Source organism: Flavobacterium tiangeerense, from assembly GCF_007830355.1.
GTDB classification, from domain to species: Bacteria; Bacteroidota; Bacteroidia; order Flavobacteriales; family Flavobacteriaceae; genus Flavobacterium; species Flavobacterium tiangeerense.
Window position 1 is genome coordinate 230,687 of record NZ_VLKO01000002.1, and the last position, 57,671, is coordinate 288,357.

Consider the following 57,671-nt stretch of genomic DNA (forward strand, 5'->3'; position numbering starts at 1 on the left):
GTAGCATAACTTCCGTTTAAACCTCCGTTAGCAACAATCTCATTAGACAATTCATATTTAATTGCGTCAGCATTAGATACAGTTACATAATTATCCCAAGACACTCTTGTAATAGGATCTGGAAACTCTTGTAACCATGGGTTATTTGCTTGCTGACCATCACCTAAACCTGTTTTAGTATACAATACTAACTCAAGACCTTGAGACACCTTAGTAGCAGCTAAAGCATTTGCAGCAGCAGAATAATCCGCACTTCCTGAACCTACAGTTGGTACAGTAGAAACAAAAACACCATCATGTAATACTTTATTCCAAGACGAACCTGAAATAATTGAAGAACTCGTATTTTTAATATAATCATAAAAAGAACCTGCAGTTCCGTTTAATGACAACAAAACATCTTGAAATTGTTTTGTATTGAAAAGCGGACGAATAGTTGGCTGAGTCAAAGAATAAGTTCCTTTAACCAGACTTAAATCATTCCAAGATTCTAAATAATGAGGAACAGCAGCAGCTACTGTAGACAACAAAGCAGTTTCATCTTCTTTCAATGAGAATGCAACTGATGTTTTAACTTTCTTTAAACCTTCTTGAAAACTTACGCTATCTGCTAAAGTATATAAAGGATTCACACCACTCATGATAAGAGTATGAACTTTCCCAGCTTTCATATCAGCTACTAATTGAGATACATTAGATGCTGAACCTTTTCTAATTTGCCTTAAACCTGCAGTAACAAATGATTCACTAGCAAGAGCTTGATTAATAGCCAAAACTAATAATTGAGCATTTTTATCTTGAATTCCAGAAACCAAAACACCCTTACTTCCTGCAGCTTTTAACTGCTGTGCAGCTTTGGTAACTTCTGATTTAAATTTATCTTCAAGTTTAACTGAAACAGAAGAACCTGTTACAATATTATATATGTGAACTAAAGCTTGCTTTTGGGCTGAAACAGACATTGGCAAACGCTTGTCAGCAGCAGCTCCTGATAATGTCATATTAGACTCTAATTGGAAATGACGTGACATTTTTCCAGCTTTTGGTATCCTACCTTTAGCATAACCAGTATCAAAACTACCTCCTTGCCAATCTCCAAGGAAATCAGCTCCTACAGAAACAATCAAAGAAGCCTTAGAAAAATCATAATCCACTAATGCTCTTTCACCATAAACCAATTCAAAAGCATCAAGAGCTTCAGACTCTGATACCGCATCATAAACTATATGTTTAGAATTAGGATTTTTTGATACAAATTCAGAAATCAATCTTTCAGTAGATGGACTAGCTAATGTATTTGTTAAAAGAACAACCTGTCCTCCTTTAGCTTTTGCATCTGCAATACTTGATTTAATCTTAGCATCAACAGCAGACCAAGTTGAATCTTTCCCCTCAATCTTTGGCTCTTTAAGACGCATACTATCATACAACGATAAGATAGATGCATGAATCCTTGCATTTGCTGTAAATTTAGCTCCAGCAATAGTATTATTATCAATCTTAATAGGACGTCCTTCCCTGGTTTTCACCAAAAGATTTGCAAAATCAAATCCGTCAAAAACTGAAGTAGCGTAATAATCCGCAACTCCAGGAATAATTTGCTCAGGTTGAAGAACGTATGGTATTGATTTATTAACAGGACCCTCACATGCTGCCAAAGTAGCAGCAGCAGTACTAAAACCAACGTACTTTAAGAAATCACGACGTGATGTTGAAGAAGATGATAATGCATCACTATTTCCTAAAAATTCATCATTAGGAATTTCTTCAACAAATTCGTTATTTCTTAGCGCCTCAACAATAGAACTATTTTGGTCTAGTTCCTCAACACTTTTCCAGTATTTTTTGTTTGATGACATATATAAATATTAAAATCTTAATAATTTGATTAATAGTGGCATTTACCACACTCTAAACCACCCATTTGCGCGGCAGTCAACTTATCTACACCATATTTTTTAGAAAGCTCTTCATGGATTTTAGTGTAATATTCATTACCCTCCATTTTAACCTCAGTTTTTCTATGACAATCAATACACCATCCCATTGTTAATGGAGCAAACTGTTTTTGAATTTCATATTCTTCAACAGGACCGTGACATGTTTGACATTCAATTCCTCCAACAGTTACGTGTTGTGAGTGATTAAAGTAAACAAAATCTGGAAGATTGTGAATACGAACCCATTTTACCGGCTGCGTTTTCCCTGTATACGTTTGAGTTGCTTGATCCCAACCAACAGCAGTATATAATTTCTGAATTTGCTCATCATAAAAAGCTTTGCTATACTCTGGAGTAGCAGTTGTCTCAGCAACTTCAGCAATGTTTTTATGGCAATTCATACATATATTTAGAGATGGAATACCTCCGTTTTTACTTACACGTGCAGCTGAGTGACAGTATTTACAGTTTATTTCATTATCACCAGCGTGAATTCTGTGTGAGTAATGTATTGGCTGTATTGGCTCATACCCCTGATCAACACCTACCTGCATGAAGAAACCATACACATAATAAGCACTTGTAAGAAGTAGGAAAATAACAGTTACCAAAATCAAAAATTGATTTTTAGCAAACGCTTGCCAAATTGGAGTTGTTTTAGCTTTTGGTTCAACTACTATCCCGTTTGCTTTTGCAACTTTAGACAGCACTTTGTTTACTAAAACTAACATTACTACCAACACTACTAATACTAGCGCAAGAGCAGCTAATATAAGATTGTTTGAAATACCGCTATCAGCAACTGGACCACCAGGAACAGCAGTAGCACCACCAGCAGCTGGAGCAGCTACTTCAGCTTTAGGCTCAGAAGTGTAAGCTATAATGTTATCAATATCAGCATTTGATAATTGAGGAAATGAAGACATTACTGACTTGTTGTTTTCTTCAAAAACCTTAACGGCTTGAGCATCACCTGATTTAATCAAGTCCGAACTGTTTTTTACCCATTTATAAAGCCATGCCATTTCGTACTTACTAGCAATACCTCTAAGTGCAGGACCTGTAGCTTTAGCATCTAACTTGTGACATGCAGCACAATTTGCATTAAACAATTCTTTACCTTTAGCAGCATCTCCACCAGAAGCAGCAGCAGGAGCCGCGGCCGCATCAGGAGCAGCAACAGCGGCAGCTTCTTGAGCAAATGAAGTGAAAGAGAAAATTAACGATAAGGCTACGCCTAAAAATAATTTTCTTGTGATCGAATTATGGTTACCCACCTTTTTCATATAGTATAATGATTATCTACTAAAAATTGGCACAGTCTTTACTAATAGACTTAGAAGGACTGCTCCTTTGTTTAAAATATTGGACAAAAATACGATATAAGAACTATTCTCAAAACCCTAAAATAGTCTTAATTTCAATTTATATTTATTCTAAATAACGTATTTGATTTGGTATTAAACACTAAATATTAATTTTGCATAAAAACATACACATTATGAGAATTTTAAGCCTGAAAGCTTCACTTATCGCCCTTATTTCAACAGCATTTTTTCATTCGAAATCAACTGCACAACAGCAAAATATTTCCATAAAACAAGACTCAAAATTTGAGCAATTGCTTACAGAAAAAAGAAAAACAAATCAATCAAACACTGTAAATGACCGTTTTAAAATTCAAATTTACAGTGGCGATAGTGAGAAAGCAAAATCGACATTAAATGAATTTAGACAAGAGTTCAATGACATTGAGGGAACCATCGTATTCTTTGCGCCAAATTATAAAGTTTGGATAGGGAATTTCAAATCTAGAATAGAAGCCGAAAGACATATAGTAGCTATCAAAAAAAAGTATCCAAATCTCAATTTGATTCGTCCCAACAAATAAAGATTGTATAAAACTCTTAAACACATCCACTAAAGCCGTTCTTTTTGAATGGCTTTTTTTATACACAAAGAAGTAAAAAAATTTAATTAAAAGAGCATAGGATTGTAAAATTACAAAACGCATAAAATGATAGTTATTACTGAATACCATTAATAAATTTAAACCTCTTCAATTACAAAATACCATTTTACAAAAAAGTTCTAAAATAAAAAAATCCCGACGAATCGGGATTTTAAAACTATAAAAGAAAAAATTATTTCAATTTCTTTTTAACGGCAACTTCATGGTAAGATTCAATAACATCACGTTCTTCAATGTCATTATATCCTTTAATTTGAATACCACAATCGTATCCTTTGGCTACGTCTCTAACGTCATCTTTAAAACGTTTAAGAGCTAATAACTCTCCAGTGAATACAACTACACCATCACGAATAACACGCATCTTGGCATTCTTAACAATTTTACCATCCATAACCATACTTCCGGCAATAGAACCAACTTTAGAAATTTTGAAAATCTCTCTAATCTCAGCTGTACCAAGAATTTCTTCTTTCATTTCAGGAGCTAACATTCCTTCCATTGCATCTTTCAAGTCATCGATAGCTGCATAGATAATAGAGTAATAACGGATATCTATTTCTTCTTTGTCTGCTAATTGTCTTGCATTTCCAGCTGGACGAACATTAAATCCAATAATAATTGCATCTGAAGCAGAAGCCAACATTACATCAGTTTCTGTAATAGCTCCAACACCTTTGTGGATAATATTGATTTGTATTTCTTCAGTAGACAATTTAGAGAACGAATCAGACAACGCTTCAACAGATCCATCAACATCCCCCTTAAGGATAATGTTCAATTCTTTAAATTGACCCAATGCTATTCTTCGTCCGATTTCGTCTAATGTAATATGACGTTGAGTACGTACTGATTGTTCACGCATCAATTGAGAACGTTTTGAAGCAATTTGTTTCGCTTCTTTTTCGTCTTCAAAAATATTGAACTTATCACCCGCTGTTGCTGCTCCATCAAGACCAAGAACTGAAACCGGAGTCGAAGGACCCGCAACAGTTACAATGTTCCCTCTTTCGTCATGCATGGCTTTAATTTTACCATGATGCTTACCAGCCAACATATAATCTCCAATTTTCAAAGTTCCGTTTTGAACTAAAATCGTAGAAACATATCCTTTTCCTTTGTCCAAGAATGCCTCAACAACAGTTCCTTGTGCCGCTTTGTTTGGATTTGATTTTAAATCTAAAAGTTCTGCTTCAAGCAATACTTTTTCTAATAATTCTTTAACACCTGTTCCTACTTTCGCAGAAATATCATGTGATTGAATTTTTCCACCCCAATCTTCAACAAGTAAATTCATACCTGCTAATCTTTCTTTTACTTTTTCAGGATTAGCATTTGGCTTATCAATTTTATTGATAGCAAATATGATAGGAACCCCCGCTGCTTGAGCATGGCTAATTGCCTCTTTAGTTTGCGGCATGATATCATCATCAGCAGCAATCACAATAATAGCAATATCGGTAACTTGAGCACCACGCGCACGCATCGCAGTAAACGCTTCGTGACCCGGTGTATCTAAGAATGCAATTTTTTGTCCGTTATCCAAAGTTACTCCGTAGGCACCAATATGTTGTGTAATTCCTCCAGATTCACCTGCAATTACGTTTTCTTTACGAATGTAATCCAGTAACGATGTCTTACCGTGATCGACGTGACCCATTACCGTTACAATTGGCGCTCTAAAAACTAAATCTTCTTCTCTGTCTTCAACAACCTGAATTGCTTCTTCGATATCAACAGTGATAAATTCAACTTCATAACCAAATTCATCAGCAACAATAGTCAACGTTTCTGCGTCAAGACGTTGGTTCATGGTAACCATGATTCCAAGTGACATACACGTACCAATAACTTTGGTAATTGGCACATCCATCATGATTGCAATTTCACCTACAGTTACAAATTCAGTAACCTTAATAGTTTTACTTCCTTCGTCTAAAGCTCTTTGCTCATCATCAGATTTCTGACGGTGTGTATCCCTTTTATCTCTTCTGTATTTAGCAGCTTTAGATTTACCACCTTTACCTTGTAGTTTCTCTAAAGTCTCTCTAATTTGATTTTTAACTTCTTCTTCTGTTGGCTCAACTTTTGCAACAATTGCAGGTCTGTTTCCTTTTACGAAACCAGGTCTTGCACTTCTATTTGCATTAAATCCACCACCACCAGTGTTAGGCGTAATTTTATTTGGATTTGGAGCACCTGGAACAGCAGGAGGCCTTGGCGCACCTGGTTTAGGAGCTATCCTTTTACGTTTATTCTTATTGGCATTAGCTGCCGCAGAACCTGGAGCACCTGGTTTATTAGGTGTAATCTTTGGCTCTTCTTTTTTCTTTTTAGGTTTATTGAATTGTGATAAATCAATAATCTGCCCTGTTAGAGTAGTACCAGATAATTTTTGGTATTGAGTGGTAATAGTTTCGTCAGCAGCAACCTCTTCAGATTTTACCGGTTCAACTTTTTCAACAACCTTAGGAGCTTCAGGTATTTCAGCTACAGGTTCCTTTGCTACTTCTTTAGGAGAAATTACAGGTTTTGATTCTTTCGCATCTGAAGTAATTTTAGTATCCAAAGGTTTCGGAACAATTTTATTTTCTGCTGGCGTAATCTTTACAGCAGGAACCTCTACACTTTTAGGTGCAGACTCTACTTTTGGCACTTCTTTTACAGGAGGGACAATTGCAGCTTTTTTTGGATTTAAATCAATCTTACCTACTTGAACAGGTCCAGATATCACCGCTCTTGCTTTGATAACTTCCTGTTGTTTTGCTCGTTCTTCATCAAGTTTACGTTTATCCTCGATTTCTTTTTCTCGCTCTAAACGTAATGCTTCCTTCTCTTTTCTTTTCTCTTCTCCCACTTCTTTAGAAGCTTCTTTATTCCCTTTGTCACCAGCAAATTGACCGCACAAAACATTGTATATATCGTCAGAAATTTTTGCGTTTGGATTTGCATCGATTGCAATTCCCTTATCTTTTAGATAATCCACAGCTCTTTCCAAAGAAATATTCAATTCCCTTAAAACTTTGTTTATTCTAATAATTCTCTCTTCAGACATAAAACCTTTTTATATTTACCTTTTTTGTTATTCCTCACTTTACTCCTATCCGATACCTACCGAACTAGATTTATTGTAAAATGGCATGTTTATAGTTGAAGACCCGTTGACTAACTGTCAAATTCCTCTTTTAATATTCTCATTACATCTAAGATTGTTTCCTCTTCTAGATCTGTTCTTCTAACTAAGTCATCTACATCTTGGCTCAAGATACTTTTTGCAGTATCCAAACCAATTTTAGCAAATTCCTCAATAACCCAATCCTCAATTTCATCTGAAAATTCAGTTAACTCAACGTCATCCTCATCAGCAGTAGCACCAGCTACATCACCCTCACGAATCACGTCTAATTCATATCCTGTCAATAATCCAGCTAATTTAATATTGTGTCCTCCACGACCAATAGCTTTAGAAACCTCCTCTAATTTCAAGAAAACTTCAGCTCTTTTAGTTTCCTCATTGATTTTAATTGAAGAAACTTTTGCTGGACTTAAAGCACGTGTTATTAATAACTGAATATTACTAGTATAATTGATAACATCAATATTCTCATTTCCTAATTCACGAACAATACCATGAATTCTAGAACCTTTCATTCCCACACAAGCACCTACAGGATCAATTCTATCGTCATAAGAATCTACGGCTACTTTTGCTTTTTCACCAGGTATTCTTACCACTTTTTTAACCATTATTAAACCGTCAAAAACTTCAGGAATTTCTTGTTCAAATAATTTTTCCAAAAACTTCTCAGAAGTTCTAGACATAATTATTTGCGGTTTATTTCCTTTCAATTCAACACTTTCTATAATACCTCTAACATTATCACCTTTACGGAAAAAGTCAGATGGGATTTGTTTTTCTTTTGGAAGCACAATTTCATTCCCTTCATCATCTACTAAAATAACAACTCTAGGACGTACATGATGTACTTCGGCAGTATAAATATCACCAATTAAATCCTTAAATTGCTTGTAAAGATTCGTATTGTCGTGCTCATGTATTTTTGAAATCAAGTTTTGGCGTAAAGCAAGAATAGCTCTACGACCTAAATCAATAAGTTTTACTTCTTCAGATACTTCTTCACCAATTTCAAAATCTGGTTCAATCTTTCTAGCTTCTGTTAAAGTTATTTCAAGGTGATCAAAGTCTAAATCTTCATCCGCAACGATTACTCTTCTTTGCCATATCTCCATATCTCCTTTGTCAGGATTTATGATGATGTCAAAATTATCATCTGAACCGTACTTTTTCTTCAATGCATTTCTAAATACATCTTCTAAAATTGCCATAAGCGTTACACGATCAATGAGTTTATCATCTTTAAACTCTGAAAATGAATCGATTAATGCTAAATTTTCCATGCGAATTCTTTAATTAAAATGTTACTGTAACAATTGCTTCTTTAATATCTCCATAAGGAAGTTGTAATTCCTTTTGAATTGTCTCTTTCCCCTTACCTATTTTCTTAGGCTCTCTTGCTTGCCATGACAAAATTACAAAATCATCATTAGCATCCACTAATTCTGCTTCAATAATTTCTGCATTTGTCTTCACAATCAAGGTTCTACCTATATTTTTCTTGTATTGCCTTACTTGTTTCAAGGCAGATCCAACTCCTACTGAGGCCACTTCAAGAGAATAATCCTGCTCCTCTCTATCCAGCTTGCTGTCAATAAATTTACTCACATCAATACAGTCTTGCAAGGCCACACCTTGATCTCCATCTAGCGCAACGATAACTTTAAAAGCATTTGTAACCACTAGGTCAATTAGAAATATCGAAGGCTTCTCTGCTAAGCAATCGCCCAAAACTGAATGTAACTTTTCTTTAAATGTCATATTTTTATAAAAAGAGGGGACTAATCGTCCCCTCATTATCTAGTTTTTAATAAATAACGGTGCAAAGATAGTGTTTTTTTACAAATTAAAATAATTGACCGCTTTAAAAAAATTTCTTATCTTTAATATCAAGTTAAAAACAACTTGTTGATTCCCATAATTTAACACTTATTTGATTATGAAACACATTTTAGTTCCCACTGATTTTTCTGAACAAGCTGAATACGCATTAAAAGCTGCAGCTGTACTTGCTAAAAAAAATAATGCCTCAATTTACCTATTGCATTTACTAGAACTTCCCAACCAGATGAGCGATGCCGTTTCGAGCGGAAAAAGCATTCCTGAAGTAATTTTATTTATTCGAAAGGCGAATGAAAGACTGGAAAATATAAAATCACAATCTTACCTAGACGGCATTGTGGTAGAAAGCAGCGTTCAGTTAGAAAAAGCATTTTCTGGAATTTTATCCTTTAATGAAACTAACGAAATTGATTTAATTATTATGGGCTCACACGGAAGCTCAAACACAGAACACTTATTCATAGGTTCAAATACCGAGAAAGTAGTTCGCCTGTCAAAAGCTCCCGTTTTAGTTATCAAGAAAGCTCCCGGTGAATTCCAGATCGAAAAAATAGTTTTTGCATCTGATTTTTCAAAAGAAACTAAAAAACCTTTTAAGAAACTGCTGAAATTTAGTCAAGATACAAATGCAAAATTACTTTTAGTCATGATTAACACTCCAAACAGTTTTAAAACCACTCAAAAAAGCGATCAAATTTTAGAAAAATTCCTGAGAAAATATGATTTAGAAAACTACTCTACCCATGTTTACAACGATACCAATGTTGAAAACGGCATTACAAACTTTGCCGAAAGTCAAGAAGCCGACTTAATTAGCATTTGCACACACGGCCGAACAAGATTGTCCCACTTTTTTAGCGGCAGCATTAGTCAAGGATTGATAAATCACGAATCCAGACCGGTTCTTACTTTCAGAATCTAAAATCAAAAAGTATTGTAAACAAAAAAACCTCTCGATTGAGAGGTTTTTTAAGTTGGTCTACTAGGACTCGAACCTAGAAAGACTGCACCAAAAACAGTTGTGTTACCATTACACCATAGACCAGTAAAATGCTTTGCTGTATTATTGCTTAGCGAGTGCAAATTTATACTATTTTTTAGTTTGCACAAATTTTTTTTACATTTTTATCAAAAAAAATTCATTCCGTTTTAAAAAAAGTTCTTGATTTAGTTGAAAAATATTCATAATCAACATGTTATTAATTAGAGATAGTTTTTTAGAAAATAATGTTAATGCTATGTGGGTTAAACAAAAAAACATTTTCTTTGTAACTTAAATAATATAATATTTGATACATGGATAAAACAGCATTCAATTTCAACAAATGGAATACGATCATTGGTTGGATTACTTTTGGGATAGCATTGATAACATATACTTTGACGGTTGAACCTACCATGAGTTTTTGGGATTGCGGAGAGTATATTGCTACAGCTGCAAAATTAGAAGTGGGTCATCCGCCGGGCGCTCCTTTGTACCAAATGATTGGAGCCTTTTTTGCCATGTTTGCTTTAGATAATACCAAGATTGCATTGATGGTAAATATGGTATCTGTTTTTTCTAGTGCCTTTACTATTTTATTTATGTTCTGGTCTTCATCAATGATTTTGAGAAAAATTGTTAGTCGTTTTGCATCTACAACTGCATTAAATTCAAACAATGATGTTGTTATTTTAGGAAGTTCATTTGTAGGCGCATTGGCGTACACTTTCTCAGATAGTTTTTGGTACAATGCCGTTGAAGCCGAAGTGTATGCTATGGCCTCACTGTTGATTGCATTATTGTTTTGGCTTGGTTTGCGCTGGGAACAAGACATGGATAAACCAAGAGGTAATAAATGGTTGCTCATTATTTCACTTGTAGTGGGACTTTCTTTTGGAGTGCACTTTATGGCATTATTAACCATTCCTGCAATTGGGTTTTTATATTTTTTCAAAAATTATGAAAAGGTGACTATCAAAAGTTTCATTATTGCGAATGTCGTAGTGATTTCTATTTTGTTATTTATTTTTAAATTGTTACTACCACTAACGATGGCTTTCTTTGGTAAAACCGAAGTTTTTATGGTAAATAATTTAGGATTACCTTTTGACTCTGGAACATTGTTTGTAGCCTTGTTAATAGCTGTTTTGTTTTATTTTGGTTTGCAATTCACCAAGAAAAAACAACTAATTACATATAACACTCTATTGCTTTGTGTACTTTTCATCCTAATTGGTTTTTCTACTTGGATGATGTTACCTATTCGTGCCAATGCAAATACAGTAATAAATGAAAATAAACCATCGGATGCTCGCGAAGTTCTTGCCTATTACAACAGAGAACAATACGGAGTAAATCCTTTATTTTATGGTCCTCAATACACTGAGAATTTTGCAGGTCTAGACAAAGACAATCCGTATTTAGACAAAGCACCAAATTACGAGCGTGATTATAAAACTGGTAAATACGTTATTGTAAATAATTTCAAAAACGCAGACCAAAATTCTGATGACAATCACAAAACAATCTTACCAAGAATGTGGAGTGCTGATCATATTGAGAATTATATGAACTTTTCAAATCCTCCAGCATTTAGATTAAATCCTGATTATCCTTATGAAGACGATCTTGCCAAATATGGTATTGACCCTAGCCAATTAAGCGAAGAAGATTACAACAAAGCCATAGCCCAACTGAAAAATGAAACTGAAAAAATTGTAAACGAGTTTAGACAAGCTTATGCTCAACAACAAATTGACAATGAAGGATACGTTAAATTCTTGAAAAGTTATGGCGATTATTTACTTATTGACAAACCTACCACTGTTGACAATTTAGGTTTTATGGTTGAGTATCAATTTGGCTATATGTACTGGAGGTATTTAATGTGGAATTTTGTTGGTAGACAAAATGATGTGCAAGGAAGATACGATTATCTTGATGGAAACTGGTTGAGCGGAATATCCTTTATAGATGAATTGCATTTAGGAAGCCAAGATAACCTACCTTCAGATGTGGTAAATAACAAAGGTAGAAACGTATATTTCTTTTTACCTTTCATTCTAGGACTTATTGGCTTAATGTATCACGCAAATAAAGATTTAAAAAGTTTTTACGTTCTACTTGCCCTATTTCTTTTTACAGGAATTGCCTTGAAAATCTACCTCAACGAAAGACCATTTGAACCACGAGAGCGAGATTATGCTCTTGTAGGATCGTTTTATGTGTTTGCTATCTGGATTGGTTTTGGCGTATATGCATTATATGAGAGCGCTCAAAAATACTTAGCCCCAAAAATTGCTGGTCCAATAATGATTAGCGCTTGTTTACTTGCAGCTCCTGTATTAATGGCTTCTCAAAACTGGGATGATCATGACCGTTCAGGCAAATCTACTGCTGTAGCTATGGCAAAAGCATACTTAACCTCATGTGATCCTAATGCTATTTTGTTCACCATTGGGGATAACGATACTTTCCCATTATGGTATGCCCAAGAAATTGAAGGTGTAAGAACTGACATTAAAATTGTAAATACTAGTTTGTTCATGACCGATTGGTATATTGATCAAATGAAAACCAAAACATACGAATCAGATGCATTGCCGATTTCATTTACGCATGATCAATACGTGGGTGACAAATTAGACTACGTAGCATTTATCCCTAAAATAGATACTCGTTGGGATATTAAAGATTTGATTGATTTTATTAAAAATCCAAAATCAACGGTTGAAATGCAAAACGGACAAACGATTCATTTTTATCCTACTAACAAAATCAGAATTCCAGTTGATAAAAATACAATTATCAAAAATAAAGTTGTTTCAGCGCAATACTTTGATTCTATAGTTCCATACATTGACATTGATGTTAGCAAGAATGCCTTGTATAAAAACCGATTGATGATGCTAGATATAGTTGCAAATAACAACTGGAAACGCCCTATCTATTTTAGTGGTGGTGCCTTTGATAACGAAGATTATATTTGGATGAAAGAGTACTTACAACTAGAAGGAATGGTATACAAACTAGTTCCTGTTAAAACTACTTTACCTAAAGATGCAAGCCCTCTTGACATGGGACAATTGGATTCAGATAAAATGTATGATATTGTTATGAAATGGGAATGGGGTAACGGAGAAAGCCCAACTATTTATCATGATCCAGAAACCAGACGCAACAGTATTAATTATAGATCTTACTTGTCTCGATTGATGAAACAGCTTATCAAGGAAGGTAAAACTGAGAAAGCTAAAAAAGTCATAAATCTAGCTATGACTAAACTTCCTGTGGAATATTTTGATTACTATTCTCTTGTAGAGCCTTTTGCTGATGGATATTATAAAACAGGTGAAAAAGTAAAAGCACAACAATTACTAGATAAATTAACTCAAAAATACCGTGAGAATCTTAATTATTACGGCGGGTTAAAAGCTAGTGACCAGTCCAGTATAGTAATTCCTATTGTTACAGATATAGAGCGATACAGAAGCTTACTAAAAGTAATGAAAGAGAATAATGACTTAGAGTTCTACAACAAGCACAGAGCTACATTTAATACTTACATAAAAATGTTTGAACGTTTTGAACGTGATAGAGAATAAATAAAACAGCATTTAAAATAGCGGCAATCATGTCGCTATTTTTTTTAACTTTTTTTGAGATGAAATTGTACTGGGTAAAAACTAATAAACTAATTAAGACACTTTTCTCAAAATGGATTTGGGACATTCCAAGTACAGAAAAAGTGGTATATCTCTCTTTTGATGACGGTCCCACCCCCGAAGTAACGACATGGGTACTTGAGGAGTTAAAAAAACACCATTTTAAAGCTACATTTTTTTGTATTGGTGATAACATTCGTAAATATCCCGATATATTCAAAAAAATCATAAGTGAAGGCCATACTATAGGGAATCACACCTACAACCACTTAAACGGATGGAAGACATCAACGCAAAACTACATTGACAATACGCAGCTTTGTCAAGAAATAATAGACGAGAATAGGAATTACAATTCTGACTCTAAAATTTTTCGTCCGCCTTACGGCAAAATAAAAACAGCTCAGTCTAGAGCTTTATTAAAATTGGGCTACAAAATAATTATGTGGGATGTATTAAGCGCTGATTTTGATAGAAATATTACAGAGCAAGAATGTTTGAAGAATGTAGTTATGAACCTGCAGCCAGGCAGTATTATTGTATTTCACGATAGTATAAAAGCATTTGAAAAACTAAAATACGTTTTACCTGCAACCTTACAATATTTACAAGACAATAACTATGAAGCGAAAGTTTTATAGGAAATAATTATTAATACTGTTCTTGAACAATACTGATAAGAGTATTTGCATCAAGTTCTCCAGATTGCCTCCAGATCATTTGGCCTTGCTTGTAAATCATCAATGTTGGGAGTCCTTTAATTCGCAGTGCATTTGCTAATTCTTGGTTTTTATCAACATCTATCTTTATCACTTTAGCTTTATCGCCAAGAGCAGCTGCTACATCTCTAATAACAGGATGCATGGCTACCGAAGATTCATTCCAATCCGTATAAAAATCAATTAATACTGGGACTTGCGTATGTAAAAGTTCTCCAAATTTTGACATAAACCTTAATATTTAGTTTTCTAAATGAAATAAAAGAGATTGATAATATACAAATGTAACATTTTTAACGAATTATGCCACATTAGGGGCTTTTTTTAGTTCAATTACAGTTATTTCCGGCATGATTCCTACTCTTCCAGGATAGGCATGAAAACCAAAACCTCTATTTACATAAACATACCTACCAACATTTTCGTATAAACCCGCCCATTGTTCATATACGTATTGCACTAAACTCCATTTGAAATAACCTGGAATTTCAATACCAAATTGCATTCCATGAGTATGGCCAGAAAGCGTAAGTTGAAAATGTCTTTTATCGTGCTGAACCACTTTGTTCCAGTGTGAAGGATCATGGCTCATAAGTATTTTAAAATCTTGTTTTTGTAATGATCCAGATGCTTTGTCTAAATCTCCAGCTTGTTTAAAATTGTGACCCCAATTTTCAACACCTACAAGAGCTATTTGATCATTGCCTTTCTTTATAAAAGTATGCTCATTAAGCAATAAGTTAAAGCCTATCTGTCCGTAAAGCTTTTTTATATCCTCAAAGTTCTCCTCTTTTTCTTGCTCGGTTTTCCAAGTTACATATTCCCCATAATCATGATTCCCTAATACAGAAAATTTACCGTACTCGTGTTTATCGATTTTATTGAACGTTTCTATCCAAGGGTGCATCTCTTTGGCATGCGTGTTTACAATATCTCCTGTAAACAATATCAAATCTGAGTTTTGAGCATTAATCAAATCAATTGCGTGTTGTATTTTATCTGGATTGTCAAAACTACCACTATGAACATCTGATATTTGCGTAATCGTAAATCCATCAAAGGCATCTGGTAAATCCGGAAAAAAAATACGTTGCTTGATTACTTTATAATTATACTTACCAACTGTAATACCATATATAAGGGACAGAAAAGGTACAGCAGCAAGACCTAAACCTATTTGACTCACAAATTTTCTACGTGAGTTAAAAAAATCTTTGCTTTCATCATAATTTGAAAAATAGTTCAAAGTCCCCACACCTAGCCGATACAAATCTTCTCCTAAAAGTACAATTGTAAAAATAATTTTAGGAAGATAAACCAAAAGCAACAACGCCATAGTGAACATTGTTTTTTGTGTTTGTCCTACGCTCCTATCAAATTGCATTAGGGCGTAAACAATGTATATTGAAAAAGCAACACTAGCAATTTGAATACTATATAAAATGGACTTGTTCTTAATGATGGTTTTAAAAACTTGGAAAGTATAAATTTCTAAAACCAAAAGAAACAAACACAATAAGACTACACGAAAAATCATTTGAAAATATTTGAAGCAAAATAACAAAAGAAAAAAGCAAACAAGACTTGTATTAAATAAAATTTAACGGTTTGTTAAGGTTCAAAAAAAATATCAGGATTATATAGAAATAAGCACCAATAAAAAACCACATTATTTGTAACAAAATAACGTGGTTATTGGAAATTTCAAAATATTCTATTTTACTACTAAAGACAAATTAGGAGTTAAAATACTATCACCGTTATTTGTTGTTGTATATCTTTGAGCCCAGACTTCAATATAGTCAGAATTGTTTAACTCTACCAATGCATTAATTGGCACTACTACTATATCGTTTGCAGCTCCACCACGACCATATATTTTAAATTGAGAAAGCGAAACTCCATTTTTAGCAACATAAATTATATAGGTACCTATTGCTGGTACTTGAAATGAAATTGAACCCGTTACTTGGCACAATCTTTTCTTTTTTCCCTCATAAATTAATCTATTACTTAAACCACCCGTAGCAAAACGAAATAAATTTGTTGAAGTTGAAACACCTGCAACTTTAATAATTCCTGTTGGCTGGTTGGCTACCCCAGAAAAACTTGTTGTAGCTCCCGCACCTACAGCATAATCAAAAGTAAAATCTCCAGCTGCATTTACATCGGTTTCAGTTGGTATTCCAGCGCACCTTACATTCCAGCTATTATTAAAATTATACCCTGTATAACTACCCGTGCCATAGCGACTGACATAGCCTACAGTATTAGTTCCAGTAAAAACAACTGATTCCATGACAGCATCACCCGTTATAATTGGGTTTGCACTTACATCTACCCCAACCGCAGTGCCATTTACTTCACTGAAACCACCTTGTTTTTGGATCAAAGAAAATGTACCTGTAAACTTTTCAAAAGTACCTGTATTATTACCAAACCATGCTGTATTGCTCAAAAGAACTCGAGTATTATTGGTGTAGGTGATCCCTGTTACGTTTGCTGCATAATTAATCACTGAGAAAAACACTAAGCCAAAACCACTGATTGTACCGACATTAGCAGAGTTTGCAACAATAGCATCTCTAAAAATAATACTTTGAGTATTGCCACTTCCCACCAAATTAAAAACAGAACTTCCTCCAGAAATAGTAAGAGTTTTAATTGTCCCTCCCGTAGCTCCTTCAAACAGGAATCCACTGGATTTAAATAATACATCTTCATTTGCATCTAACCCCACCAAATAAGCATTATTCAAATCAATTGGGAAATTGAAATTGATAATCCCATTTATTTCATAATACGTACCACTATCGAGAACATATTTTGCACCACCACCAGCGGCTAATTCAGTAGCTAAAACAGTAGCTAATACATCCGTAGATTTAATACGCTTAAACTTTAGGCGACCGGTGCTAGCGCTATTAATAACAGTCCAAGCGGGTGTTGCCTGGTTGTAATAATAAAATGATTTCAAATCAGTATCATAAACCATTAATCCATCGGCTGGAGATGCAATGGCTAAGCGCTGTGCTGTAGTCATTCTTGGCGTAAGCATTCCTTGAGTGGTTGACGAAACATCAAGTACTGAACTTGCATGAGGAGTAATAGTTCCTACACCTACTTGTGCAAAAGTATTTGCTGCTAGTATCAAGAAAAATAATAGAGCAACTTGAAACACTCTTTTTGTAAAATAATTTTCTTTCATGATCAAAATGTATTTAAGATATTAAAAAACTACAACATTGTTTGGTTTTAAACTTATTGTAAATATAAAAATAAAATATCGATTAAATGCATTTTTAACCGACTAAATACATTATTATCTCATTTAAAAGTAATAAATCTTACAATAAGTGAGTAGCATTTTTATTTTTAAAGTTATTTATCCTAAAAATTCTAGCCAAGGTGTAATAAAATACAAATCCATAAAAATTAAAAAAGCTAAGGTTCATACTCATTCAAGTTTTGTACTTTTGAACTTTACAAAAAAACTACTATGTCTCAACAAAAACGTCTTTTTTTACTTGATGCTTACGCATTAATATTTCGTGGATACTATGCTTTTATCAAAAACCCACGTATTAACTCAAAAGGTATGGACACATCAGCCATTATGGGTTTTATGAATTCATTGATGGATGTTATAAAACGTGAAAAACCAGATCACCTTGCTGTAGCATTTGATAAGGGAGGAAGCGCTTTAAGAAATGACCTTTTCCCAGAATACAAAGCCAACAGAGATGCTACTCCCGAAGCGATAAAAATTGCCGTACCTTATATTCAAGAATTACTCAAGGCCATGCACATACCTATTATAGAGGTGAGTGGTTATGAAGCCGATGATTTAATAGGAACAATTGCTAAGCAAGCTGAAAAAGAGAATTACCAGGTCTTTATGGTTACACCTGATAAGGATTTTGCACAACTAGTTTCTGAAAACATTTTTATGTACAAGCCAGCCCGAATGGGAAACGGTATTGAAATTTGGGGTGTACCCGAAGTCTTGGCTAAGTTTGAAATTGAAAGACCTGAACAAGTTATTGATTTTCTTGGCATGATGGGCGATACTGCCGATAACATTCCTGGTTTACCAGGCGTAGGTGAAGTGACAGCAAAAAAACTTTTGAAAGAATTTGGCAGCATGGAAAACCTTTTAGCAAATACAGACAAGCTAAAAGGAAAAATGAAAGAGAATATTGAAGCCAATAAAGAAAAAGGATTGTTATCTAAAACATTAGCAACTATATTACTGGATTGCCCAGTGGTTTTTAATGAAAATGACTATGAGCTCTCTAAGCCCGATGTAGAAAAAACAGACGCCTTATTCAATGAACTGGAATTTAGAAGAATGGCTGAGCAATTTGATGCTATTTTTAAAAGTCCATCTCCGCTTGCACAAAATAACGGAGCCGAAACAGATGCCAAACTTTATAAGAAGCCAACAAAGAATGATGATCAATTTGATCTTTTTGGATCGAATGATCAAGACGGTACTTCAGATGAGAATAGAAATCAATTTTACAGTACGCTAACAAATACTGAGCATTCCTATCAAATTATTCAAGGTGATTTAGGCCTAAAATTACTGTTGCAAAATTTACAAAAACAAACTTCAGTATGTTTTGACACCGAAACTACTGGTCTTGATGCACTGCATGCAGAACTAGTGGGAATTTCTTTTTCATATGAAAAAGGGAAAGGATTTTATGTTCCGTTTCCAGAAAATCAAGAAGAAGCACAAGCTTTGATAGATAAATTCATTCCATTTTTTGAAAATGAAAGTATTGAAAAAATTGGTCAGAATTTAAAATACGACTTGAAAATTTTATCAAATTATAAGGTAGAAGTAAAAGGAAATTTATTTGACACCATGATTGCGCACTATCTAATTAATCCTGATATGCGTCATAATATGGATATCTTATCCGAGACTTATTTAAAATATTCGCCACAATCTATCGAGGCTCTTATTGGAAAAAAAGGGAAGAATCAAAAATCAATGCGTGACGTAGCTCTCGAAGAAATTAAAGAATACGCCGTTGAAGATGCTGATGTCACTTGGCAACTTAAAAATATTTTCACCCAAGAACTAGAACAAACCGAAACCAAAAAACTTTTTGAAGAAATTGAAATCCCATTGGTAAAAGTACTTGCCGATATGGAAAAAGAAGGTATTCGGGTTGATGTAGATTTCCTTAAGTCGCTTTCTAAAACACTTGATGAGGATATCAAAATATTAGAAGCGAGCATTTATGAAACTGCAGGTGAAAAATTCAATTTGGCATCACCGAAACAATTAGGAGATATTTTATTTGACAAATTAAAAATTGGTGGAGTTAAACAAAAGAAAACCAAAACAGGGCAATATGCTACTGGCGAGGAAATACTCAGCTATCTTGCCCCAGAAAACCAAATTGTAAAGGACATTCTAGAGTGGAGACAATTGATTAAACTGCAAAACACATACGTAGATGCCTTGCCGAACCAAGTAGATGCCGTTACTAAACGCATCCATACAGATTATATGCAAACCGTTGCAGCTACTGGACGATTGAGTTCTAATAACCCTAATTTACAAAACATCCCAATACGTACCGAACGTGGTCGCCAAATTAGGAAAGCATTTGTTGCCAGAGATGAAAATCACACCCTAGTATCTGCCGATTATTCACAAATTGAATTGCGCGTCATTGCAGCTTTGTGTGGAGAAGAAAATATGATAAAAGCGTTTCAAAACAACGAAGACATTCATAAATCAACGGCATCAAAAGTATTTAACGTTCCACTTGAAGAAGTAACTCGCGAACAAAGAAGTCATGCCAAAACCGTAAATTTTGGGATTGTTTATGGTGTATCAGCATTTGGACTCAGCAACCAAACTAGTCTGTCCCGTAAAGAAAGTGCCGAATTGATTGAAGCGTATTACCAAACCTATCCAAAATTAAAATCGTATATACAGGATCAAGTAGACTTTGCTAGAGATCATGGTTATGTACAAACCATTTTGGGACGTCGTAGGTATTTAAAAGATATCAACTCTCAAAACGCCATAGTGCGTGGTGGTGCGGAACGAAATGCCGTAAACGCTCCTATTCAAGGAAGTGCTGCCGATATTATCAAAATTGCAATGATCAATATTCATAAAAGGTTGAAAAGTGAAAATTGGAAAAGCAAAATGTTATTGCAAGTACATGATGAACTTGTGTTTGATGTGCATAATGATGAGCTAGAAAAAATACAGCCCATGATTAAACATGAAATGGAAAATGCCTTCCAACTTGTTGTGCCACTGGAAGTAGAAATTGGCACCGGTAAAGACTGGCTAGAAGCACATTAATAAAATATACCGCAAATAAAAAATCTCTAATTAAGCAATTAGAGATTTTTTTTGAGGTTTATAATGTAATATTCGTTTTTAAGGAACACTTAAAAATTATAATGAGCTTTCTAAATTGCGACAGCTTTTTTATTGCTTAAAATTTTGTACAACCAGAAAGCTAATAGACCCAATGGTTGTAAAACAATTAGCGAAAGAATAAGAAGCATTTTAGTTACTGAAGAAACTGTTGTTAAGTTTATAACCGTATACAAGGAGTATATCCAGAATACAAAATAAAAAACCACGAGAATCATAAAAAGAATTTCTACCATAATATTTTATATTTAAATTAGTTCCACCAACTACACGAACTAGAACAGGCCATTGTTACAGTTGTAACACAAACATGACTATCTATAGCACACGAAGTATCTGATCCAATAGCTGTACAATCACTATTACCGTCACTGATATATTCTTTTGCATCAAGGCTAGCTCTCAATTTAGAGGCTGTTGCTGTCGCACCTAGAGCTGATTCAAACTTTAAACAAGAACTTACCGATTTCCCAGCTATTAAGTTGGCAACTTTTTTTGTAGCATTAGAATTTAAGCGTGTAGCATTATTATCATAAAGCTCAATAAAAATTGAAACTAATTTGTTCAAAACATCATCATCTTCTTTGCTTATAGATTGAAAAAATAAATCATCTAGTAAAAATACTTGATCTTTAACTTGAAAAGAAGCCTCGTTTTTAATATCATTTTTTATAAATTTATAAAACTTTCCATTTACATTTGTCTCTAATGCAACAGAATTTTTTGTCAATGTTATAAAATAATTATTTTTTAAGGTTTTATTTACAGTTGACAAATCATAACTTTCAGTAATTACCTTATATTTATTTGCTTCAAGTATAGATAGTGAAATATTATAAATTGCATGGTTGGCTGCAAAGTTTGTTAAACTTGTTTTTTTGGAAAATTCATCAAGTCGATATTTACTAGAAATTATCTCCTCATCTTTATTAATTTCAGAAGTACAAGAAAACAAAAATGATAAACTTACAGCGATAGTAGTCGCTAATACAATAGTTATTTTATTTTTTTTCATTTTAAAATTAGTTACTTTTTGAGTAATAAACAACCCCATTTATGGACGAAAACTTTAAGAATTTAGTTTAAGTTAATTTGTTCCGCCCCATTAATTTTACTTCCTCTTTACAACATCCTTGCAAGGCTGGCTTAATATTATTATTTCTATATTATGCCAATGTTAATATCGATTTGTAAATCTTCATAAAAATCTAAAAATGATTCTTAAGAAATTCTATATGCCAAAACTACAACTGAAGTTTAGCGAAGTTTTACACTTAAAGTGTAAATAAAGTTAAATATCAAAAAATCCTCCATACAATTATTTTACACAGAATTAATTGCATTAATTGCTACAAAATCTAACATTAATTACATTAGAAATTATAACTAAAGACTTTTGGATTCCTAAAAAAAAGATAACTATTCATCGTAACAATACGACAAAATTTGCAAGGAGATTATGATATTATTTTAGTTTGTTAAAAGGTATAAAACAAACTGTATCTATTTTGAATGAAAAAATGCAACTCCTTTTAACTGATATGCTATTTAAAAAAGACACACCATTTGTTTGGAGCTGGTCAAATAGTTTCATGAATTCATTTAATATGATATACTAATATTAGGTCTATAAATGAATGTTCAATAGCAACTTAGCTTTATTTTGATTTTACATTAAGAATCAACGTAATACGAATTCCGAATAATTTTAATATTTATAGTTGCCAAAATAAATGATATAAAAAATCTGATCAACATTATCTTGTAAGAAAATGGAATTTTAGCAAAAAAATATGGAGAGGATATTATGGAAAAATTAGAAACTGTAACAATAATTGAAGTTTAAATTCGAGGGGAAATGATAAATAAAACAATTAAAAATAAAATCTACATTATTAGATCATATATGAAATACAGCTTTGTTAGTTAATAATGAGGTTGGATAATAAATGGAAAAAACACATGAAATACCGTATTATGTTTCCAGGTTATTTAAAAAAATATTGATTGTCCGTTTTCTGTCATAATCCTGTAATACCAGCAATTACTAGCCTGTCGAATAGTTTTTCTTCAAAATACCTTCTATTAAGCTTATAAACAAACTCATTTAGATACAATTGAAAATATTTGCCTTTTATTTTATGGTAATTTCCAAGAAAATTGCGTTTTGCATTACTAATTGCTATGTGAACCCATCTTAAAGTTTCTGTTGTAGTTTCTTTATTTGATTTTTCTGTTATGTGTATTTCAACATAGTCTGCAATATCAATATAAGAAGTGCTTTTGTCTGTAAAAAGAATACTTTTTTCAGAGATAGATTCTACAATCGTTTCATTTATCTGTTCAGAAGTATGATCCTTCAAAACTTTTGCTTTAAAACATCTACATTGATTTGATTTTTCTCTAGTTTCAACATCTTCTAAAACAGTTGATTCGGCCATAATTGCCACGTTAGATTTCCCCACTGCGCCACGACCACGAAGACCTTTTTCTTGCTCTATTTCTGATGATTCAACAGTGAAATATCCTTCGTCAAATTCTATCATTCCTTCTAAAGTATAACGTGCATCTCTATTACCCATTGCTTTTCGCAATTTATGAACCATTGCCCAAACTAGTTCGTATCCCTTTAGTCCAAGTTGTTTTTGAATTTCTTTACTTGAAAAACCTTTTTTAGTTGCAGTCATTAAAAACATAGTTTTGTACCAAATCAAAAATGATAAGTTGGAACTTTGCATTATTGTTCCGCCTCTTTAAGAAATTCTACTTCTACATTTCTTACATTCATAAATCCACACACTTTTTATCCAAAAATGCTCTTTGCTTCCGCATTTGCATTGAACGCCTTGTTTGTCTCTTTCTTCTTTAAAATGAAGCCTACAAGATTCTTCACTGCCAAAATTTGCTGTAAAACTGAATAAAATCATTTGCTTTTTTTATCAAATATAATAGTTTTTCTTTTAATTGCAGGTAATTACTGACAATATAAATAATAAACTTTTAAGAATATCTAAAATATAAAACACAAAACAAATAAAAAAATTAACATTTTTTTTAACAAGTTTAAAATTTCAAAATGAAGAATAAACATATTTTAAAACAAACTGCTTATTAAGTCCATAATTTACAACTAAATTAAAAAAAATCTAATTAACATTTAATTAGAACACAATTTAGGGTCCAGGACAGAAAAGCAAGAAGCTCATTAAAAAGATAGACTACAAATGAAAAAATCTGTAATTAAGCAATTAGAGATTTTTTATTTAAGTTTAAAATATATCAATCTACACCACACGTGTCGACTCTCTTTCTTTTAATTTGGTTTTAATCACCTTTGTTACATAAGGAAGATGCTCTTCCTCTGATTCCAACCTCTTAATAAGCAACTTGGCTGCTACTTCGCCTATTTCTATACCGTGTTGACTAACTGTAGTTAAACTTGGCGAAAGCCTTCTTGATGCTAAAATACCATCAGCAAAACCAATGATAGAAATGTCTTCGGGTACTTTAAATCCTTTTTTTAACGCAACTCTTAATGCTGCAACTGAATCATTCTCATCCAATGCAAAAATTCCATCAATTGGATTTTCAAATATAGAATCAATTTTATTTTTAAGATCAAGTTCTGAGTCTGTTCTAATCATAATATCAGGATTGACAGCTATACCGTTATTAGATAGTGCTTTTAAATAGCCATCAGTTCTTAATTTACCCACACTCAAATTATCAATAGAAGAAAGTAAGGCAATATTTTTACAACCCAAGTTCAAAAGTTGTTGTGTTGCATGAAGTGCCGAATCAAAATCATCTACAATTACCTTATCACAGTCTACCCCATCCGCAATTCGATCAAACATTACAATAGGAGTTCCGTCATTAATTATGGTAGTGAAATGCTGATAATCTTGAGCTTTTTGAGCTTCCTCAGATACAGACACTATAAAACCATCAATAGTACCGTTACTTAACATTTCTAGAGTATGTGCTTCTTTATCCAAAGATTCATTAGAAATACACATGATCACATTATACCCTTTTTCATCAGCTATTTTCTCAATACCACTAAATACTTTGGCAAAAAAAGAATTAAGAATGTTAGGTATGATAACGCCTATAGTCTTTGTCTTTCTATTTTTAAGATTCAACCCAATAATATTTGGCTTGTAGTTTTTAAGCTTCGCATATTCCTTTATTTTAACCTTCGTTAGCTCACTAATTTCTGGACTATCGTTTAATGCCTTAGACACGGTAGAAACAGAAACGTTAAGTTCCTTCGCGATTTGTTTTAAAGTTGCTTTGGCTTTCATATTAAAAATTCAGTATAAAGTTAAAGTACAAGATAGTATAATTTGTAAAAAATTCAATCTATTGACAAAAATAACGCATTAAGTTCAAAAAAGTAATTGTAACAACAAAAAAAATGCACCAATAAAGAACAATAAATAGAAGAATAAAACCAATTTAAAAAAGATGAATTATAAAACGCAAAAAAAATATTAATATACATTTGATAATCAGTACTAAGCACACAACAAAATAATCTTTTAAGGTATTTGTATTTAAAATAATTAATTGTACTTTTGCAACCCCTTTATTGGGGATGGAATGTTTAATTAAAAAAATATTATGGACGCATTAAGCTACAAGACACAGTCAGCAAGCAAAGCCACAGTTACAAAAGAGTGGATTGTTGTAGATGCAGATGGTCACAACTTAGGACGTCTTGCTTCAAAAGTCGCAATGATTTTAAGAGGTAAGTACAAGCCAAGTTACACACCACATGTGGACTGCGGAGATAACGTAATTGTTATCAACTCAGAAAAAATTAACCTTACAGGTAACAAAATGGATGAAAAAACATACATCCGTCACACTGGTTACCCAGGAGGTCAAAGAACTTTAACTGCTAAAGTTTTGCAATCTAAAAACCCTGCATTATTAGTTGAAAAAGCTGTAAAAGGGATGTTGCCTAAAAACAAATTAGGAGCAGAGCTTTTTAGAAATTTAAATGTTGTTGTAGGTTCAGAGCACAAACAAGGCGCTCAAAAACCGAAAACAGTTAACCTTAACGATCTTAAGTAATGGGAGTTATTCACAAAATCGGTAGAAGAAAAACCGCTGTTGCACGTGTATACGTTTCAGAAGGAACAGGAGTAATCACGGTAAACAAAAAAGCATTTGAAACTTACTTCCCAACTGCAACTTTACAGTACAAAGTATTACAACCAATGTCTATGACAGAAAATGTAAGCAACTTTGACGTAAAAGTTAATGTTTACGGAGGTGGTTCAACAGGACAAGCAGAGGCTGTAAGAATGGCATTAGCACGTGCAATGTGCGAAGTTGATGCTGAAAACAGAGGAATCCTTAAACCACAAGGTTTATTAACAAGAGATCCAAGAATGGTTGAACGTAAGAAATTCGGTCAGAAGAAAGCTCGTAAGAGATTCCAATTCTCTAAGCGTTAATATTCAATCTGGTTATTTTTCAGATTATCAAGTTCAAACGCTGGTATTATTATCAGCTTAAACTGAAATATGTTAAAATAAATTTAACATAAAAATTTAAAAACACAGTTGTTGTTGCTCTCCTACCGAGGTAGGAAATAGTTTAGCATCTAAATAAGTCGAAAGTCTTAAAGGCAAAAGCCTAAAGTCGTATCAAAGAAGCTTATTGCTAATCAACAGAACGTAAACTAGAACAAAATGGCAAACAAAATAGAAGTTAAAGACTTACTAGAAGCAGGTGTACACTTTGGACACATGACTAGAAAATGGGACCCAAACATGGCTCCTTACATCTATATGGAACGTAATGGTATTCACATTATCAATCTATATAAAACTGCAGCAAAAATTGAAGAAGCTAATGAAGCTTTGAAAAAAATCGCTGCATCAGGTAGAAAAATATTATTTGTTGCTACCAAAAAACAAGCAAAAGACATCGTTGCTGAAAAAGCAAAAGCTGCAAACATGCCTTACATCACTGAAAGATGGCCTGGTGGAATGCTAACTAACTTTGTAACTATCCGTAAAGCTGTTAAAAAAATGGCTACTATTGATAAAATGAAGAAAGATGGTACTTTCATGACTTTATCTAAAAAAGAGCGTTTGCAAGTAGATCGTCTTCGTGCTAAATTAGAGAAAAACTTAGGTTCAATCGCTGACATGTCTAGACTACCGGCTGCATTGTTCGTAGTAGATATCAAAGCAGAACACATCGCTATAAAAGAAGCTCAAAAATTAAACATTCCAGTTTTCGCAATGGTTGATACTAACTCTGATCCACGTGAAGTAGAGTATGTAATTCCTGCAAATGATGATGCTTCTAAATCAATTGATAAAATTTTAACTTTAGTTACATCTGCAATTATCGAAGGACTTTCTGATAGAGGTACTGAAAAAGAAACTGAAGCTACTGCTGAAGTTGCTGCTCCAGTTGCTGAAACTACAGAAGCTCCAGCTGCAACTGCAACTGAAGAATAAATCAAATTTTGAATTCCAAATTTTGAATTCCAAATTCCAAAATCAGAAAATAACTATCTGATAACATTGGAATTTGGGATTTAAAGATTGGAATTTTTACTTTTAACATTAAAAATCAAAATATTATGGCAACAATTACTGCTGCAGACGTAAATAAATTAAGACAAACTACAGGTGCCGGAATGATGGACTGTAAAAAAGCTTTAGTTGAAGCTGATGGAGATTTCGATAAAGCAATCCAAAACCTTAGAGAAAAAGGACAAAAAGTTGCTGCTAACCGTTCTGACCGTGAGTCTTCTGAAGGAGCTGCTGTATCTTTTATCAATGCTGATAAAACTAAAGGTGCTATCATTACTTTAAACTGCGAAACAGATTTCGTAGGTAAAAATGAATCTTTCGTAACTTTAGCTAAAGAATTAGTTGAAAAAGCAATTAACTTCTCTTCTAAAGAAGAGTTCTTAGCGTCAGATTTCAACGGAATGACTGTTGCTGAAAAATTGATTGAGCAAACTGGTGTTATCGGTGAAAAAATCGAAATCGGTGGTTTTGAAATTTTAGAAGGTGCTTTTGTTGGATCTTATGTTCACGTTAACAAAATTGCTGCATTAACTGCTATTTCTGCTGCTGTACCAAATGCAGAAGTTCTTACTAAAGATATCTCTATGCAAGTAGCATCAATGGGAGCTGATACTTTATCTTACAAAGATTTTGATCCTGCTTTTGTTGATTCTGAATTAGCTGCTCGTATTGCAATAATCGAAAAAGAAAATGAAGAAGCAAAACGTTTAGGAAAAACTTTAAAAAATGTTCCTAAATATATTTCTTTCTCTCAATTAACTGAAGAAGTTATCAAACAAGCTGAAGAAGATGCAAAAGCAGAATTAAAAGCTGAAGGTAAACCAGAACAAATTTGGGATAAAATTATTCCAGGTAAAATTCAACGTTTTATCTCTGACAACACTACTTTAGATCAAGAAAAAGCTTTGCTAGATCAAAATTTCATCAAAGATGATAGTAAAAAAGTTGGTGATTACGTTAAAGATTTCAATGTTGAAATTACAGGTTTCAAAAGAGCTGCATTAGGATAGCCACATTTTGATTTCAAATAATTGCTATTTGATTTCATTTTTTAATACAAAGCCCCATTTCAATTTTGTTGGAATGGGGTTTTTTATTTGAAATTACCTTCAGCTAAAATTTCAATAAAATGACTAAATTTGGAAAAAGCTTATTCTATGTTTAAAACCAAAAAAGAAGTTGTCTTTATCATCCTTTCTGGAATATTTATCACTAATGCCGTCACTGCTGAATTGATTGGTGGAAAACTGATACAAATAGGTCCGTTTGTAATGAGTATCGGTATTTTGCCTTGGCCGATTGTCTTTTTAACTACGGATTTAATTAACGATTATTTTGGCGAAAAAGGAGTGAAAAAATTATCCCTAATCACAGCTGGATTAATTGCGTATTCGTTTATTATTTTACTGCTGGCCATGAGTATTCCAGCAGCCAAAGGAATTAGCCCTGTGAACGATACTCAATTTACCGCCGTTTTCGGTCAAAGTATGTGGATTATTGTGGGCAGTATCATTGCTTTTCTTATATCACAATTAATAGACGTTACTGTTTTTTGGTTTTTTAAAAACCGAACCGGAAATAAAAAAATATGGCTTAGAGCTACGGGTTCCACCATAATTTCGCAACTGTTTGATTCTTTTATCGTATTGGGAATTGCATTTTGGTTGCCCGGCAAAATCAACTTTGAAACCTTCCTAACCTCAGCCTTAACTGGCTATACCTTTAAGCTAGGCACAGCCATACTCTTAACTCCCTTAATTTACCTAGGTCACTGCACTATTAAAAAATATTTAGCCACCGAAAAAGAATGATTATAACTGATAAAATACGTTGCGGCTGGTGTCATTCCAGTGATTTATACATGAAATACCATGACGAAGAATGGGGTGTTCCCGTATATGATGACACTACTCTATTTGAATTTTTACTGCTAGAAACCTTTCAAGCAGGCCTAAGTTGGATTACTATCTTGAACAAAAGAGAAAATTTCTACAATGCTTTTGATGCTTTTGATTATAAAAAAATCGCCCAGTATTCTGATGATAAAATTCAAGAATTATTACAAGATGCAGGTATCATTCGCAACAAACTCAAAGTTTATTCGGCTGTGACCAACGCTCAAAATTTCATTACAATCCAAGAAGAATTTGGAAGTTTTTCACAATACATTTGGGCTTTTGTAAATCACACACCCGTTAACAACTCCCCAAGAAACTTAAAAGAAGTCCCTGCCACAACGCCACTTTCGGATGCAATAAGTAAGGATTTAAAAAAACGGGGTTTTAAATTTGTAGGTTCCACCGTTATGTATGCCTTTATGCAGGCCACAGGCATGATTAATGACCATGTAGAAAATTGTTGGAAACGAAATTCATAATTTATAATTTATAATTCATAATTTTCATTACATTTGCTTCACACTTTAGGGGTGTCTACCACGGTAGGCTGAGATTTTACCCTCTGAACCTGATCTAGTTCATACTAGCGTAGGGAAAAGTAAGATGACTTCATTGTACCATATTTGGGTACCTTCGTAGCCATTCCTAAAGTATACCTATATACTAAACTCAACAGGAATGGAACTAAAAATCAACAACCAAACAAAACATTTTGCCGCCAAGAGCCTAACGGTTCAAGCACTTCTTGACTTAGAAATTCCCGTAAAACAAAACGGAATTGCTGTGGCCATAAACAATACCGTCATTCCAAAATCCGATTGGAATTTGCATCCCATACAGGAAACCGACACCATTCTTATCATCTCCGCAACTCAAGGTGGATAAAGAGTCTTCAGTCGCAGTGTTCAGTTTTCATTGCGAACATTAGACAAGTTTCAAATTCAACTCAAAATAAAAAAATCTGTATTAATCCGTGTCTTCGCTTTAGCGAATCGGTGTCATCCGTGTCCAACCCATAATCACAAACCAATGAACAACGAAGAAAAAATATCTAGAACCCCGTTTCCAAATTCCAAAAAAGTGTACATCGATGGAGAAATCCACCCGATTAAAGTAGCGATGCGTGAAATTTCGCTAGCAGATACTAAACTATCCAATGGCCGAATAGAAAAAAACCCAGCCGTAACCGTTTACGACACTTCAGGCCCTTTTACAGATCCTAATTTTGAAATTGATATTCGCAGAGGATTGCCACGAATCCGCGAACAATGGATTTTAGACCGTAATGATGTAGAAGAACTAGCCGAAATCTCCTCAGAATACGGAAAATCCCGTTTGAATGATGAAAAGTTAGATCACTTGCGTTTTGAATATTTACACAAACCCATGCGCGCCAAAAAAGGCACCAATGTTACCCAATTATATTACGCTAAACAAGGCATCATCACTCCCGAAATGGAATACATCGCCATTCGTGAAAACCAAAAATATGAGCAAATTGAATCTCAAACAAAAGCGATGCAATGCCAACATAAAGGAGATAGTTGGGGCGCAAACACTCCCTCTCCTTCGGGGAGGGCTGGGGTGGGGCCAATCACAGCCGAATTTGTCCGTAGCGAAGTAGCCAGAGGGCGTGCTATCATCCCCAACAACATCAACCATCCCGAAAGCGAACCAATGATTGTAGGACGTAATTTTTTAGTGAAAATTAATGCCAATATTGGGAATAGCGTAGTCACTTCAAGCATCGAAGAAGAAGTAGAAAAAGCGGTTTGGGCTTGCCGTTGGGGAGCTGATACTATTATGGATTTATCTACAGGAAAAAACATTCACGAAACTAGAGAATGGATTATTCGTAATTCGCCCGTGCCAATTGGTACGGTACCAATTTACCAAGCTTTAGAAAAAGTAAACGGTGTGGCCGAAGATTTGACTTGGGAAGTTTTCCGTGATACCTTAATCGAACAAGCAGAACAAGGCGTTTCTTATTTCACCATTCACGCTGGGGTTTTATTACGTTATATTCATTTAACGGCTAACCGTGTTACAGGAATTGTTTCTCGCGGTGGTTCTATTATGGCCAAATGGTGTTTGTTCCACCATAAAGAAAACTTTTTGTACACGCATTTCGAAGAGATTTGCGAAATCATGAAACAATATGATGTTGCCTTTTCATTGGGTGACGGACTTCGCCCAGGTTCTATTGCCGATGCCAACGATGCTGCACAATTCGCCGAATTAGAAACTTTAGGAGAATTGACAAAAATTGCTTGGAAACACGATGTTCAGGTGTTCATTGAAGGTCCAGGTCACGTACCTATGCATATGATTAAAGAAAATATGGACAAGCAATTAGAACATTGTGACGAAGCTCCATTTTACACTTTGGGTCCATTAACCACCGATATTGCTCCAGGTTACGATCACATTACTTCTGCCATTGGAGCTGCAATGATTGGCTGGTATGGTTGCGCTATGCTGTGTTATGTAACACCAAAAGAACATCTTGGATTGCCCAATAAAAAAGATGTAAAAGATGGTGTGATTACTTATAAAATTGCCGCACACGCAGCCGATTTAGCCAAAGGTCACCCAGGTTCACAATACCGTGACAATGCCTTGAGCAAAGCCCGTTTCGAATTCCGTTGGGAAGACCAATTCAATTTATCATTAGATCCAGATACTGCTCGAGAATTTCATGATGAAACCTTGCCTGCAGACGGTGCAAAAGTGGCTCACTTCTGCTCGATGTGTGGACCAAAATTCTGTTCTATGAAAATTTCTCAAGAAATTCGTGACGTTGCCGAAGCCGAGAAAGGAATGGCAGCAAAATCAGAGGAGTTTATTGAACAGGGAAAAGAAATTTATATTTAAGACGAGAGAATAGACAAAAGAATATAGAGAATAGACCTAAATCACAGTCTATTTTCTATATTCTCTACTCTTTTTCCTTTTCAGAATCTAATCAAAAATGATAGTCATTTCCAATCCAACTGCAATAGCAAACGAAATCAACACCATACACACTCTCTTTGAGAATGGATTGGAGTTGCTTCATATCAGAAAACCTGATTTTTCAGAAACAGAAATGAAAACATTTGTATCGAAAATAAAAACTGCTTTCAGACACCGATTGGTGTTGCATAGTCATCATCAATTAGCGCTAGAATTTGGAATTGATCGCATTCATTTTACAGAAAAAAACAGAGTCGCAACATCCCAAGAAAGTTTAGAAAACTGGAAAAAAAGCGGATATACTCTATCCACCTCTATTCATCAAATGTCGGATTTTGAAGCGCTGTCAAGTGTTTTTGATTATGCATTTTTTGGACCTGTTTTCAAAAGTATTTCAAAACCCAATTATGTTTCAAATCTGGATTTCAAAAAAGAATTAGAACAAAGAAAAAATAACAAAACAGCATTGATTGCTCTGGGAGGAATTACATCCGAAAATATCAAAACTGCATTAGCATTTGGTTTTGATGATGTAGCACTTTTAGGAAGTATTTGGAACGACAACCATTCAATAGAAAATTTTAAACTATGTCACGACCTTTTGTAGTAAGCATTGCAGGCTTCGATCCTTCAGCAGGAGCGGGAGTTTTGGCAGATGTAAAGACGTTCGAACAACATCAAGTGTATGGCTTTGCAATTAGTACGGCAAACACTATTCAAACCGAAAATGAATTTGTAGCAATACAATGGACGGATTTGGATTTTGTTTTGCAATCTGTTCAAACAATATTTAATACTTACGATATAAAAGCCGTAAAAATTGGAATTGTACCTTCTTTGGCATTTTTAAAAATAGTTGTTTTTCTGATAAAAAAGATTTCGCCAGAAACAAAAATAGTTTGGGACACCGTTTTAAAATCGACAACAGAATTCGATTTTTTAACGATTAAAAACCAAACTACTTTGATTGAAATACTGAAAGAAATTGATTTGATCACTCCCAATTACAATGAGATTTTACAATTATCTTCTAAAGGATTTAATGCAGAAACAACAGCCATTTTACTTTCGAAACATTGCCCCGTTTTGTTAAAAGGCGGTCACAATCCAGACGAAATTGGCTCTGATTATTTGTATTTAGAAAATGAATATTTCAATCTGGAACCAAATAGTACTACTATTTTCGACAAACACGGGTCAGGTTGCGTGTTATCATCGGCCATTACAGCTCATTTAGCTTTGGGACAAGAACTAAAAACGGCTTGTGCCAATGCCAAAAAATATATAGAAGCCTACTTACAATCTAACCCCACAAAACTAGGATATCATTATGTACAATAAACTGCAATATATTTCTCAAGGAAACACCGTCGAAGAACAATTGTTAAATATTCGCAATGCGCTTGACAACGGTTGTGAGTGGATTCAGTTGCGTTTCAAAAATGCTTCCACCGCCGAACTTTTTGATGTTGCAGAAACTGCAAAAATTTTGTGCGATGTTTTTTCTGCGTATTTAATCATCAATGACAATGTGCACCTAGCACAGCAATTAGATGCGGATGGAGTTCATGTAGGTTTAACCGATATGAATGTAGCAGCGGCGAGAACTATTTTAGGTCGTGAAAAAATTATCGGAGCAACTGCGAATACTTTTGAAGATATTCGAAATCATTTTGAAAATGGCTGTAATTACATTGGTTTAGGGCCGTTCCAATTTACAGCAACAAAAGAAAAATTAAGTCCCATTCTAGGGGTAGAAGGTTACCGCAGCATTATCGAAAAGATGAAAGCTAAAAAAATACAATTTCCCATTTATGCTATCGGAGGAATCCAACTTACAAACGTTGAAAGCATAATGGAAACTGGCATTCACGGGATTGCAGTTTCGGGTTTAATTACCCAAAGCGAAAATCCATCCGAATTAATCACGCAACTAAACGAAAAACTATATGTTACCATTTAAAATAGGAGATAAAACCTTTGGATCGCGCTTGTTTTTGGGAACAGGGAAATTCGGTTCCAACCAACAAATGGAAGAAGCTATTTTGGCATCCGGAAGTGAATTGGTTACCGTAGCCCTAAAACGTATCGATTTAGAAACCGAAACTGATGCGATTTTAGCCCACCTCAAACATCCACGTATTAATTTATTACCCAACACTTCGGGTGCACGCAATGCAAAAGAAGCCATTTTTGCAGCACAATTAGCCAGAGAAGCTTTGGAAACTAATTGGCTCAAGCTCGAAATCCATCCCGATCCAAGGTACTTGTTACCCGACCCGATTGAAACTTTGAAAGCAACAGAAGAACTAGCTAAATTAGGTTTTATTGTTTTGCCATACATTCATGCCGATCCTGTTTTATGCAAACGTTTGGAAGATGCCGGAACATCTGCCGTAATGCCATTAGGATCTCCTATTGGAAGTAACAAAGGCCTAAAAACCATCGATTTTTTAGAGATTATTATCGAACAATCTAAAGTCCCTGTCATCATCGACGCAGGAATTGGAGCCCCTTCTGATGCCGCAAAAGCAATGGAAATAGGTGCCGATGCTGTTTTGGTAAACACCGCTATTGCTGTTGCTGGAAATCCAAAACTGATGGCTGAAGCTTTTAAGGAAGCGGTAATTGCAGGACGAAAAGCATACGAAGCACTATTGGCACAAAAGGAAAATCGTGCGGTGGCTTCAAGTCCTTTGACGGCATTTTTATATGAATAATAATTTACCACAAAGTTCACAAAGCGAACGCAAAGCACACTATGCTTTGTGTCTCTTGTGAAATAACTTTGTGCGCTTTGTGTTTAAAAAACAAATAATGACAAATTTTAAATCGGTTTTTGAACAATACGACTGGGATACAATTCAAACCAAGATCTATCAGACAACTACCATAGAAGTCGAGCAAGCTTTAGCCAAAACCAAACGCAATCTGGATGATTTTCTAGCTTTGATTTCGCCTGCTGCCCAACCTTATTTGGAACAAATGGCGCAAATAAGTCACGAATTAACCAAAAAGCGTTTTGGCAAAACCATCCAAATGTATGCGCCTTTGTATTTGAGCAACGAATGCCAAAATATTTGTACCTATTGCGGCTTTAGTATGGACAACAAAATCAAACGAAAAACCCTAACCGAAAGCGAAATCACACTCGAAGTTGAAGCCCTAAAAAAAGCAGGATTTGACCACGTTTTATTAGTAACTGGCGAAGCCAATTATACGGTAAACATCAATTATTTTCTAAAGTCTGTAACTCAAATAAAAAATGATTTTTCGACAATTTCTGTGGAAGTGCAACCTTTATCTACAGAAGAATACAAACAATTGCACCAAGCTGGAGTGTATTCCGTTTTAGTTTATCAGGAAACCTATCATCGGGATGTTTACAAGCAATACCACACCAAAGGAAAAAAATCCAATTTTGATTTTCGTTTAGAAACTCCAGATCGAGTTGGAACCGCTGGAATTCATAAAATAGGTTTGGGCGTTTTGTTAGGATTAGAAGATTGGCGCACTGATAGTTTTTTCAATGCTTTACACTTGGATTATCTCCAAAAAACGTATTGGAAAACCAAATACACGGTTTCTTTTCCACGATTGCGTCCTGCGGAAGGAGTGATTCAACCCAACTTTATTATGGATGACAAAGATTTGACGCAGTTGATTTGTGCTTATCGGTTATGGAATGAGGATTTAGAGATTTCTATATCGACTCGCGAGAATGAAAAATTCAGAAATAATATTATTCCGCTTGGGACAACAAGTATGAGTGCTGGCTCCAAAACCAATCCTGGTGGTTATGTAGTGGATCCGCAATCTTTGGAACAATTTGAGATTAGTGATGAGCGTTCAGCATCGGAAATTGCCGCTCTTATTTCTAGCCAAGGCTACGAACCTGTTTGGAAAGACTGGGATAAAACATTTAGTCAAATTTCATAAAGTCGAATGTCATAAGTACTCGACTTTACTTGGTAGTTTAGCTTTTGACTTTCCAGTATAAGATTTTCAAACTTTAAGACACAATAAAATGAGTGTAATACAAGAATTTTTACGATACAATAGACAAACAATGTTACCCGAAATAGGTGATTCAGGACAAGAAAAACTCAAGCAAGCAAGAGTTTTGGTCATTGGTGCTGGCGGTTTGGGCTGTCCTATTTTGCAATATATTTCGACCGCAGGAGTGGGAACTATCGGGATTGTTGATTTCGATAAAATAGAAATTCACAACTTGCACAGACAAATTTTGTACACCGAAGATCAAGTGGGCTTACCAAAAGCTTTGATAGCCAAAGAAAAATTAGAAGCGTTGAATCCTTTGATTAAAGTAGCAGCTTTTGAAGCGAAACTAACTATGGAAAACGCTGTTCTATTCATTCAAGATTTTGATGTGATTGTGGATGGATCAGATAATTTTGCCACTCGTTATTTAATAAATGATACTTGTGTAGTTTTGGGTAAACCCTTGGTTTATGGAAGTATTTTAGGTTTTGAAGGTCAAATTGCTGTGTTTAACCACCAAGGAAGTAAAAATCTTCGGGATTTATTTCAAGAGCCTCCCAATCCAAAAGATGTTCCAAATTGCAGTTTGAATGGCGTGCTGGGCACTTTACCAGGTATGATAGGAACGATGATGGCACACGAAACCTTAAAATTAATTATGGGTTTACCAACTTTAAAAAATGAATTGGTCCTGTATCAAACTTTAGATTGGAGTTTTACCAAGTTGCAATTCTAGTTGTTTGCAGCAAACCATAAAGTACTGAAAAAATCAGGCGGTTTGCCCCAGATGGACGTGAAAAGCCCGGACTGAAAAGACTATTTTTTCGAGACAGCAAAGAGCGACCGGCAGGAAGCTCCTTTGATGGCTTTAGAAAAAATAAGACTTTGAAGGAGGACTTGTAACAAACAGCTGGAAATAGGCCCTACTGCTGCTGCAAAATTCGCATAAACTCGTTTCGAGGAATTTCTCGGCAACCCAAACTTTCGAGATGTGGATTGTAAACTTGACAATCGAGCAGCTTATAGTTTTCTTTTTTTAAGTGGTTTACCAAGGCAATAAACGCCACTTTGGAAGCATTAGAAACTAACGAAAACATGCTTTCTCCGCAAAAAATATGACCCAAATCAACGCCATACAAACCGCCAACTAAGTTATCATCTTGCCAAACTTCTACAGATTTTGCAATGCCTAAGTCGTCCAATTTGCAATAGGCCTCAATCATGTCATTAGTAATCCAAGTACCGTTTTGACCGTCGCGTTTTACTTTTTGACAGTAGGAAATCACATCTCTAAAATTTTGATTGAAGGTAACCGAAAATTCACCTTTATTGAGAATATTGCGCATGCTTTTGGAGATTTTCAGCTCCTCAAGAAACAAAACCATTCTAGGATTTGGCGACCACCAAAGGATAGGATCACCGACTTCAAACCACGGAAAAATGCCGCTTTTATAGGCTAACTACAAGCGTTCTGGAGATAAATCACCACCAATAGCAAGAATTCCATCTCGATTGGCTTGGTTCACTTCGGGAAAATCTAAAATATCAGAAAGGTAATGCATGATGAATAAATTATAAAGAAAACGGCAGGAATGCTCAAAAAAAATCCAAATTCCAATATGAAGAAAGCTTCAACTTGGAATTTGGATTTATATACTTTAGAATTTTATTTTAGAACGGTAAATCGTCTGCTTCCTCTTCGTTAAAACTAGTTGCTGGTGCAAATGTTTCTGCAGATGGCATAGGTGGCATTTGCTGAGCAGAAGGACTTTCTGCTTGTAATTTCCCTATTCTCCATCCCTGGATTGTGTTAAAATAAACCGTTTCACCTTGTGCATTTGTCCACTCTCTTCCTCTCAAGTTAATGTCAATTTTTACAGCTTCACCTACTTGAAAATTATTCAACAAATCACATTTATCTTGAACAAACTGAACCGAAATATGTTGCGGATATTGCTCATCAGTTGTTACTACAACATCTCTTTTTTTGAAACCTCCAGATCCAACTTCTTTAGTTTGATCGATCATTTTAATTTTTCCTGTTACTTCCATCTTCTCTATATTTATTGTTATGCTCTATTTTAAAGTATCGGCTAAAAGGACCTTCCATGCCGAGACTACATCATTATCGTTAAGGTATTTTTTTGCCGTAAGATGCACTTTTTCAGTATCATCTGAACTCAAAACCGCTTTAACTGCAAAATTTTGCTGTACAAATATACTAACTTCTTCGGTTGTAGGCAAGGCCTCAACATTTCCTAAAATTCCTAAATCGTTTCCATTAAACACCTTACTTTCTTTTATAAAATTTGGAATAGCATCTACTCCAATTCCTAAGGTAGCTAGTGGTTTTGGTACTTCAAAAAGGCCCTGATTGGATCTGGAATACCAGTTACCACCCAATCTAGAAACCAGATCGATTTTGTATTGATCAATCGCTCCATTTTCGTCTAAAACCGATTCGTTTATATGAATTCGGAGTACTTCACAAAGCACTAGATTCCCAGCTCCGCCTTCGGTTCCCAATGGAATAATCTGAGTGACTTTGCACTCAAATTGTACAGGAGATTCCTTTACTCTATAAGGCTTTACAACCTCTGATGGTATTGGCGTCAAGCCTGATTTTACAAACTCATCTACGCCATCAGCATACTCTGTACTAGCCAACGAGATTTGCTGTACAATGTCATAATTCACCACATTGATCACTACTTCTCTGGTAGCTTCGGCATTAATCAAAGTGTGTTTTATTGAGTTGTCTCGCACGCGGCGTGCCGGTGAGAAAATAAGAATAGGTGGATTAGCACTAAAAACATTAAAAAAACTAAACGGAGAAACATTGGCATTGCCATTTTCATCCATCGTACTGGCAAATGCAATAGGTCTTGGGCCTACTGAGCTTTGCAAGTAGCCTTGTAATTTTGCCGTATCGATAGTTTTTGGGTCAATTGTGATCATAATTCAAGTTACATTTGAGATACAAAAATAAGCAAATCGATTGAGTTATGAACTTTATACTCTAAAATAGCATAACAAAAAGCAGGATGAATGTCTCGAAAAAAAATCTGAAAAAAAACTAAAATACAAGCGCATTTATTTCGTTATATTTAGCACTAAAATCCATTAGTATGCAGTTTTCCGAAAGAAGAGTTAACACCCGTTGGGTAATTATTTTCGCATCGTTTTTTATCATTAGTTTAATTCTCTGGAATACCTATACTTTTTTTCAAATTTTCAAGAATGAAGAGCGCTTGAAAATGAATCTTTGGGCTCAGGCCCAAAAAACATTAATTAACGCCGATGAAAATACTGAGGTTGAATTGCCATTACAAATTTTTAGCAATAACACATCAATCCCAATTATGCTAACCGAAAATGACAGTATTATCAATACGGTTAATATTGACGAGGAAAATTTGTTAAAAAGCAAAAAGGCTATCACGATACTAAACACCTTAAAATCAGAAAATGATCCCATTGTTATAGAATATGTTCCTGGGAAGTTTCAAAAACTATATTACGGCAACTCTTCCCTATTAAACAAACTAAAGTATTATCCCCTTGCGCTGGTATTAATAATTGTTCTTTTTGGGGGATTAGTGTACAATTACTACCGCAGCACAAAAATGGCAACTCAAAACAAATTGTGGGCTGGAATGGCAAAGGAAACAGCACATCAAATAGGTACGCCATTATCTTCTCTTATTGGCTGGGTTGAAATTTTAAAATCTGAAAATATTGCTGAAAGCACTACCCAAGAAATAGAAAAAGATATTGAACGTCTGCAAACTATTACAGATCGTTTTTCAAAAATTGGTTCTGAACCCAAACTAGAGCTTACAGATATTGTGCATGAAACCCAACAATCTTATGATTATTTGCAATCTCGATTTTCAAAACAAATTCAGTTTTCATTTAGTGCTCCTCAAGCAACTATTAAGGTCATGCTAAACCCAATTTTATACAGCTGGACTATTGAAAACCTGGTAAAAAATGCTATTGATGCCATGAAAGGTAAAGGAAATTTACACCTTGAAATCACAACTGATCTAGAAGTAGTAAAAATCAACATTACTGATACCGGAAGCGGCATCCCTAAAAAACAGTTTCAAACTATTTTTGAACCGGGTTTTACTACAAAAAAAAGAGGTTGGGGACTAGGACTGTCGTTAACAAAAAGAATTGTAGAAGAATATCATAAAGGAAACATAAAAGTATTACAGTCTGAAATAGGCAAAGGCACCACGATGCAAGTGAGTTTAAAAAAATTAATTTAGTTTAACGGAACGCCGAACCAGGTAACTTTAGAGAACATTGTTTTTCTGACTATTTTAGACTTACTCAAATAATTTTTTACAAACATGGAGTGTTCCTCGGCTTGTGCCAAAGCTACTCCAATTGATTTTTTAATTGATTCCAAGTTAGATGTATTTTGACTACCAACAGATCCCAGGCTGTAAATATTGTTCTGGCAATTGAGTAGTTTCTCTTTTGGTGTTTCAATCATGCTGCTAATTTCAGCATCTGACAAAGCTGGCTTAAACTTATTATTTCTGTAATAAATAAAATCATTCAATAGAAGAACTGCCAGATTCATTTCATTCACAATAGAATTCAATTTTTCAATATTTGTATTTTGTCGCAAATAAGTCAACTGTTGTTTTTTTCCTTCATAACGCTGCAAAATCATGGCGTTTTTCAATCCATTTTTCTCTATTCTTTCTGCCGATGTAAATAATTTATCCGCTTCAGATAATGCATTATATTTGGTAATTTCATTCTCAAAATCAAAGTATTTCTTGGTTTTATTGATTTGAATTTTCCCTTCATAAAACTCATTAATGGTAATGGGATAATTCGAAAATTGCCACAAATAATCAAATGGAATGTGGGAAGCAATTATTGTAGAAGGACCTGCCTTAAAATAATAATTGTTTAATTTTTTTGAAAACCTACCATTATTTACAAAACCAGAACCCCAGGTTGGATCAAATATATACCACTTTTTATCAACTTTTGCAGCGATCCAAGCGTGGGCTAAATCACTTATTTTTCCGTTTTGCTTTGTATAACCTTCAATGATATAGGATTGAATTCCTGTTTTTTGCGAAAGCTCATTAAAAACCACTGCATAATGAATACAAACCCCTTTTTTAGTTCTTAACGTCTTTGCGATTTGTTCCTGTTCGGTTTCATTAAAATTTACGGTAAACATATTGGCCACATCATAGCTGATATTGGATGTAGTCCAATAAAAAACAGCTCTGATTTTATCCGTTTCTGTTTTGAAATTAGCGTTGATGTAGTTTGCAATAGCTTGCGTAGAAGTTGTTGCTTTAGAAGGAATTGCCGCCATTTTAGCATCAACCACAGCATATCCAGAATTTGCTTGTCCAAAACTCAACAAGGAGAAAAAGAAAAAAAATAACAAAAAAATGTTTTTCATAGTATATAATGTAGGCATCATAAAATAAAAAAGAGAACAGGTTTGCACCTATTCTCTATTAAACGAAAAGCATACCAAATTATTCTATTGATACAACTATTATAAATAGGTTTTTATGCTTGCTACCAAAGCTTCAAATTCATCTTTGGATAAAGTTACTTTATTTTGAAAACGCATTTCATCCATTTCATTCAATGGAATCAAATGAACATGAGCATGAGGTACTTCAAGTCCTACAACTGCCATCCCAATGCGTTTACAAGGAACTGTTTTCTCTAAAGCAACCGCAATTTTTTTAGAAAACTGCATTAAGCCAATATATAAATCGTCATCTATTTCAAAGATTTTGTCAATTTCTTGTTTTGGAACGCAAAGTGTATGTCCTTTTGCATTAGGGTTTACGTCTAAAAAAGCTATGAAATTTTCATCCTCTGCTATCTTGTAGCAAGGAATTTCTCCGTTAATTATTTTGGTAAAAATACTTGGCATCGTTGCAATTTAATGTATTAGAACTAAACTATTATTTAAAATTAGTCTCTTGAAATTTCAAGAATTTCAAACTTCAAAACTCCGTTTGGCACCGTAATTTCAGCAACTTCACCTACTGATTTCCCCAGTAAACCTTTCCCAATAGGTGAAGTAACGGATATTTTTCCAGTTTTAAGGTCGGCTTCGCTTTCTGCTACTAATGTGTATTTCATTTCCATTCCGTTGGTTTGGTTTTTAATTTTCACATTCGATAAAACTAGCACTTTAGAAAGATCTAAATGGGATTCATCAATTAATCGAGCGTTTGAGTGTACTTCTTCTAATTTAGCAATACGCATCTCAAGCATACCTTGTGCTTCTTTGGCTGCATCATACTCAGCATTCTCAGATAAATCTCCTTTGTCTCTAGCCTCTGCAATATCTGCTGATGCTTTAGGACGCATCACGCTTTTTAGATAATCTAATTCTTCTCTTAATTTCTTTAATCCTTCTGCGGTGTAATACGATACTGTACTCATAATTTCATTAATTATATAAATAGAAAAAATCCCATCAGGACGGGATTTCTTTCCACAAAGATACTACTATTTTTTTTCGTCTATAAATATATGTTAATCATATATAAGTCAAAGTTAAATAAATTAAATTTGTTTCACTAATACTTTGACACTATTTTAAAATGAAAAAAATTCATCTCTTATTCGCATTGATTCCATTGTTTTTTTCTTGCAGTGATTCAGGCGTTAACAACAACAATCCCTTTGTTCCTAACTATACTTTCAGCATGGACCTCAACATGAATTTACCCACCTACTCCAACCTAAAATTTGTGAGTAATGCAGTTTATGTGCCTAATATTGGAGCAAGAGGAGTTATTGTTTTTAATACTGGTAGTGGCTACAACGCCTTTGATGCAGCTTGTCCTAATCAAGCCATTAGTACGTGCTCTACCATGACCATCAACGGAATTAATGCGGTTTGTGGATGTGATAATGTTACCTATAGCTTGTTTACCGGTCAAAGCAATTTACAATATCCTATGAAGCAATACCGAGTTCAAGTGAACGGAGATATTTTGAGAGTTTTTAATTAATTACAGCTTATAACTTACAGATAGCATAAAAACTCTTGGTAAGACAAAAGTGGTGCGCTGACTGATGACATAATCCGAGAAGGAAAAATCATTTTTCACCTTGTTATCAAAAAGGTTGTTAGCCATTAACTCAAAACCAAAAGGACTGTTCTTTTTTTGATAACGCAACGAAGTATTGGCGATGTCGTAAAAATTACTCTGCTTGTTACTGTTAGTGTTTTTCAGGTTTTCGTAACTGCATTTGAAAGTCCAAAACTTTGCGATGGTAATGTCAAAATCAGATGTAATTGCATCGGTTTGAAACTGAGATTGGGTCAAGCCCGAAAACTGACTAAATCCTTTGTTGTATCCTACGCTAAAACCCGGCCATTTTTTGTGTGCCGTACGAAGTACTACTCCCAACCTTTGATTGTTTCTATTGTTTAAAGTTTCGGTATTATTTAGTGTTTGGAAATAAGTAAACCAACTAAAATTAGTATTGAACCTCAAGTTAAAACGATATATCTTTTTGCTAAAAGAACCGTTTACATTGTAATTCGTCTCGGGGTTATCGCTTAAAATTGGGGTATTGAACTGATTGATACCGTCTAATTGAATTTCGTTGCGGATCGTTCTTACTTTTTGATTCCAACTCGCCATGGCGTTCCAAGTGATACCACGATACAAGTTGGTTTTCGTGTAACGCAGGTTGGCGTTGTGGTAGCGCTCGTTTTGCAATAAAGCATTTCCTTTGTAAACCAAGTTATAATTTTGCAAGGTAAACTGCTCCGCTAATTGGGTTACTTGCGGAAAACTATTTTCTAATTTATAAACAAAATTTAAAGATTCTGATTTGTTGAACTCATAATCGCTGTTCCACTGTGGTTGTAAAAGTGTTCTAGTAAGTACTCGCTCTCCTGACTTTTGCTCTGTAGTTAAATGATACCAATGCGCGTACAAGCCGGGTTTATTGGTCCATTTTCCAAATCTAAATTTGTACTCTAAACCTACATACGCATCATTCAATTGGTATTTTACTGCGTTGCCAAAACCAGCCAAAGCAAAATCATTCACGTTCCCATTGGTAAGTAATTGCTGCTCTGTAGTTTCTAAACGGGAATTACCGTAGTTATTCCCCACATTGGTGTACAAGTGATTGAAATTATTGATAATCCAGTAATGTTTAAAAAGCGCATCAACGCTATTGGTTTTTACCTTTTTTACTTGTTCAATGCGGTACGCGCTATCCTCTTGCAACGGAATTAGTCCAGCGAGGAAAGGCTGATCAGTGAACCAATTGGTTCGTGGCGTGTTGTAATCGTATGCTTGATTGATTACTAAAGTGGTAGTGTGTTTTAGATTGTAACTTTTGTGCCACTCGATGTATTGTTTTATGGCGGTATTATCGGCTTTGTTGAGTGTTTCAAAAATACTCGCATTGACATTAGTAATCGAGTTGATGGCGTTTGAAATAGAATTATTACTCGACTGGTACTGTCCGTTATAATACCATTTTTCTTTGGCGCTAGGCGAATAATCGAGTTTGATATTGCCAATTCCTAAAACAGCGCGATTGGTACCTTCTTGCAGTCGGTTTTCAAAAGCAATGGCACTGTTTTGCAAATACTCATTTTTACTTTCGGTTTGTGATGCCGTCAACACTTTCGAAAAAATAGAAAAGCCAGAAATAGAAAGTTTTGACGAGGTATCATGGCTAAAGTTAAACGCGCCAAATTGAGACACATTCTGCACCACATCTTGGTTGTCATTGGCAAAGGAATACAAATTAGTAAGTGATTTTCGACCCGATAAAAAGGTGCTCATTCCACCACCAAAACGCATTAAATCATCAAAAGTAAAGGTGCGTTTACCAATGTTGTTTAAATCGCCTATAAAACTTAGGTCTGTTTTAGGAGCATAATAAAACAAAGCGGCATGAGCAAGATAAAAACCATTATCGGCATTACCAACCTCGGCACCAGCCTCAACATCACCAAAAACAAATTTCTTTTTATCGGCTTTGAGTTTTACATTCATGGCCAGTTCATCACTATCCGAAACCTGCTTTATAAAACCCACTTCGTTAAAGTGGTCAATGACTTCAATTTTATCAAGTGCATCAGCCGGAATATTTTCAACTGCTAGTTTAGAGCCTCCTCCAAAAAAAGACTTGCCCTCTACCAGCATTTTAGTAACTTTTTTACCTTGTACGGTAACGCCTCCGTTTTTATCGACTTCAACGCCAGGAAGTTTTTCAAGGACTTCTTTCATTTTACGTTCGTTGCCGTTGGCAAAACTTTTAACGTTAAACGTCATGGTATCCTTTTTAATTTCGATGGGCTTGAACTCGTGTTTGATTACAATTTCTTTGAGTTGTTCTCCGGTAGGTTTTAATTTAAAATCGTGTGAAGTCACCACAGCATCAGCCTCAAGAATAAATACTTCCTCTACAAACCCAATGTACGAAACCGTAATTTCATACTTCACTGTTTTTTCCAGCTCTAAGCGGTAGCGTCCTTTATTATCAGCAATAGCAAATTTTAAGCTTGCTTTTTCTTGTAAGGGTTTTGCAATAACGTTTGCAGACTCTAATGGTTTGTTGTTATCCTCAACCACCACACCAGTAATGGAGCGGGATTGAGAAAAACTTAGGGTTGTGAAAAAAAGAAAATAGAAGAGTATTTTGTGCATTTAATTATTTTTATAAAATACGCCTGAAGAGGTTTTACTCATATACTCATCCATTGAAATAGCTTCGCTTTTCGGGAATTTTATGAATATCTCATCTTTTTTAATTTCAATTTTGGAGACAAAAACTTTAATATTTTTATTACTATCTTCTAGTTCTAATATTAATCCAGGAAGTCCATTATATCCTTTTGGTCCAAAAGGATATGGTAATGAAGGTGCAAACCATGCAGTAATTATCTTTGTTTTATTTACTCCCCTACTTTTATAAATCTCTGTATATTCGGCTTTATAACATTTATAATCGTCAATTAATTTACTCTCAGTTGTAACAACCCAGTCTTTATTAGGGTTGTCATCTTTTATATAAATGCCATGCATACCAGCGTTTATACTTGTATTTTTTTCTTTATCATAATAGTTAGAACCTCCAATCAATACAGATATAATTTTACTAGAACTAGTATTAATAGCTGATTCATCCTGTATCATTTCATTTAAATAAAAATGAGATTGATTAGCGTTAAATTCTAAAATATATTCTTGTTTCTCGCTCTTTTCTTTGATTTCTTTTAGCAACATCTCAGCCTTGAGGTTTGGGCTAATTTTAGTGTCAGGCATTTTTACTTTATAAGTTATAACGCCTGAGTTCTGTGAAAATAAAACAGTTGTAAAGAATAGGAAATAAAAAATAAATCTCATGTTATTTGTTTAAAAAAGGGACAACGAATTGTCCCTCTTGTTATTACTAAAAAAAGGCATTCAAACTAGCAATCTGCTATTAGAATTTGCCATATCTGTTCATTGATAACATCGTCATCAATGTCAAGAAAATCGATGAAATTCATAGCATTATCCATGCATTTGTTATCTTCATCTTCAACTAATTTTGAAGGTACCTCAACTTTTAATTTGTCGCTTACCACAACATCTTCCTTAACCTCTCCCGTTTTCGCCATTGCAGCGCCACTAAATGCTACCACTGCTAGAGCGGTGAATACTAATTTTTTCATTCTTAAAATTTTTAAATTAATTAATAGTTTTTTTGGTTAACCAAATCAAATATCAAAAAAAAAAAAAAAACTATTTAAAAGAATTTACTTCATTTTTTAACTAAACTTTAACAAGTTTATACTCTTAATAAATTTAACAACTAGTTCAAAATAAATGTTTTACAATAAATAGTATTTAGAGACTTAACTTTACAAAATGAAAAACGCAATAATCAATAAAATGACTAATTTAAGAGTGCTTTTTTGGGTATTGCGTTTGATTGAGAGTTTTTATCTTTTTCTCTTTTTTTGCTTAAAATTACTCCTCCCATACTTGATTCAAGACGCTTTTCGTAATCTTCTTTAGAAATTGTTTTCCCCTTTGGAAAATCTATTTCTAATTCTTGATCAGATAATTTAATTTTTGACACCACAAAAGTTTTGTGGCTCTCAATAAGTTCTAAAATCAAGCCTGGTAATCCGTAAAACTTCTTTGGACCGAGTGAGAATGGCAAACTAGGTGCAAAATAAGCTATAGCTTCTTTAACTTTCGATTCTCCATATCTGTTGGTAAACGGAACTTTCAAAATGGCTTTATAGCAAAGATAGCCTCCTATTTCTTTTGTATCTGCTGTAATTTCCCATTTTAAATCCTCATTTTTACTTTCAACCAATGTTCCATCACTCATGATTTCAACTTGTCGTCCATTAGCAAAATCGCTGAAGATATCATGTGAGGTAAATCCCGCTCTAGCCACATTTCCTAATTTTTGATCGAAATCGGATACTGGAGTAAGACTTTCTATTTGTACAAATTGTGTTTTTGTTTTATTAAAAGTCAAGTTAAATACCTGCTGATTGGCAATATCTATATTTTTTTTAGCAAAGTCTTTAGTCTGCGGTTTTTTTGCATCCTCTAAGATATTTACGGTATGAAAGCTATAGCTTACCGTGCCTGATGACTGAGAATAAACAATAGAACAGAGCAAGAAAATGCTGATATAAATTATTTTCATACGATAACAATTAAGTATTAAAATTTATTTAAATTCAAAAAATGCTGTATTTCTTTTTAAAAAGCAAATCCTCAAATTCCTGTTCAGAAACTATTTTATTTGCTATACGCTTTGGCACTACAATCTTTTTATCCATTTGTAAATCTACTGTTTTAACACCAAACAAAATATTTCTAATTTGCAATACTAAGATTAAACCTTGTAATCCTCCGTATCCATTTGGCCGATCAGAACAGAAGCTCGTTTAAAACTACCAAACACAAGGATACCTCTTTTTCAAAGCTTCTACAATACCCCCTTTTAGTGATATTTCCTCCTATCAATAACTAAAAAATCCTGACAGCGAACCATCAGGATTTCATCCAATAACAAACAATTCAATTCATTAAAATTTCAAAGTCATTCCAACTAAGAAATTAATTCCTGCTTGAGGATAATAACCCGCTCCTTCAATTGTTATTACTGATGGAGGATTTGAATAATCATCATCAAACGTATAAAAATACCCATTTGATATGTATTTGTAATCGAAAATATTATTTACCAAACCATTTATCATAACCGATTTAAAAACCGATTTAGGTTTCCATTCATACGACAAATTCAAGTCATTTACGAAATACGATCTCAATTTAGACTTTTCTGAATCTATGTTACCCATGTACTGCTCGCCAACAAATTTTGACAAAAACGAAACTTGTAAATTACTCACAGGCACAAACGTGATGATATTCCCGGCAATAAAATCAGGCGAGTAAGCAATATTTGTATTTCCTAAAGATGTCAAAACTCCATCTCTACTAAAAAAGAAATCCTTATTCTTATTCGTACTAATGGTCATATTAGGCCTAATAATTAAGTTGTCTAAAACTGCTATTGTAGCATCGAGTTCCAGACCTAACCGATAACTATCACCACTATTTTTACGAATAGGCGCCCCCACATCGTCCAAGGCTCCTGTTAATATCAATTGGTCTTTGTATACCATATAATACACATTGGCATTCAGTTTTACCTTTACTGTATTGTGACGTAATCCCAACTCAAAATCATTCAATTTCTCTGGTTTTGGGCTTCCGTTTTCATAATCGGTTCTATTCGGCTCACGATTGGCTCTCGCATAAGAAGCATACAATTGATTGTTGTCGTCAATCTCAAAACTCAAACCCGCTTTTGGGTTAAAAAAATTAAAATTATCATTCACTAAACCAGTTTCTGTAGCATTAGCTTTGTAGTGTACATTACGCAATTGCAAGTCTCCAAATAAGCTAAGTTTATCTGCAACTTGATAATTTGCTTTAGCAAAAATATTTCCATCTGTTTTTGTTGCAAAATCATCATAATAACGGTCCCCTAATTCAGATGTTGATGCATAACGCGCCCAAATTACGTTACCAAAGTGACTGCCTTCGTATTTATTATAGCCTCCGCCAAGAATCACGTCCCATTTGTCCTGCTTATAATTAGCCGAAAAGGTAGTCCCGTAAAAATCATTATCCAACCATTTTTGACGAATCAAATCAGTTTTATTGATCGTGGTTCCTCCTATTAAAATAGGTGTCAATCCGTACTCAGCAAACTTGGCGTTTTCTTTATAGTTTTCATAATAGCCTTTCCCTTTAGAATAAAAGACAGCTAAATTGGTATTCCATGATGCCGATACTTTTTCGTTCCAATGCAGCTGAAAATGATCTTGCTGGTAATTATCGGTTTCATTATCATAAAACCTAGTATTCCCAAATTCATCAGTATACATCCCAGCGGTATTAAAAGTTCTATCGTTTTTTAAAACATCCAGATCCTCTAATCCGTTCCATGATTGATAGGTTTTTTCATTTCCTCCAAAAGCCAACGCTTTAATCAAAGTAGTTTTACCTACATAAGTTCCTTGCAAGAAAAAAGATTTTAAATCAGATGAAGCTCTGTCAACGTATCCATCAGACTTCAGTGCGGAAACTCTACCAGCTAATTCAAAATGATCGTTTAATAAACCCGTACTGAATTTCACTGTGTGTTTGCGAGTATTAAAACTTCCAAAAGAATTCGATATCTCACCATTGCTTGCGTTAGCATAACTATCAGTCAGCATATTTAGGCTTGCGCCAAAGGCACCTGAACCATTTGTAGAAGTTCCTACACCGCGCTGCAGTTGCAAACTTTCAACTGATGAAGCAAAATCAGGCATGTTAACCCAATACGTTCCATGACTTTCGGAGTCGTTATAGGGAATTCCGTTGATGGTTACATTTACACGAGTAGCATCACTACCACGCACTCGTATACCGGTGTAACCTACTCCATTTCCCGCATCAGATGTAGTGACTACAGATGGAAGGTAATTCATTAAAATAGGTATGTCTTGCCCTAAATTTCTAAACTTAATTTCTTTTTTGTTGAGATTGCTAAAACTTACCGGTGTTTTTGTTGTGACGCGAACCGCTGATACCAAAACGGCATCAAGCTGATTAACTTTAGTAGTGTCTTTTACTTGAGAAAAAGTGAAAAGTGAAAAGTGAAACGCACAAAGAGTAAAAAATAGCTTTACGTTTCGTTTCTGGCCATAGGCCCTTGGCTCTTGGCCATTTTGGTGAAATAAAGTTTTCATCCGTAATAGATTACGAATAAAAGGGGGAATTATTCTTTTGTTAGATTAAAAAAATTGATTGTTTCCTATGACAAATAAGTAGCTTATAAACTAGTAATGTTGTCATTTTTTCCCTTAACAGCATTACCTGTTCAGGTTCGTTGGGTATAATCTCAGCTCGTTATTTAGAGCACCCCTTTGAGACGATGCAAAACTAATTATAAATTGTGGATAACAAATTATGAATTGGAATAAATTTTAAAAATCGGGATTTTCTATGATTTTTTTGGTGCGAATTGCCATTAAAATCAACACTACAGCTCTGGTTTCTTTCGGTTTTTTTTAATTTCAGAAGTGCTTTTTTTATCCTTAATTCTCTTTCTAATGACTGATTTTGGGACTCTTGTAGCTTTCCGTTCCTTTGGCACAAACAACGCATCAGCAATTAGATTCAAGAAACGCTTGGTTACAATATCTTTGTTTCTAATTTGGCTTCGATCCTCATCACAGTTCAATATCAAAATTCCGTCTACCGTCAATCGTGATTTTAAATTTTCAGCTACAAGCAGTTTCTCTTCTGCAGTTAATGCTGTAGATTGCATCATATTAAATGAAAGCACCACTTTTGACGATACTTTATTTACATTCTGTCCACCCGCACCACTACTACGTACTGCTTTGTAACTCAATTCCGCTATTATTTGTTGCTTATCCATTACTTGAGAGCTTAAGGCTGATGTAAGGGTTTCAATAAATCATTTACCGTTTTAACAGGATTAAAAGTGATCAAAGGTACTTGAACAAAAACAGTTAGCCAGTTAGCCATGGCTCCGTTCCACAAACCCGGTAACTCATATCCTTTGATAGTTATACCTGCTGCATTTTTTTCGACAACAAAACCGCTATTTGGATCGACAAATTGAGTCAAATCAAATTTTTCGTTCTTATAATTCTTAATTCCGCACACTAAATCAACAGGGTTAAAATGAGTAGCTGCTTGTGCAATGTTTCTTTGTTGTGCATTATTCAAATCAACTTGAGAGCTCTCTACAATTTGTAAAGAAATCCCACCTTCATTGTCCCTAACCCAAAAAGGTCCTCCGCCTGGCTCTCCTTCGTTTTTGACCATACCACAAACCCGAATTGGCTTGTTCAAAATGGCTTTTAACACCTCTATTTTACGTTCTGGAATTTCGTTATAAAAACCTGTAATCATGGTAATATTCAACTTTTCAGTGATAAAAAGCACCATATTTTGCAAAACTTCTTCTGCAACAGAAGCTTCCTCTAAAACTCTCAAATATTTAAAAATATCTTGCTGTAAGGCTAATAAAATACCTCCTAATCCTTTTTTATAAAGGGCAATTTTATCAATGTTATTTTGAATAACATTATCTATATTTTTTATAAAAACAATGTCAGCCTCTAAATAATTCAAATTTTCAATTAAAGCCCCATGTCCTCCAGGCCTAAAAACCAATTGACCTGCTGCGTCCCTGAATGGTTTGTTATCAATAGTTACCGCAATGGTATCCGTGCTTTTATTTTGATAAGAATAACTTACATCGATGGCCGTATCAGAAAGCTTTTCGACTCTAACTTTACTGAAAGCTGCAGTTGTTTCAAAGTAATGTTGGTGCGATTCTGAAACTGTAAAATGCAAACTAGAACCTTTATTTGAGCTCGAATAATGCGTACACTCCAATAAATGCTCCTCAATAGGAGTTGCGACATGCGTTTTGTAATCGTGAAAAGGAAGAACGCCTTTTGGCTTGTTTGCAAAATCAAAATCATCTGAGGACAAGAGAACTTTAACAAAATAGTAGTTTTTTAAACTGCGATCCAAAGAATCAAAATTTTCAAATTCCTCTTTTAATTTGGCATCAACTGCTTCGAAAAAAGGAAATTTCTCCATTCCTACTATAAAAATAGATAGTTCACTAGCTTTTTTACGGTTGATATAGGCGTTAATAGATTCATTTTTATAATCAAAGTCGTTTAAAAATTCATTCAAAAATTTAAACATTCTACTGGCTGCACCTGATGCAGGAACAAACTTATTTAGACTTAAATTTGTTTTATGCGCATCAAAAAAAGCAGCTTTTTCTTGAAACTCTATATCTGATAATTTCAAAATACCGCGAGATAATTCTGCTGGGCTCACTAAATCTATCGGCGCAATGCCGTTACGGAAAAAATTTAATTGAGCTTGAATATTTTGAATGGCTATTCCATGCTGGTATATTTGTACAAAATCAGCTGTTGAAAAACCCATTGATTTAGCTAATCTCAAATCATCAATAATACGGATTGCCTTATTTAGCCTTAATTCTTGATCTCCTGATAGCGTTATAAAAGGTTTTTTGTGCTCAAGCAAGGCTTGTTTAAAGACCGCAAAGACCGATTCTCTGCCCTGAGGTTTATCTCTTAAATCATCTTTTTCCCAAGGCACATCAATGTCTGTGAGAAAAATAAGTTCGTATTCATGTTGGCATGCCGCTTGGTGCAATACAGGATCACAATAATTATAGTACACCTCCGAAAAAACCTTAGTAACCATCAAATTAGTATCACAAAAAAGATATGTATTTGCTTTTAGCGCAAGTTCATTTTCTAATTGAACTTGGCCAACTGCAATAGGAATCATGTCTTCAAGGTCACAAATTTGTTGTTTTTCGTCCCATTTTTGCTGCAAATAATCTCGGGCAAACTCAGGCACCCATTCTGTTTTATAATATGCAGCAAGTTGCCTCGCCAATGTAGTTTTACCAGTACTTTCAGGACCAAATAAAGCTACCTTGCTTATTTCTGTAGCTCCGTTTGAGCGTTGTTTGAGATTTTCTTCCATTCTAAATAGCCAAAAATGGCAACTACTGTAAATACTAAATATTGAAAACTAGTAAAAGTATATCCTTTTGCAAAATACAACGGAATCGAAATTAGATCCCCAATAATCCAAAAAATCCAATTCTCTACTTTTCTTTTGGCCATAAGCCACATTCCTACAAAGAAAATTCCAGTGATAAACGTGTCTACATAAGCGTACCATGTAGTAAATTTATCAAAAAAATAGTACACTAATGTTACAAAAGCCACTGTAAATATAAAAAGAATAATGGCAATTCGTTTTTCAGAGCGTGAAATTTTTGAAATTGGGAAAGCAACAGTTTCCCCTTCTTTTCTCGACCAATGATACCACCCGTATATGCTCATTATAAAATAGTAGCCATTGATCATCATATCGCCCCAAAGAACCCATTTCCATAATAAATACACAAATATTGAGGTACTTATTAAACCCGTTGGGAAAACCCAAATATTATCTTTCTTAGCATACCACACACTTAACAAGCCAAAAACAACAGCAACAATTTCTAGAAATATATCTAATGTTGGGTACTCTCGATACTGAGAAAAAAAATAATCTACCATTGACTAAGGATTAAAAAAATTCAAATCATTTTCAAAAGCGGTTCCAATGACCACCAAATCTGCACCAGCGTTGTAAGCACGTTGAATTCCATGCAAATCTATAATTCCTCCTCCAACTAGCAATGGAATCTCAATTTTTTGTGCTACTTTTTTTATCATTTCCATCGGCACGGGAAGTTCTGCCCCGCTTCCTGCCTCTAGATAAATGAGTTTACTACCAAGCATTTCACCTGCTAGAGCGGTATTCACTGCTAGATCTAAATCATGACGATCCAAAGGCTTAGTTTTGCTAACGCGTTCTACGGCGGTTTCATTTCCACTTTCAATCAAAATATAACCCGTAGATATGATTTCGAGCTGGGTTTGTTTCAAAATTGGTGCTGCAGTAACTTGATGTCCTATCAAATAATCCGGGTTGCGACCCGACAGTAAGGATAGAAACAAAATAGCATCTGCTTTATCTGAAATCTGCGAGGGATTACCGGGAAAAACAACAATTGGAAGAGTACAATCTTGTTTAATCCTAACTATCAATTCATCAATGATATTATGATGAACAAGGCTTCCGCCAATGAAGATATGAGTTGCTGGTGATTGATTGATTTTTGATATTAAAATCGCCACTGTGTTCCAATCCATTTTATCAGGATCAATAAGGATCGCTAATAATTTTTGATTTTGAGTTTTGGCTTTTTTGATTTGTGTGTACAAGTTCTCCATAAGTTATACCTCTAATTCGCTATTTTACGGCTTGTTTTAATTTTCAAATGCATAAACTAAAGTAAAGTTATCTATCTCTTCAAAACAGATTTTGAAATCTTGAATCACATTATCAAAATGCAATTGTGCTTTAGCCTGCTTATTTTCTAACTCAAAAGGATTTACCTGAATATGATTCTTGAAACTGATCCCTTTTTCATTTCTAATTTTAAAAATAGCTTCTTTTACACCCCAAATAACAGTTAATTTCCTAATGTATGCTGCGTCGTCCTGATTCAAAAACTGAAACTCTGTTTCACAAAACTTATTTGCAATACGTGGTATTTTATCTCTTTGCAATTCAATGTCAACACCTACAGCTTCATCACTTACAATGATGGCCGAAAAATGATGCGAATGAGTAATAGATATAAATTTTCCATCGTGTAAATGCGGCTTCCCAAAAGTGTCATAATACAAATCAAAATCTGAATAACCTGCTTGCTGTAACAACTTACGAACACTAAGAAAGGCACGTTGCTGCACCTCAGACTTCATTGCGTTTAACCGCATCTGATTATTTTCATTGAGAAGAACCTCTTGATCCAATTCGGCAAAAGATTCTGTGATTTTCCAAACTAAAATTTTAGTGTTAGAATTTAAACTCGTGATTTTAAATAATGGCATGTTAGTATCTTGATTTTTAGCCCCGATTGCAATGAAAATCCTTTTTTGAATCGCCCTTGCGAGAAAAAAAGATTGTAATGTAAAGCGGGAAATAGCTCCTAAAAACTAAAACAGTTGCAACTTTACTGTATATTTTATTGATTTTTAAAAGATTACACCACTAAACATTTCATAAATAGGAGTGAATGTTTTTATAATCATAAGTTATTATGTAAATTTGCAAAAAATTTTCACCCGATGCTCTACAGCAACCGGACGAAGTAATTACAAATATACTATAAATGAGTACAGCAACTATGCCTTTCGTGGCTTTCAAGGTTAAAGACATTTCCCTAGCGGCTTGGGGAAGAAAAGAAATTGAATTAGCAGAAGCTGAAATGCCAGGTTTAATGGCGCTTCGTGCAGAATATAAAGACGAACAACCTTTAAAAGGTGCTCGTATTGCAGGATGTTTACACATGACGATTCAAACTGCAGTTTTAATTGAAACTTTAATTGCACTTGGAGCTGAGGTAACTTGGTCTTCTTGCAACATTTTCTCTACTCAAGATCAAGCTGCTGCTGCAATTGCTGCTGCTGGAATTCAAGTTTACGCTTGGAAAGGATTGAACGAAGAGGATTTTGACTGGTGTATTGAGCAAACTCTTTTCTTTGGTGAAGACAGACAGCCATTAAACATGATTCTTGATGATGGTGGAGATTTAACAAACATGGTTATTGACCGTTACCCTCATTTAGTTGCTGGTATCAAAGGATTATCTGAAGAGACTACAACAGGAGTTCACAGATTGTACGAAAGAGTAAAAGCGGGAACATTACCAATGCCTGCTATAAACGTTAATGACTCGGTTACTAAATCGAAATTTGACAATAAATACGGTTGTAAAGAATCTGCAGTTGATGCAGTTCGTCGTGCAACTGATGTTATGCTTGCTGCAAAAAGAGTTGTAGTATGCGGATATGGTGACGTAGGTAAAGGAACTGCTGCTTCTTTTAGAGGTGCTGGATCTATTGTTACAGTTACTGAAATCGACCCAATTTGTGCTTTACAAGCTGCAATGGACGGTTTTGAAGTTAAAAAATTAGACACAGTAATTGCTACTGCTGATATCATTATCACAACAACAGGAAACAAAGACATCGTTTTAGGTTCTCACTTCGAGAAAATGAAAGATAAAACTATCGTTTGTAACATCGGACACTTTGATAACGAAATCGACATGGCTTGGTTAAACTCAAACCACGGAGCTTCAAAAGTTGAAATCAAACCACAAGTTGACAAATATACCATTGCTGGAAACGACATTATCGTTCTTGCCGAAGGTCGTTTGGTAAACCTTGGTTGTGCTACAGGTCATCCAAGTTTTGTAATGAGTAACTCATTTACAAACCAAACTTTGGCTCAAATCGAATTGTGGAAAAACAGTGCTGCTTACAACAATGAAGTGTACATGTTACCAAAACACCTTGATGAAAAAGTGGCTATGTTGCACCTTGCTAAATTAGGAGTAGAGCTTGAAACTTTACGTGACGATCAAGCAGCTTATATTGGTGTTGAAGTAGCTGGACCATTCAAACCAGAGTACTACAGATACTAGTCTTATTTGTCATTCTGACGATAGGAAGAATCTAAACCCTTGCAGCAATGCGAGGTTTTTTTGTTTTTGGGCATGACCCTCCGTAAAAACTTCGGGTCGGGCTTTTCGCTATATCTTTTATTACGCTGCGCTCCATAAAAGGATGCCGCTGCAATCCCTCATGCTATTGAACTGTAATTACTAATTTTTACAATAAATTATTTAAAATTTTTTTATAATTATTTATTTTAACTATTATTTTTATTTTTCTAATAGTTTTTTTCTATTTTTGTTTGAATCTAAAAATGGATTTTACAAAAAAAGAACTAATAAGTATTTTAAAAGAATAAACCTATTATTTTATTGTGCGTTTTCAAGGAAATGAAAGGGATTTTCTAGATTCGATCATTTAAAACCTAATGAAAGTCTAAAAAGTAATTAAATCAATATTAATATAACCCAAGAAAATAAATTTATGCTATATACCTACATAATTCTTAGAGGGAAATTTTCTCAAGACATATTTAACCAAAAAATAAATGAAGCAAAAGAACATCTCTGTCAAATCAACAATTTAAGTGCTGATAATTTTATTCTAAAAAGAAAATCGAATGAGATTTCATATTCTGTAAATCTAGAATTCTTTACAGGTAAATATCTAGAATTTGAGATTACGAAGGACAAAAATATTATTGGCTCATTAAGCTGCTTTATGAGTGAAAATTTTAACTACATAAATATTACGTAATAATTTACAAGTATATTTGTACGTATAATTTTTTAAATAAAAAGATGAGAAAAATATTATTTATTTTCGTTACGATAACTTTATTTATAAATTTTGGTTATTCTCAACAAATAATTGAAATGGAAAAAATCAATGGAACTTACCAAATC

48 protein-coding genes, 1 tRNA gene, 2 pseudogenes and 1 riboswitch (2 of these 52 running past the window's edge) are annotated in these 57,671 nt (G+C 34.2%); of the genes and pseudogenes, 23 read left to right on the plus strand and 28 right to left on the minus strand.

Annotation, left to right across the window (positions count from 1 at the left end):
- Together IQ05_RS02705 and IQ05_RS02710 are read right to left on the minus strand one after the other, a co-directional pair.
- Window positions 1-1,859, minus strand: partial view of a TAT-variant-translocated molybdopterin oxidoreductase gene (locus IQ05_RS02705; RefSeq protein ID WP_144889579.1) — the 5' portion only. 1,198 nt of this gene lie to the left of the window's left edge; 1,859 of the gene's 3,057 nt are visible here — the first part of the coding sequence; its start codon is at window positions 1,857-1,859; the stop codon falls past the left edge of the window.
- 29 nt (window positions 1,860-1,888) lie between these two features.
- Window positions 1,889-3,226 carry a c-type cytochrome gene (locus IQ05_RS02710; RefSeq protein ID WP_144889581.1) on the minus strand — a complete coding sequence of 446 codons (1,338 nt, stop codon included), beginning with the start codon at window positions 3,224-3,226 and terminating at the stop codon, window positions 1,889-1,891.
- Between the two features lie 215 nt (window positions 3,227-3,441).
- Between IQ05_RS02710 and IQ05_RS02715 the strand changes: the two genes are divergently transcribed.
- Window positions 3,442-3,831, plus strand: coding sequence for an SPOR domain-containing protein (locus tag IQ05_RS02715; protein ID WP_144889583.1), 390 nt, complete (start codon window positions 3,442-3,444; stop codon window positions 3,829-3,831).
- A gap of 253 nt (window positions 3,832-4,084) precedes the next feature.
- On the opposite strand, the gene infB is transcribed toward IQ05_RS02715, so the two are convergent.
- The 3 genes from infB to rimP form a co-directional block, all read right to left on the minus strand.
- Window positions 4,085-6,967 carry a translation initiation factor IF-2 gene (infB, locus tag IQ05_RS02720; protein ID WP_144889585.1) on the minus strand — a complete coding sequence of 961 codons (2,883 nt, stop codon included), beginning with the start codon at window positions 6,965-6,967 and terminating at the stop codon, window positions 4,085-4,087.
- Between the two features lie 110 nt (window positions 6,968-7,077).
- Window positions 7,078-8,331, minus strand: a complete 1,254-nt coding sequence (gene nusA, locus IQ05_RS02725; protein ID WP_144889586.1) for a transcription termination factor NusA — start codon at window positions 8,329-8,331, stop codon at window positions 7,078-7,080.
- Between the two features lie 13 nt (window positions 8,332-8,344).
- Window positions 8,345-8,809, minus strand: coding sequence for a ribosome assembly cofactor RimP (rimP, locus tag IQ05_RS02730; protein ID WP_144889588.1), 465 nt, complete (start codon window positions 8,807-8,809; stop codon window positions 8,345-8,347).
- Window positions 8,810-8,987: 178 nt separating this feature from the next.
- On the opposite strand from rimP, the gene IQ05_RS02735 reads away from it, so the two are divergent.
- Complete coding sequence (locus tag IQ05_RS02735; RefSeq protein WP_144889590.1) at window positions 8,988-9,812, plus strand: universal stress protein; 825 nt, start codon at window positions 8,988-8,990, stop codon at window positions 9,810-9,812.
- A gap of 52 nt (window positions 9,813-9,864) precedes the next feature.
- Here IQ05_RS02735 and IQ05_RS02740 read toward each other — a convergent pair.
- A tRNA-Gln gene (locus tag IQ05_RS02740) sits at window positions 9,865-9,935 on the minus strand.
- A 251-nt stretch (window positions 9,936-10,186) separates the two neighbouring features.
- Between IQ05_RS02740 and IQ05_RS02745 the strand changes: the two genes are divergently transcribed.
- Complete coding sequence (locus tag IQ05_RS02745; protein WP_144889592.1) at window positions 10,187-13,477, plus strand: glycosyltransferase family 117 protein; 3,291 nt, start codon at window positions 10,187-10,189, stop codon at window positions 13,475-13,477.
- Between the two features lie 59 nt (window positions 13,478-13,536).
- Entirely contained in the window at window positions 13,537-14,178 is a 642-nt protein-coding gene (locus IQ05_RS02750) for a polysaccharide deacetylase family protein (RefSeq protein ID WP_144889594.1), read from the plus strand.
- Between the two features lie 10 nt (window positions 14,179-14,188).
- On the opposite strand, the gene IQ05_RS02755 is transcribed toward IQ05_RS02750, so the two are convergent.
- The 3 genes from IQ05_RS02755 to IQ05_RS02765 all read right to left on the minus strand — a co-directional run bounded on the left by IQ05_RS02755 (window position 14,189) and on the right by IQ05_RS02765 (window position 17,464).
- Window positions 14,189-14,485, minus strand: coding sequence for a thioredoxin family protein (locus IQ05_RS02755; protein WP_144889597.1), 297 nt, complete (start codon window positions 14,483-14,485; stop codon window positions 14,189-14,191).
- 72 nt (window positions 14,486-14,557) lie between these two features.
- On the minus strand, window positions 14,558-15,793 hold the full coding sequence (locus IQ05_RS02760; protein ID WP_144889599.1) for a metallophosphoesterase: 1,236 nt from the start codon (window positions 15,791-15,793) through the stop codon (window positions 14,558-14,560).
- A gap of 177 nt (window positions 15,794-15,970) precedes the next feature.
- A complete protein-coding gene (locus tag IQ05_RS02765; protein ID WP_144889601.1) occupies window positions 15,971-17,464 on the minus strand; it encodes a hypothetical protein in 1,494 nt (497 codons plus the stop codon).
- A gap of 291 nt (window positions 17,465-17,755) precedes the next feature.
- Here IQ05_RS02765 and polA point away from each other — a divergent pair, with 291 nt between their 5' ends.
- Entirely contained in the window at window positions 17,756-20,596 is a 2,841-nt protein-coding gene (gene polA / locus IQ05_RS02770; RefSeq protein ID WP_144889603.1) for a DNA polymerase I, read from the plus strand.
- Between the two features lie 331 nt (window positions 20,597-20,927).
- On the opposite strand, the gene IQ05_RS02775 is transcribed toward polA, so the two are convergent.
- The 3 genes and pseudogenes from IQ05_RS02775 to IQ05_RS02785 all read right to left on the minus strand — a co-directional run bounded on the left by IQ05_RS02775 (window position 20,928) and on the right by IQ05_RS02785 (window position 24,981).
- Entirely contained in the window at window positions 20,928-21,689 is a 762-nt protein-coding gene (locus IQ05_RS02775; RefSeq protein WP_144889605.1) for a hypothetical protein, read from the minus strand.
- A 1,006-nt stretch (window positions 21,690-22,695) separates the two neighbouring features.
- Window positions 22,696-23,601, minus strand: a pseudogene (locus IQ05_RS02780) (IS1595 family transposase).
- Window positions 23,602-23,958: 357 nt separating this feature from the next.
- Window positions 23,959-24,981 (minus strand): LacI family DNA-binding transcriptional regulator, encoded by a 1,023-nt coding sequence (locus tag IQ05_RS02785; RefSeq protein WP_144889607.1) that lies wholly within the window; start codon window positions 24,979-24,981, stop codon window positions 23,959-23,961.
- A 319-nt stretch (window positions 24,982-25,300) separates the two neighbouring features.
- Here IQ05_RS02785 and rplM point away from each other — a divergent pair, with 319 nt between their 5' ends.
- The 14 genes from rplM (at window position 25,301) to IQ05_RS02855 (ending at window position 36,828) form a co-directional block, all read left to right on the plus strand.
- Window positions 25,301-25,756, plus strand: a complete 456-nt coding sequence (gene rplM, locus IQ05_RS02790; protein ID WP_114754884.1) for a 50S ribosomal protein L13 — start codon at window positions 25,301-25,303, stop codon at window positions 25,754-25,756.
- On the plus strand, window positions 25,756-26,142 hold the full coding sequence (rpsI, locus tag IQ05_RS02795; protein WP_086453662.1) for a 30S ribosomal protein S9: 387 nt from the start codon (window positions 25,756-25,758) through the stop codon (window positions 26,140-26,142). Before rplM ends, rpsI begins: the two co-directional genes overlap by 1 nt.
- A gap of 237 nt (window positions 26,143-26,379) precedes the next feature.
- Window positions 26,380-27,159 carry a 30S ribosomal protein S2 gene (gene rpsB, locus IQ05_RS02800; protein ID WP_144889609.1) on the plus strand — a complete coding sequence of 260 codons (780 nt, stop codon included), beginning with the start codon at window positions 26,380-26,382 and terminating at the stop codon, window positions 27,157-27,159.
- A gap of 125 nt (window positions 27,160-27,284) precedes the next feature.
- Window positions 27,285-28,247: a translation elongation factor Ts gene (gene tsf, locus IQ05_RS02805; RefSeq protein WP_144889611.1), complete on the plus strand. Its 963-nt coding sequence runs from the start codon at window positions 27,285-27,287 to the stop codon at window positions 28,245-28,247.
- A 147-nt stretch (window positions 28,248-28,394) separates the two neighbouring features.
- A complete protein-coding gene (locus IQ05_RS02810) occupies window positions 28,395-29,048 on the plus strand; it encodes a queuosine precursor transporter (RefSeq protein WP_144889613.1) in 654 nt (217 codons plus the stop codon).
- A complete protein-coding gene (locus tag IQ05_RS02815) occupies window positions 29,045-29,614 on the plus strand; it encodes a DNA-3-methyladenine glycosylase I (RefSeq protein WP_144889615.1) in 570 nt (189 codons plus the stop codon). Before IQ05_RS02810 ends, IQ05_RS02815 begins: the two co-directional genes overlap by 4 nt.
- A gap of 37 nt (window positions 29,615-29,651) precedes the next feature.
- Window positions 29,652-29,747: riboswitch (TPP riboswitch) on the plus strand.
- 66 nt (window positions 29,748-29,813) lie between these two features.
- Window positions 29,814-30,020, plus strand: coding sequence for a sulfur carrier protein ThiS (gene thiS / locus IQ05_RS02820; protein WP_144889617.1), 207 nt, complete (start codon window positions 29,814-29,816; stop codon window positions 30,018-30,020).
- A 144-nt stretch (window positions 30,021-30,164) separates the two neighbouring features.
- Window positions 30,165-32,009: a phosphomethylpyrimidine synthase ThiC gene (gene thiC / locus IQ05_RS02825; protein ID WP_144889619.1), complete on the plus strand. Its 1,845-nt coding sequence runs from the start codon at window positions 30,165-30,167 to the stop codon at window positions 32,007-32,009.
- 97 nt (window positions 32,010-32,106) lie between these two features.
- Window positions 32,107-32,697 (plus strand): thiamine phosphate synthase, encoded by a 591-nt coding sequence (locus tag IQ05_RS02830; RefSeq protein WP_144889622.1) that lies wholly within the window; start codon window positions 32,107-32,109, stop codon window positions 32,695-32,697.
- Complete coding sequence (locus IQ05_RS02835) at window positions 32,679-33,431, plus strand: hydroxymethylpyrimidine/phosphomethylpyrimidine kinase (protein ID WP_144889624.1); 753 nt, start codon at window positions 32,679-32,681, stop codon at window positions 33,429-33,431. The genes IQ05_RS02830 and IQ05_RS02835 overlap by 19 nt, the downstream gene beginning before the upstream one ends.
- Entirely contained in the window at window positions 33,421-34,053 is a 633-nt protein-coding gene (locus IQ05_RS02840) for a thiamine phosphate synthase (protein ID WP_144889626.1), read from the plus strand. Before IQ05_RS02835 ends, IQ05_RS02840 begins: the two co-directional genes overlap by 11 nt.
- A complete protein-coding gene (locus tag IQ05_RS02845) occupies window positions 34,040-34,810 on the plus strand; it encodes a thiazole synthase (protein WP_144889628.1) in 771 nt (256 codons plus the stop codon). The genes IQ05_RS02840 and IQ05_RS02845 overlap by 14 nt, the downstream gene beginning before the upstream one ends.
- Before the next feature lie 97 nt (window positions 34,811-34,907).
- Window positions 34,908-36,029, plus strand: a complete 1,122-nt coding sequence (gene thiH, locus IQ05_RS02850) for a 2-iminoacetate synthase ThiH (RefSeq protein WP_144889630.1) — start codon at window positions 34,908-34,910, stop codon at window positions 36,027-36,029.
- An 88-nt stretch (window positions 36,030-36,117) separates the two neighbouring features.
- Window positions 36,118-36,828 (plus strand): HesA/MoeB/ThiF family protein, encoded by a 711-nt coding sequence (locus IQ05_RS02855; protein ID WP_144889632.1) that lies wholly within the window; start codon window positions 36,118-36,120, stop codon window positions 36,826-36,828.
- Between the two features lie 187 nt (window positions 36,829-37,015).
- Here IQ05_RS02855 and aat read toward each other — a convergent pair.
- From aat to IQ05_RS02870, 3 genes and pseudogenes are all read right to left on the minus strand, one after another.
- Window positions 37,016-37,654: pseudogene (gene aat / locus IQ05_RS02860) on the minus strand (leucyl/phenylalanyl-tRNA--protein transferase).
- Window positions 37,655-37,763: 109 nt separating this feature from the next.
- Window positions 37,764-38,144 (minus strand): DUF3127 domain-containing protein, encoded by a 381-nt coding sequence (locus IQ05_RS02865; RefSeq protein ID WP_086453648.1) that lies wholly within the window; start codon window positions 38,142-38,144, stop codon window positions 37,764-37,766.
- Window positions 38,145-38,168: 24 nt separating this feature from the next.
- The gene (locus IQ05_RS02870; protein ID WP_144889634.1) at window positions 38,169-39,050 is read right to left on the minus strand and encodes a flavin reductase family protein; all 882 of its coding nucleotides are present in this window, start codon (window positions 39,048-39,050) and stop codon (window positions 38,169-38,171) included.
- 170 nt (window positions 39,051-39,220) lie between these two features.
- Here IQ05_RS02870 and IQ05_RS02875 point away from each other — a divergent pair, with 170 nt between their 5' ends.
- Complete coding sequence (locus tag IQ05_RS02875) at window positions 39,221-40,369, plus strand: sensor histidine kinase (RefSeq protein ID WP_144889636.1); 1,149 nt, start codon at window positions 39,221-39,223, stop codon at window positions 40,367-40,369.
- On the opposite strand, the gene IQ05_RS02880 is transcribed toward IQ05_RS02875, so the two are convergent.
- From IQ05_RS02880 to greA, 3 genes are all read right to left on the minus strand, one after another.
- Window positions 40,366-41,538 carry a transglutaminase domain-containing protein gene (locus IQ05_RS02880; protein WP_158634571.1) on the minus strand — a complete coding sequence of 391 codons (1,173 nt, stop codon included), beginning with the start codon at window positions 41,536-41,538 and terminating at the stop codon, window positions 40,366-40,368. The two genes, IQ05_RS02875 and IQ05_RS02880, sit on opposite strands and share 4 nt — an antisense overlap.
- 99 nt (window positions 41,539-41,637) lie before the next feature.
- Window positions 41,638-42,027 (minus strand): HIT family protein, encoded by a 390-nt coding sequence (locus IQ05_RS02885; RefSeq protein WP_144889640.1) that lies wholly within the window; start codon window positions 42,025-42,027, stop codon window positions 41,638-41,640.
- A gap of 41 nt (window positions 42,028-42,068) precedes the next feature.
- The gene (gene greA, locus IQ05_RS02890; protein ID WP_144889642.1) at window positions 42,069-42,545 is read right to left on the minus strand and encodes a transcription elongation factor GreA; all 477 of its coding nucleotides are present in this window, start codon (window positions 42,543-42,545) and stop codon (window positions 42,069-42,071) included.
- A 161-nt stretch (window positions 42,546-42,706) separates the two neighbouring features.
- Here greA and IQ05_RS02895 point away from each other — a divergent pair, with 161 nt between their 5' ends.
- Window positions 42,707-43,120 (plus strand): Rieske (2Fe-2S) protein, encoded by a 414-nt coding sequence (locus IQ05_RS02895; protein WP_144889645.1) that lies wholly within the window; start codon window positions 42,707-42,709, stop codon window positions 43,118-43,120.
- On the opposite strand, the gene IQ05_RS02900 is transcribed toward IQ05_RS02895, so the two are convergent.
- The 10 genes from IQ05_RS02900 to IQ05_RS02945 all read right to left on the minus strand — a co-directional run bounded on the left by IQ05_RS02900 (window position 43,121) and on the right by IQ05_RS02945 (window position 55,197).
- Window positions 43,121-45,790 carry a carboxypeptidase regulatory-like domain-containing protein gene (locus IQ05_RS02900; protein ID WP_144889647.1) on the minus strand — a complete coding sequence of 890 codons (2,670 nt, stop codon included), beginning with the start codon at window positions 45,788-45,790 and terminating at the stop codon, window positions 43,121-43,123.
- Window positions 45,791-46,489 carry a GLPGLI family protein gene (locus tag IQ05_RS02905; protein ID WP_144889649.1) on the minus strand — a complete coding sequence of 233 codons (699 nt, stop codon included), beginning with the start codon at window positions 46,487-46,489 and terminating at the stop codon, window positions 45,791-45,793.
- A 65-nt stretch (window positions 46,490-46,554) separates the two neighbouring features.
- Entirely contained in the window at window positions 46,555-46,800 is a 246-nt protein-coding gene (locus IQ05_RS02910) for a hypothetical protein (protein WP_144889651.1), read from the minus strand.
- Window positions 46,801-47,024: 224 nt separating this feature from the next.
- Window positions 47,025-47,795, minus strand: coding sequence for a GLPGLI family protein (locus IQ05_RS02915; RefSeq protein WP_144889653.1), 771 nt, complete (start codon window positions 47,793-47,795; stop codon window positions 47,025-47,027).
- Between the two features lie 385 nt (window positions 47,796-48,180).
- Window positions 48,181-50,400, minus strand: coding sequence for a TonB-dependent receptor (locus IQ05_RS02920; protein WP_144889655.1), 2,220 nt, complete (start codon window positions 50,398-50,400; stop codon window positions 48,181-48,183).
- 293 nt (window positions 50,401-50,693) lie between these two features.
- The gene (gene arfB, locus IQ05_RS02925) at window positions 50,694-51,095 is read right to left on the minus strand and encodes an alternative ribosome rescue aminoacyl-tRNA hydrolase ArfB (RefSeq protein WP_144889657.1); all 402 of its coding nucleotides are present in this window, start codon (window positions 51,093-51,095) and stop codon (window positions 50,694-50,696) included.
- A gap of 11 nt (window positions 51,096-51,106) precedes the next feature.
- The gene (locus tag IQ05_RS02930) at window positions 51,107-53,227 is read right to left on the minus strand and encodes a DUF4301 family protein (protein ID WP_144889659.1); all 2,121 of its coding nucleotides are present in this window, start codon (window positions 53,225-53,227) and stop codon (window positions 51,107-51,109) included.
- Entirely contained in the window at window positions 53,182-53,811 is a 630-nt protein-coding gene (gene pnuC, locus IQ05_RS02935; protein WP_144889661.1) for a nicotinamide riboside transporter PnuC, read from the minus strand. The genes IQ05_RS02930 and pnuC overlap by 46 nt, the downstream gene beginning before the upstream one ends.
- A 3-nt stretch (window positions 53,812-53,814) precedes the next feature.
- The gene (locus IQ05_RS02940; protein WP_144889663.1) at window positions 53,815-54,531 is read right to left on the minus strand and encodes a geranylgeranylglyceryl/heptaprenylglyceryl phosphate synthase; all 717 of its coding nucleotides are present in this window, start codon (window positions 54,529-54,531) and stop codon (window positions 53,815-53,817) included.
- Window positions 54,532-54,567: 36 nt separating this feature from the next.
- Window positions 54,568-55,197: a 4'-phosphopantetheinyl transferase family protein gene (locus tag IQ05_RS02945; RefSeq protein WP_144889665.1), complete on the minus strand. Its 630-nt coding sequence runs from the start codon at window positions 55,195-55,197 to the stop codon at window positions 54,568-54,570.
- Window positions 55,198-55,478: 281 nt separating this feature from the next.
- Between IQ05_RS02945 and ahcY the strand changes: the two genes are divergently transcribed.
- A complete protein-coding gene (gene ahcY, locus IQ05_RS02950; protein WP_144889667.1) occupies window positions 55,479-56,795 on the plus strand; it encodes an adenosylhomocysteinase in 1,317 nt (438 codons plus the stop codon).
- Window positions 56,796-57,566: 771 nt separating this feature from the next.
- On the plus strand, window positions 57,567-57,671 hold the beginning of the coding sequence (locus tag IQ05_RS02955) for a retropepsin-like aspartic protease family protein (protein ID WP_144889669.1). The gene runs 783 nt beyond the window's last position; 105 of the gene's 888 nt are visible here — the first part of the coding sequence; it begins with the start codon at window positions 57,567-57,569; the stop codon falls past the right edge of the window.

Excerpts from the sequence above, each read along its gene's own strand:
- IQ05_RS02710 (WP_144889581.1), bottom strand. The coding sequence starts at position 3,226 with ATGAAAAAGGTGGGTAACCATAATTCGATCACAAGAAAATTATTTTTA.
- IQ05_RS02755 (WP_144889597.1), bottom strand. The coding sequence starts at position 14,485 with ATGTCAAAATTTGGAGAACTTTTACATACGCAAGTCCCAGTATTAATT.
- IQ05_RS02875 (WP_144889636.1), top strand. The coding sequence starts at position 39,221 with ATGCAGTTTTCCGAAAGAAGAGTTAACACCCGTTGGGTAATTATTTTC.
- rplM (WP_114754884.1), top strand. The coding sequence starts at position 25,301 with ATGGACGCATTAAGCTACAAGACACAGTCAGCAAGCAAAGCCACAGTT.
- infB (WP_144889585.1), bottom strand. The coding sequence starts at position 6,967 with ATGTCTGAAGAGAGAATTATTAGAATAAACAAAGTTTTAAGGGAATTG.
- ahcY (WP_144889667.1), top strand. The coding sequence starts at position 55,479 with ATGAGTACAGCAACTATGCCTTTCGTGGCTTTCAAGGTTAAAGACATT.
- IQ05_RS02930 (WP_144889659.1), bottom strand. The coding sequence starts at position 53,227 with ATGGAAGAAAATCTCAAACAACGCTCAAACGGAGCTACAGAAATAAGC.
- polA (WP_144889603.1), top strand. The coding sequence starts at position 17,756 with ATGTCTCAACAAAAACGTCTTTTTTTACTTGATGCTTACGCATTAATA.
- rimP (WP_144889588.1), bottom strand. The coding sequence starts at position 8,809 with ATGACATTTAAAGAAAAGTTACATTCAGTTTTGGGCGATTGCTTAGCA.
- IQ05_RS02775 (WP_144889605.1), bottom strand. The coding sequence starts at position 21,689 with ATGAAAAAAAATAAAATAACTATTGTATTAGCGACTACTATCGCTGTA.
- tsf (WP_144889611.1), top strand. The coding sequence starts at position 27,285 with ATGGCAACAATTACTGCTGCAGACGTAAATAAATTAAGACAAACTACA.
- IQ05_RS02785 (WP_144889607.1), bottom strand. The coding sequence starts at position 24,981 with ATGAAAGCCAAAGCAACTTTAAAACAAATCGCGAAGGAACTTAACGTT.
- thiC (WP_144889619.1), top strand. The coding sequence starts at position 30,165 with ATGAACAACGAAGAAAAAATATCTAGAACCCCGTTTCCAAATTCCAAA.
- IQ05_RS02940 (WP_144889663.1), bottom strand. The coding sequence starts at position 54,531 with ATGGAGAACTTGTACACACAAATCAAAAAAGCCAAAACTCAAAATCAA.
- IQ05_RS02760 (WP_144889599.1), bottom strand. The coding sequence starts at position 15,793 with ATGATTTTTCGTGTAGTCTTATTGTGTTTGTTTCTTTTGGTTTTAGAA.
- IQ05_RS02845 (WP_144889628.1), top strand. The coding sequence starts at position 34,040 with ATGTTACCATTTAAAATAGGAGATAAAACCTTTGGATCGCGCTTGTTT.
- IQ05_RS02735 (WP_144889590.1), top strand. The coding sequence starts at position 8,988 with ATGAAACACATTTTAGTTCCCACTGATTTTTCTGAACAAGCTGAATAC.
- arfB (WP_144889657.1), bottom strand. The coding sequence starts at position 51,095 with ATGGATAAGCAACAAATAATAGCGGAATTGAGTTACAAAGCAGTACGT.
- IQ05_RS02915 (WP_144889653.1), bottom strand. The coding sequence starts at position 47,795 with ATGAAAATAATTTATATCAGCATTTTCTTGCTCTGTTCTATTGTTTAT.
- greA (WP_144889642.1), bottom strand. The coding sequence starts at position 42,545 with ATGAGTACAGTATCGTATTACACCGCAGAAGGATTAAAGAAATTAAGA.
- IQ05_RS02870 (WP_144889634.1), bottom strand. The coding sequence starts at position 39,050 with ATGATCACAATTGACCCAAAAACTATCGATACGGCAAAATTACAAGGC.
- IQ05_RS02885 (WP_144889640.1), bottom strand. The coding sequence starts at position 42,027 with ATGCCAAGTATTTTTACCAAAATAATTAACGGAGAAATTCCTTGCTAC.
- thiS (WP_144889617.1), top strand. The coding sequence starts at position 29,814 with ATGGAACTAAAAATCAACAACCAAACAAAACATTTTGCCGCCAAGAGC.
- IQ05_RS02865 (WP_086453648.1), bottom strand. The coding sequence starts at position 38,144 with ATGGAAGTAACAGGAAAAATTAAAATGATCGATCAAACTAAAGAAGTT.
- IQ05_RS02880 (WP_158634571.1), bottom strand. The coding sequence starts at position 41,538 with ATGAAAAACATTTTTTTGTTATTTTTTTTCTTTTTCTCCTTGTTGAGT.
- IQ05_RS02945 (WP_144889665.1), bottom strand. The coding sequence starts at position 55,197 with ATGCCATTATTTAAAATCACGAGTTTAAATTCTAACACTAAAATTTTA.
- IQ05_RS02910 (WP_144889651.1), bottom strand. The coding sequence starts at position 46,800 with ATGAAAAAATTAGTATTCACCGCTCTAGCAGTGGTAGCATTTAGTGGC.
- IQ05_RS02745 (WP_144889592.1), top strand. The coding sequence starts at position 10,187 with ATGGATAAAACAGCATTCAATTTCAACAAATGGAATACGATCATTGGT.
- IQ05_RS02835 (WP_144889624.1), top strand. The coding sequence starts at position 32,679 with ATGTCACGACCTTTTGTAGTAAGCATTGCAGGCTTCGATCCTTCAGCA.
- rpsB (WP_144889609.1), top strand. The coding sequence starts at position 26,380 with ATGGCAAACAAAATAGAAGTTAAAGACTTACTAGAAGCAGGTGTACAC.
- IQ05_RS02750 (WP_144889594.1), top strand. The coding sequence starts at position 13,537 with ATGAAATTGTACTGGGTAAAAACTAATAAACTAATTAAGACACTTTTC.
- IQ05_RS02900 (WP_144889647.1), bottom strand. The coding sequence starts at position 45,790 with ATGCACAAAATACTCTTCTATTTTCTTTTTTTCACAACCCTAAGTTTT.
- pnuC (WP_144889661.1), bottom strand. The coding sequence starts at position 53,811 with ATGGTAGATTATTTTTTTTCTCAGTATCGAGAGTACCCAACATTAGAT.
- rpsI (WP_086453662.1), top strand. The coding sequence starts at position 25,756 with ATGGGAGTTATTCACAAAATCGGTAGAAGAAAAACCGCTGTTGCACGT.
- IQ05_RS02855 (WP_144889632.1), top strand. The coding sequence starts at position 36,118 with ATGAGTGTAATACAAGAATTTTTACGATACAATAGACAAACAATGTTA.
- IQ05_RS02840 (WP_144889626.1), top strand. The coding sequence starts at position 33,421 with ATGTACAATAAACTGCAATATATTTCTCAAGGAAACACCGTCGAAGAA.
- IQ05_RS02715 (WP_144889583.1), top strand. The coding sequence starts at position 3,442 with ATGAGAATTTTAAGCCTGAAAGCTTCACTTATCGCCCTTATTTCAACA.
- IQ05_RS02815 (WP_144889615.1), top strand. The coding sequence starts at position 29,045 with ATGATTATAACTGATAAAATACGTTGCGGCTGGTGTCATTCCAGTGAT.
- IQ05_RS02810 (WP_144889613.1), top strand. The coding sequence starts at position 28,395 with ATGTTTAAAACCAAAAAAGAAGTTGTCTTTATCATCCTTTCTGGAATA.
- thiH (WP_144889630.1), top strand. The coding sequence starts at position 34,908 with ATGACAAATTTTAAATCGGTTTTTGAACAATACGACTGGGATACAATT.
- IQ05_RS02905 (WP_144889649.1), bottom strand. The coding sequence starts at position 46,489 with ATGAGATTTATTTTTTATTTCCTATTCTTTACAACTGTTTTATTTTCA.
- nusA (WP_144889586.1), bottom strand. The coding sequence starts at position 8,331 with ATGGAAAATTTAGCATTAATCGATTCATTTTCAGAGTTTAAAGATGAT.
- IQ05_RS02895 (WP_144889645.1), top strand. The coding sequence starts at position 42,707 with ATGAAAAAAATTCATCTCTTATTCGCATTGATTCCATTGTTTTTTTCT.
- IQ05_RS02765 (WP_144889601.1), bottom strand. The coding sequence starts at position 17,464 with ATGAAAGAAAATTATTTTACAAAAAGAGTGTTTCAAGTTGCTCTATTA.
- IQ05_RS02830 (WP_144889622.1), top strand. The coding sequence starts at position 32,107 with ATGATAGTCATTTCCAATCCAACTGCAATAGCAAACGAAATCAACACC.
- IQ05_RS02920 (WP_144889655.1), bottom strand. The coding sequence starts at position 50,400 with ATGAAAACTTTATTTCACCAAAATGGCCAAGAGCCAAGGGCCTATGGC.